Raw genomic sequence first — 57,137 nt, 5'->3', positions numbered from 1 at the left:
GCGCCGCCGCCAAGTGGCACGAGCAGCGCGGCCACGAACAGCAGGCCGCTGCGGCCGAAGAAGCCTTCCGCCACCTACAGGCGGGCTACCAGCAGGCCGCCGCACCCGTCTTGGCCGACTTGGCCCGCCGTGCACCGCGAGCCGCAACCGTCAGCCGCTTCGAGCAGGACGTTCGTGCGGCCCTCGCCGACCACGCCGACCGGATCCTCGCCGACCCGGCCTGGGCCGCCCTGACCACAACCCTCGCTCACGCCGAGACCGTCGGCCACAATCCCCGGCGTCTTCTGGCCGAGGTGGGCGCCCAGCGGGAGCTCGACAGCGCCGAGCGCCCCGCCGAGGTTCTCAACTGGCGCATCACCGCTCAGCCGAACAAGCGCGCTCAGGCAGCACGCAGGCGAAATACCGTCAGTGGCACATCGTCCATGTCCGCCACGCCACTCCCTCCGACCACACCAGTAGCCGCGAGGCCCGAAGAGCGCAGTCGACACCGCTGACCCCGGTCAGATGCCCTCGCCACTCGTCGTGGCGGGGCATCGGGTCGGGTTCAACGGCAAAGCTTCATGATGGTGTCGTCGAAGTCGGGAAACTCCTGTGCGGCCTGCGCGATGATCGCCGCTGCCGACGCGCGGCGGTCCGGAGTAAATTGCTCCGCGATAGCCGCCAGGTCGCGATTGACCTGGGGAGCCCAATCGGGCTCGGGCTCGTACGAGGTGGCTGCTTCCCACGGGCCAAAGCCGTCAGCTAGCAGCCACAGAAAGGCACCAAGGTCGCGAGCGACGACGCCTGTTTCTCCTTCGGAGCCCAGAAAGACAACGGGCTGCTCTACCAGTTCCTGACCTGGACGAACCAGCCAGAACGCCGCGTTCCCGCCGGTGCCATCCTGGCCGAATACGCGGAAGTCATCGCCGTTCAGCTCGCTGTTGCCTGTCCACGCGCGGAACCACTCGGTGGTCTCATCAGCAGTCAGAAAGGACTCGTAAGGTTCGAAGTCGGCACCGTCCTCGCCAATGCACTCGAGCCGGACCGCCATGGCAGCGGCGAGCGGGGCGGGGAACTGGCGATCTCCGTTCGCGGTCATGCGAAGAGAGTAGCGATTGGTTTGGGCTTGGCAGCACCTCCTGCGATCCACCCCCAGCCAGCACAGTGACTCAGCACCCTCAGCGCAATCAGCCGCGCGACCAGGCTCGCTGCCATCCCAATTCTGCAGCGCTGCACGGCTGCTCCGGTGCTGGGGTTCTGACGGCGGCAGGGGCCCCTCTGCCGGATCTCGTGCCACACTGAGAATCGGCGCGGGGCCGAATTGAGTACCAGTTGTACTCACCTGGTCTTTCAGGAGGTCCCATGCGGCGCGTGACCGCGGCCCGGTTCATCCCCCAGTTCTTCTCCGCCGGCATTGAGCAGGCCCTCGGGGGACCGGAGACCCACCAGCTTCTCGACGACGCCCTGTACGCCCTGCACCCGGACATGTTGCCGCGGGACGTCGAGCAGTGGCGCCTTGCCCTTGAGCAGGTGGTACGGATCGACAACAAGGCCGAGCTGGTCATCGACGGAGGTTTCCGCCGCGAGGTGCCGACCTATGTCGCCGCGGACAAGCGCGACCTGGTGCGGCGGGCCATAAGCCGCGCGTTCTGGGTGCGGGCAGAACTGCACAGGCTGGGCGTCGTGTCGTAGGCCGCTCGTACACTGCGGCGATGGACAAGGGGTGGATGGCCGTATGGCCAGTGGCAGCGTTCTTCCTCGGCGGCCTGGCTACTCAGCTCACGGGCTGGCTGGCGCACCGTCGGCAGCAGAAGGAGCGTCTGCAGGATGCGGCGGCGGCCTTCCGCGACCGCCGGGAGAACTTCGAGCTGGAGAACCTGCAGAGGCTCACCGAAGCCCTGCAGGTGCTCGGTAGGACGACTGCGCGGGCTCATCACGCAGACATGATGGCGAGCCGTGAAAACCGCCTCTACGGAGTTGAACTGCTCGGCGAGGAGCTGGCCGAAGAGAACAGGGCGGCGAACCAGGACGTACACATGCTGACGGGTTTGGTGCTTGACGACCAGTTGCGTGAGCAGGTGAAAGCGGTCCGGACGGCACTCGGCAGACCGGCAGGCATGCTTCGTGCCGATCCCAGGGAAGTAGACGCGGTTTTCATGGCTAGCCTCGAGCAACTTGCACAGGTGCAGGATCAGATAGCGGCCCGGATCCGGGAGATCTACGTGAGGTCGACCGCTGACATGGTGGCGCAGTGAGCGACTTCAACGGCTACAGCTACGAGGTAGCCATCCGTTCGGGCGGGGTCGACTACTGGGGGCACACCACCGATCCGTCCCCGGATGCCACATGCTGTTTCGCCCGGGGCCCGCTCAGCACTGCTACAGCAGGTCACAGCTGCTACCTCTGCCGCTAGCGCCTACTAACCCGGCTGCTAGGCGCGGCACCGGTAGCAGTTCTCTAGCAGCCGCTCAGTCTGCCGCTCACGGCCTGCTCAGGGAGTGCTCACGGCTGCTCGTCGATCACTCCCTGAGCAGTGATCTGTCGCCCGGACGGTGCCGGGACTCACCCGACCCGCGTCCGCCCTCGGTCCGGCTGGCTGTACGCCCTGCATACCGGGGCAAAGTGGAGTGTGACGAGTCCGTGACCGCTCCGGAAACCGCAGGTCGAGCCCGTGACAGCCCCCGTGACAAACGGTCCGGAGCCCGTGACGTCACGCCCCCGCCCCTGGACCTGGCTGGCTATCGGGCGATCCCTCCCGTATGACGCCCGTTCGCAGGTCAGAGGGCTTGTGGGTGGGGAGATCCATCGAGCAGGTCTGGGGCACACCCGAGCAGAGGGTGGCCGATTTTCAGGAAGCGCCATCACAAGCAGGCCCAGAGCGCACCCCGATGCCCTCGCTGCTCGTGGCAGCGAGGGCATCAGTCGTCAGGCGGCGTGGGCTGTGGGTAACTGCGCGACCCACGTCGTGACCTCGGTCAGGTGCTCGGGCTGTAGGCCGAGGTGGGGGTCGGGCTGAACGAGGAGGGTCGTCGTTCCCTTGGCGGTGCGCTCAGCCGCCCACGCCTGGTCGAGGCCGGTGAAGTCGTCGTCGATCCAGGCGACGGGGGCGTCGTCCAGCCAGGCGTCGACGTGGTCGCGCTTCCAGAGGTAGCCGTTGGGGTGGCTGGTGGTGATCTGGAGGCGCGGCAGGTCGACGTACGGCAGGTCCGGGAGGCCCAGGAGGGGGCCGATGAGGGTGGTGGCGTCCTGGCGCCAGCTGGTGCACCAGACGGGGGTGACCAGGCCGGTGCGGATCACGTCCATGAGCATGGGTCCGTGGGCGGGGTTGAGCCAGACGGTGACGGGGTTGTCGGCGCTGTGGCCGGTGGGGACGACGTCGTGGCGGGCGTGGGTGGCCGGGGTCGAGCCGTCCGCGTCGGGGAAGGGTATGAGAACGCCGTCGATGTCGAGGAGCAGGTAGGGCGGGCGCATCGGTTCCTCCAGGGGAAGCCGGGGCGAGTGGCTGTCAGAGCTTGCGTGCGCGGATCAGCAGGGTGGTGGGCCAGTGGCCCATGCGGGGGTCGTGGAACTCCTGGGCCGAGGTGAGCCAGAAGCCCGACTGGCCGAGGTGCTTCTCCCACCGGTCGGTGGAGAACTCCCAGCGGGCGATGGGGAGCCGGGTGCGGTCGGGGAGGGTGACGTAGTCGCGGCGGGGTCGGTCGTCGCCGGAGGGGCTTCGGCCGCCGCGCTGCGGGTGGGGGATGGAGAAGGCGAGCACCCGGCCGGGCGTGAGGCGCTGGGCGATGGCCGGGAGCAGGAGCTCGGGGGCGACGAGCCCGACGGCGCCGAAGACGGAGTAGATCGCGTCGAACTGCTCGTCGGAGGCTTGCAGGTAGTGCAGGGCGTGGCCGGCGACGAAGGTGAGGTTGTTCAGCCGTCCGTAGTGGGAGCGGGCGCGGCGGACCTGGAGGCCGACCAGGTCGACCCCGGTGACGTGGGCGCCGTGGCGGGTGGCGAGGTGGGCGGCGTTGTGACCGGGGCCGCAGCCGAGTTCCAGGAGCCGCTTGCTGCGCAGGTCGGGCCCGAGGACATCGGCGCCGGGCCCTTGGCCGGGTCTCGTGGTCCATTCCATCCGGGCGGGTACGGCGAGCGGTTCGGCGAGTCCGACTGCGGTGCGCTGGAGGGCGTGGGCGTGCCATGGGGATGCCTGGGCGAGCACGTCAGACCTCCAGGAGGTGGAGGACGTCGGTGAGGTGGCGGCGGACGGCCTTGATGTAGGCGGGGTCGGTGGCCGTGTCGTTGATCCAGCCGATGGACTGCTCCATGAACCACTCGACGGCCCAAATGCGGTGCCAGCCCAGGGCCCAGTTCTCGGCGGTGAGCCCGCCGCGCCGGGCGAGGGCGTCGGGGGTGCCTCCGGCAGTGACGTACTGCTCCAGGAAGACGCGCAGGCGGACGGGGTGCGGGGGTTCGATGGTTCCGTGCCAGCTGGCGAGGTCGAGCAGGCCGGGGCCGGTGAAGGCGCGGGCGAAGTCGAGCAGCCGCCAGCCGCGCTCCCCGATGTGGAGGCTGGTGGGGTGGAATTCGGAGTGCACCCAGCCGAAGGGCGCCATCGTCGCTCCGGCCGAGCGGGTCTCGGCGGCCTGGGCGATCCTGTCGAGCGCGTCCTCGACGTCGTCGGCGTCCTGCCACCGGTCGGCCTTGCGTAGCCGTTCGAGATGTTCCAGTGCCCGGGCCGGCAGCGTTCGCAAGCGCTCCTGGTCGAGGACGGGCAAGGGGGGAGCCGTACGGGTGCCGTGCAGGATCACAGCCGCGGCGACGCTGTCCAGGTCATCGGCCTCGCGGACGGACGGCCCGAAGTCGTCCATGAGCATGCCGAGCCAGCCGTCCAGAACGGCGGAAGCGTGGACCTGGGGGACGGGAAGACCGAGGGTATGGGCCAGGCGGAGGGCCTGGTCCTCGCTGTCGAACGGCTTCCTGGCGTACTTGAAGATGACCGTGGAGCCGTCGGGGAAGGTCACGCGCTCGACTCCGGACATGGACCACACGCGCACCTCCTCCCGTACAGCGATGGCCTGGCCGACCACGGTGAGCAGGTTGTCGAGGAGTTCGGCGCTGGGGTTCGAGGTCACGGGAGGGCTCCGGGGGATGGTGGCGTCCGGGGCGGGCGAGAGACGCTGGCCCGCCCCGGAGCCTGATCGGGTGGGTTACGCGGCGGGGTTCACGCGGTGGGCGTAGACCTGCTCGATCCAGCCCGCCTTGAAGGCGGCGAGGTCGTCGCGGAAGTTCGCCATCGAGGCACCGTAGGGGGCGACCACGCCGCCGGTCTGGTCCGGCACGGACTGGCAGCCGTGCACGAGCCGACCGCCGAGGGCGGCGTGGGCCTTGATGGACTCGATCCGGCGGTGCTCGTTGAACCAGCCGCCGTGGTAGACCTCGTCGAGCATCCCGCCCATCTCGTCGTCCAGGTCGAAGACGACGGAGGTGGCGGCGGGGAAGAACCAGCACGGGCCGACGTTGGAGATGTGCCCGTCCAGCTCCACCTTGTTGAGCGCCATGAGCGTGGCCGCCTCGCGGAGCATCCGCAGGTGCTCGGCGGTGATCTGCGGCAGGCCGAGGCCGGCCAGGTGCTCGTCGCGGAAGAGGTAGGCGTACACCTCGTAGGCGGTGGCCAGGACGCGGGCCGCGTCGGAGGTGGACTCGCAGTGGTGCTTGATGAAGTCGAGCGCGAGCTGCTCGACCGCGCTCTCGGTCGTCTCGTCCACGTCCAGGAGCTGGGCCTTGACCAGCTCCCAGTCGGCGACGAGCCACGTGTTCGACTCGAAGCGGAAGAAGTACTCCGCCGGGTCGAGGGTGATGCGCCGGCCGTCGACCTGGATGCCGGGCAGGCGGCTCCAGCGCGGGTCGAACGCCTCGGGCAGCTCGACCGTGATGGCCGTGGTGTCGATGGTGGTCACCGTGTCTCCGTCTCTGTTCGTCCGGACGCGGGCACAGGAATGCCCGAGCCCGGTATGGGCGTACGGAACTTCGGGGTGCCGCCCGGACCAAGGGGGAGCCTGGATCACGGTCGCGCCGTACCGGGCGGCTGCTGATAAGTGAACCCGTGGTCACGCTCAGTGGGTACGGTGGAAGGCAGTTGAAGCGGTATACGCGGTTTACAGCTCCAGGGCGGAGGCGATCGTGGCGGCGCACAGAGAACCCAACTCCCGTCTGCGCGACGCCATCGACGCGGTCGGCTGCACCTACGAGGCCCTCGCCAGAGATGTGCGGCGCGTGGCCGCCGAGAACGGCGAGGTCCTCCAGACCAACAAATCGGCCATCTCGCACTGGGTGAACGGCACCCGCACCCCTTCGGGCCGGGTAGGCCAGTACCTGGCCGAGGCACTGTCCCGCCGAGCGGGACGTACGGTCACCCGTACCGAGATCGGCCTGCCCGTCGGTGATGCCGAGGAGCCGGTGGAATCCGACCCCGTCCTCGCCGTCACCGACCTGGGCCGCGCCGACCTCGAACGCCGCCGCTTCCTCGCCATCGCAGCCTTCACCACCGCCGGCGTCTCCATGCCGCTCGGCTACGACCACGAAGCCACCGCCCGCATGCTCCGCGCCCGCACCGGCACGTCGCTGGTCGGCGCGGAGGACGTGGACGTCGTACGCCAGATCACCGCGGCCTTCAGCGCCGCCGACGAGCGCCTCGGCGGCGGGCACGGCCTGACCACCGTCACCGCGTACCTCGCCGACACTGCCGCCCCCATGCTGCGCGGACGCTTCCCCAGCGAAGCCTTACGCCGGGCCGCCTTTGGCACCGTCGCCGAACTCGCCTACCTCGCAGGGTGGAAGCACCACGACCTCGGCCAGGAAGGCGCCGCCCAGCGCTACTACCAGGTCGGCTACCAGCTCGCCTGCGAAGCCGACCCGCACGGTCACGCCGCCTGGATGATGCGTGCCCTCGCCCACCAGGCGCTGAGCCTCAAACAGCCACACCACTGCGTTGACCTCGTCGAAGGTGCCCTGCGACGCGGCCTCGGCCACGTCGACGGCCAGACCGAGGCCCTCCTCCACATCACCCACGCCCGCGCCTACGCAGCCACCGACGAGCACCCGTCGGCCGCACGCGCCCTGCTCGCCGCCGAGGACGCCCTCCTGCGGTACGACGGTCTCCAGCCCAGCTACTCCCGCGTCAGCGGCCCCGCCGCAGGCACCGTGGCCAGCCACACCGCCCGCACCCTGACCGACCTCGCCGACCACATCGGCACCGAACAGCAGCACCGTGGCGCCCTCACCCGCTGGGACCCCGTGAAGTACAAGCGCGTCCACGCCCTCACCCACGCCGACCTCGGCGACAGCCTGGCCGCCCAGGCGCGCGCCGACGAGGCCGTCGCCGCCTGGACCCAGGCCCTGGTCCTCATGGAGGGCATGACCTCCGACCGGACCCGAAAGGCGATCACCTCGATCCGCTCCACCCTTGCGGTCTACCAGCGCCGCCGTGTCCCCGGCGCCGCCGATCTCGTCCGCCGCGCCCGCGAAGCCCTCGCCTAACATGCCCAACAACCCGCCCGACGAAGGGAACACCGTGGCCCAGCAGACCGACGACCGCTCCCAAGCCCTCAAGCCGGCGCTCGAATCGATGACCCTGCTGGTCGCGGCCGTCATCGTCCATGACAAGGTCACCAACCGCGTCGTCCTCCTCCAGCGCAGCGAGAGCGCGAAGTTCGCCCAGGGCCTGTGGGACTTGCCCGTCGGCAAGAGCGAACCGGGCGAGCCCATCACGGAGACCGCGGTCCGCGAGCTCTACGAGGAGACGGGCCTCACGGTGAAGCCCGAGGCCCTCAAGGTTGCCCACATCATCCACGGCGCCTGGGGCGTCGAGGCCCCCAATGGCTTCCTCACGGTCGTCTTCGCTGCCCACGATTGGACCGGCGAACCCGAAAACCGCGAACCCCGCAAGCACTCCCAGGTCCGCTGGGTCGATGCCAATGCCATCCCCGACGCCTTTGTCGACACGACTGCCAGTGCTCTCCATCAGTACCTGCGCGGCAGCTCTCAGGTGTCACTTAACGGGTGGCGTTAGTTGCGCGTCCTGAGTGTGGGTGCAGGGCCTTCCACTGACTCCGGCTTGATGGCGACGGGCTGGTCCGGCTACTCACCCGGGAACATCGTGGCTGGAAAGTAGCAGCTTCCGGTCTCATTTGCATGACGCTTCTTGCGTCGCAAAAGTTCGTCGAGCGTGAGGCGCCCGTCGAGAACATAGAAGAAATCGAGGCCCTCCATCGTTAGGAACGGCGTACTCTCCCTGTATGCTTCTCGGGCTCCGCTAGTGAATCCATTTACGCTGATAAAGATTCCAAGCGAATTTTTCCCCTTCCGTCTCACCTTCTCATTGAAGCTGTAGAGGTGGTGGGGCTGGATCGCTTCCTGCCACCACTTGGCCTCAACGATGTAGTCGTCTGTGTCGAAAGTGAGCGAGCCGTCGATTTGCTCGTACTCCAGGCTGTATGACAAGCGAGGTTCCATGTCGAACAGCCTGAAGACGTCATTCAGGAATGGCTCGAAAAGCCTGCCAGCCTTCTGGCGATTATCCATACGCTCCAGTTCGAGGAAGCGTTCTTTAAGGGCGGCAAGCTTAGCTTCAAAGCCATGCTGGGCCTCTACCACGGCGCGGTACGTGAGAAGTTCGTCATCGAACTTCGACTGTTGCTCGTGGGCAACGCGCTGGCGGTCCACCAGTCCCCTGAGATGGTCGACTGCTTCCTTTGCCTCGGCGATCAGCGATTCGGCGTTCTCGTGCCGTTTCAGTGCAGGGAAGCTCGTCAGCTGAGAAACCTCCGCCATCATCCGAAGCGAAAGGTCGCGGTATTGGCGCTCATTTGCCATCAACCGGTCCACGAACTCATCTGCGGTGGCCCACTTGTAGCCGCTGAAGTCCATGTGGGCCAGCAGTGAAGGGTGGTCTGTGGCCCACAAGCGGATGAATCGTTCGAGGTCGCGCTTGTACCAGAAGATCGACTTAAGCGCGCCGGCCAGGGCTCCGTAGGCGGCTGGGCTGATCGGCTGCGCTGGTTTCGGCGTGCTCGTCATCCCTTGTCCGACCTCCCGGTCTCTGCGCGCGGCTGCTAACGCCTGGTCAGATGATGCTACAGAGGGGAGTCGGGTGCTTACCTGCCTTCGCGTCGGATTGTCCGTCCTGCGCGGCGCCGCAGGTCAGGGTTAGTCCGCAGACATTCCGCTTCCGTGTCTGACGTTCCGCCAAGAACGCTGCTCGGCAGTCGAGCAGCGTTCTGGTTGGTGCCGGTCGGTCGGCTTTGAACGCCCCGTTCTACTGGCGGCGCCGCAGCTGCTGGATGGTCGGCACGATGGCCAGACAGAGCAGAGCGGTCCCGCCGAAGGCGGTGCCGCCCGCGAGCAGGGCGTCCACCGGCGTGCTCCCACCGAGGCGCTTGAGGAAGCCGGTGCACGCCGCGACCAGTAGCGAGAACAGCAGCATGACCAGCAGCCAGGGGAACCACGTGCCGCCTGTGGAGTCGGTGGATCGGGGCAGGCTCGGAGGGGGAGTCACGGCGGAGTTCCTTGTCGGATCGACTACTTGGCGCGTTGAAATCGCGTTGGGATTTCTAAGTTCTAGCGCAAGAGTGCAGGGTTACGCATCCAAGTCCACATATGTTATTGAAGTTGAGCAGGTTCTCGCATTAGACGCTCAATTTTCAGCGACAACCGGTCACTTTCGTTCATTTCATGGCATCGGCTTCGTATTTCCAATGTAGCGCGTAAGTATGGATTCGATGGACTGGCCTGGTGAGATGGATCGGCTTGGAAAAGAGAAGACCTCAAGGGTGCGGTCGATCTCGTCCGGCAGCGGTCTCGGTGAACCCGACGATGTGATGGGGAGAAACGGTGGTTGAGAACGCTCAGGCGGGGCCATTTCCCCGCCCTGCCTCTTTGGAAATGCAGCGCAAGTGGGTGGAAGCGGGTCTGAACACGCCAGGGGTGAACGTTCCGCGTGAGGCGCTGCTCAATTTCGCCCCGTTCGTGGTCGATCCGGAGTCCATGCTGACCGAGCAAGATCAGGTCGGGACACGAATGTGGCGACCGGATGCCCTGCGGCAGCTGCACACCGATGCAGGGGACATGTTGATCGCGGTGGTACGGATGCACGGCGCTGGGGGAAGTGTCTGGGAACACAACGAGCGGATCAGCTCGTTGTGGCACTCGCCCGCCAATCCGGCACCGGTGCGGGAGGGCGAGTGCTCGCTGTCCGCAGTGCGCCCCTACGTCCAGCAGGTGGCTGGCGGCTCGACGCAGGAGTTTGCGGCCGTGGAGAGCGTGGCCGAGAACCGCGAGTCACTGGTCGCGAATCTGGAGAAGGCTGCGTCGGGGCTGCGTGAACGGGAAGGCCACCGTGCCTACGATCTCAGGCAGGACCTGATCCTTAACGGGCAATTGGAGCCGGGCCTCTACGTCGCACAGCACATCCTCATCAAGGAAGCACCGCTACAGGCTCGGGACGGACGTCCGCTGCATCCGGCCGAACACTGGCAGTGGATGGCGGTCCGGGGCAACAACCGGACGCAGCGGCGCCACGACATTTTCCGGATCTCGTCCGCCGATGTGGTCGCGGGTGTCCCGGTCAAGAAGATCGGAGGGGGCGGGGAAGACGTCGTCTTTGATCCGAACGACTGGCTCACGCGCCTCTCCGACCTGCTGAACGAGGAGTACGCATCGCTCTCCGCCGCCACGAGCCCTGCCGATCCTGACGACGACTCCCGTGCCGTGCAGGCTGTCAGGCTCGCGGTAGTGGAGTCCCACCTGGTCGTGGGCACCTCGGCACCGCGCAGGCTCTACCGCATCGCACAGATGAGTAATCGGCGTGACCACGTTCATATGCCACTGGAGTTCACCCCGAACGACCGAGGACGGGCGCTCGGTCGCAGCGTGCTCGGGATGTACGCAGCGGAGGGAGTGCTCGACGAAAGGGTCGCGGAGGTTCTGTCAGGAGGCGTGCCTATTGCGGGGTTGCCAGGGCTGCCGGCGGATGCGACGGTGTCGGAGTTGCGGGACATCCGTTCGATGATGCTTCTCCGGGAGCTGTTTCCGGTGGAGCGGCGCAAGCGGTTGCTGATCCGACGAGCGCTCAGCGAGGCGCCGCCGTCCCAGCTGAGTGCTCCGGAGGCCAACCGGCGGGCGCGGGTTTGGTCGGCCATGACCTCGGAGAGCTTTCCAAGCCCCTGGAACCCGCGGATCGCGGAGGTTTTCCAGCTCGGCGATGTCCGGGGCGGTCTCAATCCCTCGGACCGGCGGTTGCCGGAGTTGCTTGCCCAGGCGGACACTGATGACGAGGCATTCGAGGAACTCATCTCCTTCCGGGCGGCGCATTGGCTCGCGGCCTTCGACATCATCGACGCAGACCGGGGATCGCTGACCGGGCAGAAGACCGACGACGACGGCACCAAGGCGGACCGTGTCCGACGGACAGTCAAGAACAACCTGATGGCTATGCGGAACAACCGCCGCAAGGCGGTGGGTGTCCTGCGTGAACTGGCAGCCGCGATGGACGAGGGGGACCGTCGCCCGCGGAAGGTCTCGGCGACTGGCGAACCCTTGCTGGAACCGATGAACCGGGCCTGGTTCAACCGGGAGTTTCCCAAAGAGGCGGGAACTCGTGGGCGTGGGGTGCCGAAACCACGGGTCAACTCCGCTCCGCCGCGGTCAACCGCGCAGTCCGTTCGGCTGGCAGCTGGCAACGGTGCTATGGCCGTGCCCGGCGAGGAGCGGACGGCACCTGCAGCAAAGAGCGGGCCTGTTCAGTCTCCGAAAATCGTACCGACCTGTCCGGCGCCGGATGTGGTTCAGCCGCCGAGCCTCGAAAGTGTTCCTGTGACCGACCCGGCGCCCGATTTGGCAGTGAACCTGGAGCAGCAGGTGGGGGTGCTTATCGACAATGTCGGGAGATGTCAGGAGATTGCCGCGTCTCTGGCCATGCTGGCGAAGCCGGGAGGCCGCTCACTGACTCGGGATCAGGCGGACAGCATCGCACTGGGCTTGATGACGACTGAGGTGGAGACCCGCCGGTTGCGGGTGAAGCTGGAAGGGCTTGCCGAGCCGCTCGCAGGTCCGTGAGGCGGTACTGGGTTCGTTCGGGCCGTGCCTACAGCTACGGCCGAGAGTCGAGGGACAACTTCTTCCTCGGAGGCGGGGGCGAGTCCGGGGGCGTGCAGGAGGTGGTCGCGCTCGGCGTTGAAGGGCCATCGCCGCCCATTCCTGGCGGCGTACGAGGCGTCGTCATCGTCGTTGAGCTGTTGGACGAGGGCCTCGATGAGGAACGTCATGATGCCGCCGAGTGGCCGCGACGCTAGAAGGTGTGCAGCCACCAACAGAGCACCGAGCGGTCGTTGGGCCACGAGGCGCGGTCCTCGGCTTCCCAGTCCTCGAAGGTGTCAGGTATCAGGTCGATGGGGCGCCAGGCGGGGGCGAGCGTCTCGTCCACGGCCGGAGGGCGGACGTACTGCCTGCCGTGCTGGTCGCAGGCTCCGAAGTCCTGGTAGTTGCGCTGAGCCTCGATCAAGGAGACCTTGTTCGCTCCGTCATCCGTGGTTGGCCACCGGAACTGGACCCCGTCGTCCTCCCAGAAGCAGACGGGGCCGATCTCGTACGAGCCGGGCATCGCGCTCAGCACACGGTGCCCGCAGCAGGGGCAGGCGTAGCAGTCGCTCACCTGCGTAGTTTCGTTACAGATCCGACCCGTGCACCATGGATTTCTCTGCCTCGGCGTACCCGGCCAGTCCGCATCCAGTCCGCAGGACACCCGTAAACGGCCGTCGGGAGCCAGCGCATGCCAACGAGGAAATTCCAGGTCAGGGCCCTGGAGTGGGCTCCGCCGCAGGTCAGGATCGGTCCGCAGGCGTTCCGCTTCAATGTGTAGTGGCTGACGTATCACCACGTCACTGATCTGGCAAACATACAGGTCAGAAGGGGTCCGGCCTTTCGGGGTTGGGCCCCTGGTTGTTTCCCGTGCTGGGATGTCGCAGGGACGCCGGTGCTGGATCGCACACTGTCCACTGCCCGGCAGCAGGGAGTGCACGGACGAGCGCCCCTCCCTTTACGGTGCGACCGGAGATCGACGATCACAGGGGGGACGGACGGGGGCCGTCAATCGATCGCGGGCCGAGCGGCAGCGCCAAGCGCAGATCCTGCGCGATTGGCGGGCCGTATCTGATGGATACCGCCGGCGCCTTTGAGGGGATGCTGCAGCGGGCCTGGGATCGGGTTTTGGAGGCCAAGCCAGTGCTGCTGGTCCTCATCGGCTCCGATCTGTCGATGATGGAGGCGCTGAACAGCTACGGACGCCCCTGCCACCAGCGCGGCCGGGAGATGGTGCTGGGACCGCTCAACCCCGCCGAAGTGGGGCAGATGCTCGAGCTGGATCCGGCAGAAGCCTTCGACGCCGCGCTGGTCACCGGCGGGCTGCCGCTGATCTGCGCGGAGTGGCCGCGCGGCGTAGGGCTGTGGGACTTCCTCGGCGAGGCGCTGAGCGACCCGGTCTCGGCCCTGCTCGTGTCGGCCGAGCGCTCGCTGGCGGCCGAATTCCCCCCGCAGGCTCAGGCGCGTACGGTGCTGGCGGCTATCGGTAGTGGCGAGCGGACCTTCACCAACATCGCCCGTGCGGCCGGCGGAATCGGGGCCACGCCGCTGCAGCGGGCGCTGGAGCTGCTGACGGCCAAGCGGATCGTCGCCGCGGAGCTGCCCGTATCGCTGCGTCCGTCAAAGGATCGCCGCTACCGGGTGACAGATCCCTACCTGAGGTTCTGGCTGCAATTGCTCGGCCCATCCATGGAGGAGATCGAGCGAGGGCGGGGCGATCTGACTTTGGCGCGGATCCGGGAAAGCTGGACCAGCTGGCGCGGCCGGGCGATCGAGCCGCTCATCCGCGAGGCGCTTGCCCGGATACTGCCCGACGACCAGCTCCCCGCAGCCCCCGCAGTTGGCGGCTACTGGACCCGTACCAACGACGTCGAGATCGACATCGTCGGGGCGGACCGCGCCCCCATCGCCAAGGAGATGTTCTTCGTCGGCTCCATCAAGTGGCTGGAGCAGTCGCCCTTCGACCAGCATGACCTGGCAGCTCTCCACCGCCACCGCGCCGCCCTCACCGACGAACCTGTTCCCGTCGTGGCGGTCTCTCGCAGCGGAGTCGACTGTCCGGGGCTCGATGCCGCCTACGGCCCCGGCGATTTGCTGAACGCCTGGCCGCTGTGAGCGGCGGATGGCAGGCGAGGCCGGGGAGTTGGGGAGCGCGATCAGGCTGAACATCGCTGAGGCGGGCTCGCGCGGCATGGAGGTCGTCATCAACGCGCTCACCATCATCGAGGCCGTACATGCCCGCACGAACACGGCTAGCCTGAACCGGGTGCTCTCCGGGCTGCGAGCGGTCCCGGTGGGTGAGGAAGAGGCGAGGGCGGCCTCGAAGCTGCTGATGGACGCCGGTTTGCATGGGCACAAGTACGCGATTGATGCCGCGGTCGCCCAAGCCGCGCTGCGGCAGCACCGCCCCGTGGTCATGTTGACCTCCGATATCGACGACGTGGCCTGCGGCGATCGAGTCCGGCTCGTGGCGATGTGATTTCCCTTGGCCGAGGGCGGTGGTGATCGACCGCGGCCCTGGCCCGTTCCGGGTGATGGTGCGAGCGGCCGCGGAGGTGGTTCAGTGGGGTTGGTCTGCTGCCCCCCGTGCCGTGGAGTGGGTGGCCGCCCAGCCGGCGAGGAGTTTGAGCAGGTCCTCTGAGGTGGTGCCCGGCTCGGCGGTGTATCAGGTCACCTTGAGGCAGGTCCGGGATCTCCGGGTGGCGTCCGGCCTCGGCGCGCAGCAGCGCGACGGATCGCCGGCCGTACGCGGCGTCGAGTCCCGGACAGTCGACCCCGCTACGCGAGACCGCCACGACCGGGACGGGTTCGGCGGTGAGCGCAGCCCGGTGGCGGTGGAGCAGCAAAATGCGTGATGGCCTCATGGCCGCTCGGCATCTACGCGAGGCGGTCCAGTTCGGCTGTGATTGCCTCGCGCAGCGTGTCGTGCCGGGGACCGAGCGCGTACTGCTCGTCGTGCCAGTGCTCGCGCGGATACAGCCACACCGGCCGGCCCACGAGATCGGCCGGCTCCCAGTCGAAGCGTGGCCACACATGCGCGTGCAGGAACGGATCGGTGTTCCCCAGGATCTCCAGGTTGACCCGTCGGAAAGCCGGGTCCAGCCGCCCGCAGGCGCGTTCGACGGCTTCCCCCAGCTTGTCCATGTCGGACAGGAACGCCATCCGCCCGCTCTTCGGAAGCTCCGACAGTCGTTCCACCGCGGGATCGTCCACCAGAAGCACCGAGTACCCCGGCAGGAACTGAACGTCTCCGATCACCGCGAAGCCCGCTTCCAGCCTGCGGAGCACGGCGGGGTTCTCACCCCGAAGCGCGCTGCCGATGCGGTCCTTACGCCAGTCACCGGTCACGGCTAGCGCACGCCTTCCCACAGGAGGCGTTCCTGGTCGCGTGGATCGTCTTCCGGGGTGGGGGCTTCCGTGAAGACCATCGTCGTGCGCGTGGTGGTGTCGTAGGCGGGCCAGCCCGGGTTGCCCGTTTTGGCGAAGGAGAGCCAGGCCTTGTGCATTGCATCCGCCAGGGGTTGGGGTGGGTGGGGGCCCAGTAGGGGGGTGTACGACGGGTCGTGCAGGCGGTTGAAGACGAAGGGGAGTTCCAGGGCGTGGCAGGCGCCCAGGCGACCGTCGAACTGGGGCGAGCGCCAGGCGAATTCGTACAGGTGGGAGCCCAGGACGGACTCGGCCAGGCGGATGGCGGGGATGCGGTAGAACCAGTCCGTCGCCACCGCGGAGAGGAGTTCGCCAGGGGTGGCGGTGGGGCGGGTCGCGCCGTATACCGGGAGGGCTTCGTCCGGGTTCAGGCCGTATGCGGCCATCGTGGCGCGGAGTCCGGAGTCGCGGATCGCGTCCAGGAGTCGCGTGGGGGCCAGGAACAGGCGGTACTCCTCGCGGTTGCTGCCGATCAGGAGGTCGACGCCGCAGTCGGGGCCGGGCAGGGACAGGCCGGACGTCACCGGTTCGAACGGCATCATGTTGAGCACCGCCTCGCCCCACAGCGCCGGGTCCGGGCGGGCGCCCACCTCGGCGCGGAGTTCGGCCTGGGCGGGGAGGAGGTCGGCGAGGGGGACCTCGACGAAGGCCTCCAAGGTCGGTTCGATGCCGAGCTTCGCTGCCAGGCGGTCCGTGATCAGCGCCGCCGAGGACGGGCGCAGGAAGTGGTGGCAGGCGCCGCTCTGGAGGATCGCCCGGCGGAACAGGCCGTCCGCGAGACCGGTGGCCAGCAGGACGCCGATGCTCATCGCGCCCGCCGACTCGCCGAAGACCGTCACGCGGTCGGGGTCGCCGCCGAAGGAGGCGATGTTGGCGCGGATCCAGCGCAGGGCGGCCACCTGGTCCAGCAGCCCGCGGTTGTCCGGGACGCCCGGCAGGTGGAGGAAACCGTCCGAGCCCAGACGGTAGTTGAGGGTGACGCAGACGACCCCGCCGCGGGCGAAGGCGCTGCCGTCGTACGCCGACGCCGAGCCCGAGCCGTTGGAGAACGCCCCGCCGTGCAGCCACACCAGCACCGGCAGGTCGGCCCCCGGCTCCGGGGCGGGCGTCCAGATGTTGAGGTTCAGGCAGTCCTCGCCGGGGATGACGTCCTCCGGGATGAGGGTGTCGAAGGGCGGCGCGTAGGGCGCGTGCGGCACGGTCGGGCCGTAGGCCGTGGCGTCGCGTACTCCTGCCCAGGGCTGGGGCGGATCCGGTGCGCGGAAGCGACGCGGGCCGAAGGGCGGGGCCGCGTACGGGATGCCGAGGAAGGCCGCCACGCCGTCCGCGGAAAGACTGCCGCGGACGGCGCCCTGCTCAGTGGTGCACACCGTCATGACGTCAGGATCCCCCGCAGGGCCGCCCCGAACGCCTCCGGACGTTCCAGATGCACCGCGTGCCCGGCGTCGCGGACGGCGACCTCCCGGACCGTGCCGCCCCGCGCCGCGTAGCGGTCCAGGACGTGACGGGTCTGCGCCACCATCGGCTGCGCGGGGGTCCCGTCCCAGCCGGGCACCGCGCCGATCGAGCCCAGGTGTGCCAGGTCGAACACCGAGGTGTCCGAGACGATCACGTCGTCCTCGCCGCGGATCCACAGCACCGGCGGCTTGGGATCGATCAGGTGCAGCTCGTCGAGGCGGAAATGGACAGGGGAAAGGCAGTTGAGCACGCCCCGGGTGCCGGGGGCCACGCCCGGCCAGGCCGTGGACGCCACGCTGTCGCCCGGATAGTGGTCGTCGCCGGTGCGCGTGGTGAGCATGGAGTCGACGTACGCGTCCTCGTGCTCGCCCTCGGGGCGCCACGGCGGCTTGACGTAGCAGTTCGCGAGGACGGAGCGGGGTGCGACGGGGGAGTCCTCGCCGCGCTCGCCCTTGGCCAGCAGCGAGACGAACTCCGGGTTGGCCGTGCCGCCGCCCGAGCCCGCCCCGTCCTCGGAGTTGAGGGTCCCGTCCACGCCGTGCGTGCCGCCGAAGCCGTACGGGGAGACCGGGTTGACCAGGGTCAGGGAGCGCACCGCGGCCGGACGGTCGCTCAGGTACTGCATGATCACACCGCCGCCCATGGACCAGCCCACCAGGTGTGCCCGGTCGATCCCGAGGGCCGTCAGCAGCGCGGCGAGGTCGTCGGCGTGGTCGCGCAGGCCGCGCGTGGCGTCGATGGGCAGCGGGTCGGTGCCGCCGAAGCCGCGCAGGTCCAGCGCGATGGGGCGGTAGCGGTCCGGCAACAGGGGCAGGGTGGTGTGCCAGAAGGCGGAGGAGGAGACGTTGCCGTGGACGAAGACGACCGGCTCGCCCTCGTCCCGGAGTTCGGCGATCTGCACGGTGAGACGGTCGGTGGCTACCCGGCGGGTGCGGATGCTGCTGGTCATCTTCATCTGGTCCTTTGGTCCTTCACGAGAGCCAAGTGGCGATCTGGGCGGCGGCCGAGCTGTTCCAGCCCAGCTCCAGGTGGTTGGCGCCGACGACGGTGGCGGTGCCGCCGACCGTGGGGATGCCGGTGGTGTCGAGCGCGCTGGCGATGAAGACGACACCGTCGCTCGGCCCGCGGTTCTCGTTGAAGATGCCGACGACGGTGGGGGATCCGCCGGCCAGCAGGTAGGTGGTGACGGAGGCGGGTACGCCGGCGTCGTGCAGCGGCTTGATCAGCGAACCGGCGTCGATGGCGGCCTGGATGCCGCTGCCCGCGGTGTAGAAGCCCTGGCCGCCGTAGTACGTCGTGTACCAGTCCTGCGCGGCGCCGTCGACTCCGTACCTCCCGTCCCAGCGGGCCAGCATCTGCCGCTGGCCGGGATAGTTGTCGTAGCCGCCGGAAGGCGTCATCGAGAACTCGGGGTGCGCGGTGTACAGGCCGTAGCAGGTCATCCGCGCGTGCGGGGAGGGCGCGTTGACCTTGCCGCCGCACTCGGGCCAGATGGAGAAGTCGTGCGCCCAGCCGTGCGCGTACGGGTAGTCGTAGCCGCCGTTCGGACCGCCGACGGTGATCAGCCTGCGCACGTCGCCGGCGTACGCCCGCCCCCAGCTCGGCTTCAGCGACGACACGTACGCGCGGGTCGACATCTCGCCCTTGCTCCAGCCGACGAGGTCGACCTTGGCGACGCCGAGCCTCGCCTTGATGACGGCGATGGCGTCGCCGACGATCTGTGCCTGCATCAGGTTGTCGCCCTGCTTGTGCGCGAAGCCGACCGCGAAGACGCGGTGGCCGCGTGCGGACAGGTACTGCATCAGACCGGTGGACGGGCAGGACAGGGCGCCGCAGCCGTAGCCGCCCGCCTCGCCCGGGTTGGCCCAGGCGCGGTCCGCGGTGTCGTTGGCGCCGTGCACGAGCAGGACCGGTGTGGTGCGGCTGCCGGTGTCCCAGCCGGGGGCCGAGTAGAGCAGGAAGCGGCCGGAGCTCGGTCGGGAGACCCCGCCGAAGTACGTGACGCGCTTTCCGTCCTGGTCGCCGCGGCCGTCCGAGGGGTAGCCCTCGGTGCGGAACCCGGGGGTGGTGTCGAGGTAGCGCTCGACGCGCTCCCAGCCGTTGGTGACGGTGCCGGCGCCGTAGCCCGCCTCGAGGGTGAGGTAGGACGGCGGCGGTTCGGCGGCGGACGCGGTGCCGGCGACGGCCGCCGGTCCGGCCACCACCGCCATCAGCAGGGCGAGCAGCATCCGCCACCGGCCCGTACGGCTTCGTCTGTACCGCATGTCCCCGCCCTCTCGTCCGCGCTTCCACGGCTCCGTCCCACCGCGGCGGCCCACAGTAGGCACGGGACACGGAGGGAGGGCATGTGTGCGGAGCCCATAAGGAGGGCTGCCTGTGTGGGGCAGCAGCCCGCATCCCACCTCGTCCAGCCGGCCGGGAAGTGCCGGGCGGACGAGGTGGGACGCGGGCCGGGCGATGTGCGGTGCCCGGCCGGGTCGGGCCACCGGTCGGGCACCGCGGCCTCGGGCGCCGGGCACCGCGGCTTCAGGTGCCGGGGACCGCGGCCTCAGACAGCCCGCGCCGCCTGCCGCTGGGCACGGACCCGGTACCCGTAGGCGGCCAGCACCACGGCCAGGCTGAGGAAGCTCAGTCCCACCTGCGGCCGTGTCTCCGGCATGACGACCATGACGGCGAGCACTCCGGCCATCCACGCGATGGTCACGTAGGACAGATAGGGGAAGAGCCACATCTTGAGCCTGATCGGCTCGCCGCCCTCGCGCTCGACCCGGCTGCGCTGCCGGATCTGCGCCGCCACCAGCACGATGTAGTAGATGAGCTGGATGGCGCCGGAGGAGTTGATGAGGAAGATGAAGATCTGTTCGGGGAAGAAGTAGTTGGCGACCACGGCGAGGTAGCCCATCGACGTCCCGGCGAGGATCGCCCGGACCGGCACGCCGCGGGAGTTGACCTTGGCGAGGAACTTGGGTGCCTCGCCCTGCTCGGCCAGGGTGAGCAGCATGCGCGAGGTGATGTACAAGCAGGAGTTGAGCGAGCTGAGCACCGCGGTCAGCACGACCACCTGCATCATGACCGAGGTGTAGGGAACGCCCGCGGTGTCCAGGGCGACCGCGAACGGGCTCTTGATGATCTTGCCGGAGAACGAGAAGTTCCACGGCACGATGCACACGATCAGCAGCACCGACAGCACATAGAAGGTGAAGACCCGGTACATCACCTGCTTCGTCGCCTTGGCGGCGTACTCGGCGGGCTTCTCGGACTCGGCGGCCGCGATCGTGGCGATCTCCGCGCCGCCCATGGAGAACAGCACCGTCACGCTGCCGATCACCGCGGCCGTGACACCCATCGGGAAGAATCCGCCCGAGCCGAACAGGTGGCTCAGGCCCGGACTGGGCCTGCCGGTGCCGCCGAACAGGAAGACCACCGCGACACAGGCGAAGAAGATGATCGCGGCGATCTTCACGGAGGCGAGCCAGAACTCCGACTCGCCGTAGGCCTTCACCGACAGCAGGTTGATGGCGGTCATCACCAGCATCAGGCCGAGACACAGGGCCCAGGTGGGCACCGAGGGCAGATAGCCGCCCAGAATGCCGGCCCCGGCGACGGCCTCGATGGCCGCCACGACGACCCAGAAGTACCAGTAGAGCCAGCCGATGGTGAACCCGGCCCAGTTGCCGAGTCCGTGCCGGGCGAAGTTGGCCACCGAGCCCGCGGACGGCCGCAGTACGGCCATCTCGCCGATGGCCCGCATGACGAAGATCATCAGTACGCCGCTGACGGCGTAGCTCAGCACTGCCGCGGGACCGGTCTGGTTGATCACCGCACCGGAGCCGACGAAGAGCCCGGCGCCGATGATGCCGCCGAGCGCGATCATCGTCAGGTGCCGGTTCTTCAGGGATCTCTTGAGTCCGCCGCCGGGGGCGGGGGCCTCTTCGTGGGGAACGGTCGAAACGGGTCGATCACTGGTCGTTGCCACGGTGGACCTCGTTCTTCTTCGGATACGACGAGGGGGAGGGGTAAGCCGGAGCCGTCCTGGGGGGTGCCCCGGTCGGGAGCACCCCGTGTCGCGCGCACCACGGGTCAGGAGCACCACGCGTGGGCGGCGGCCGCGTAGATCTCGACGATCTCGAGGTACTTGCTCGTCTCGACCCATTCGTTCGCCCAGTTGTAAGGGGGCGTGCCCGGGCCGATGTTGACCGAGTCGATACCGGCCTGCTTGAGGGGGACCATGTCGGTCCAGAACTGGATGCCGCGGAACACCGGGTCCCCGCCGGTGGTGCGCACCGCGTCGGCCACGGTGCGGGCGATGGGCGCCTCGGTGCCGATCTCGTACGGCAGGCGCGGGCCGCTGAGCCAGTGGGGGCTGAACTCGACCGTCGCCTTGATCCGGGGGTCGTCGGCCCTCAGCTTGTCGATCATGGCGATGACCTGCTGCCGGACCGCGTAGGGGTCCTGGGACGGCAGTAGCCGCAGGTCCAGCGAGATCGTGCAGCGGTCGGGGACCTGGTTGTGCTTGGTGCCGCCCTGGATGGTGCCGATGTTGAGGATCGGACCGCCGGGAAGCTCCGGGTGGGGCTCGTAGGGCAGGGTGCCCTCCAGCTCGCGCAGGGCGGCCAGGATCGGCTCCATCGTCTCGATCGCGTTGAGTCCCAGGTGCTTGCCCGCGGTGTGGGCCTGCTTGCCGTAGGTCGTGATCTCCAGGTAGGCCGCGCCGCGGTGCACCGCGCCGATGGTGTTGTCCGTCGGTTCGCCGCAGACGGCCGCGTCGGCGGTGAAGCCGGCGTCGATCAGGGAACGTGTGCCGACCCCGCCTTCGAAGTGGCAGGACACGCCCTGGAAGACGAGGTCGCCGCGGGGGCGGGTGCCCGATTCCAGGACCCGGCGCATCACCGCGAGCGAAGCCGTGGTGGCGGCCTTCATGTCGGCGATTCCGGAACCGTGGATCCTGCCGTCGGCGACGTAGGGGGCGAACGGGTCGGTGTCCCAGTCCCCGGAGACCTCGTAGGTGTCCAGGTGGCCGTTGAGGATCAGCGACCTGCCGCCGCCCGTTCCCTTGATCCGGGCCCCGACGCTGGGCCGGCCCGGCATCGACTCCACGAGGCGCACCTCGTCCGCCCCCCACTGCCGGAGCTGGTCGGCGATGAACTCGGCGAGTTCCCGCTCCCGGCCCCAGGTGGAATCGATGGCCAGCGTCTGCAGGAGAAGTTCGAGGTCGCGGTTCGACATGGACTTGCGTCTCCGTCCGGCTGAGTGGTTGAGCTGGAGTGCAGGTCATTCAGCCAGCAAACGCGGAGTTGGAACAAACAGAATTATTTGAAATCAACCATCGAAGGAATCGATGGTTCCGCCCAGCGTCTCGGCGCACTGCTCGGCGAACGCGACGGCGCGGCGGCTGGGCGCGAGATCGGCGAGGCGCACGATGCCGACGTTCAGTCCGGGCGGTCGCGGGGCCAGCGGCCTGGTGACGATCTCCAGGCCGTCGTAGCTGATCGGGATGCCCGGGCGCTGGGTCAGCACCGAGTAGCCGAGGCCGTGGGCGACCAGCGAGCGGACCATCTCGAAGTTGGTCGCCCGGTAGCGCACGTCCGGGGTCAGGTCCTCGTCCTTGAACAGGGACAGGAAGTAGGTGGCGCCCGGCGGGAGGTCGAACAGGATCATCGGTTCGGTGGCCAGGTCCGCCACGCCGACCTCGTCCCGGGCCGCCAGGGGGTGGCGGGCCGGCAGCAGGACATAGGGCTCGGCGGCGTACAGCGCCGTCATCCGCAGGTCCTTCGCCAGCTTGAACTCGTCCGCCTCGTACATCAGGGCGATGTCGCAGCTGACACCGCGCAGTTGGCCCACGAGGTACTGGTCGGAGCCCTCGATGAAGCTCAGGTCCACATCCGGGTACTTCGCGACGAAGTCGGCGATGACGCGGGGCAGCAGCACCGCCGCCAGCGTGCTGTAGCAGCCCACGACCAGGCTGCCCGACAGCGACGAGGTCACCGAGCGCGCCGAGTCGCGCAGTTCGTCCACGCCGGACAGCAGCCGCCGCGCGTCCGCCAGCGCCTGCCGCCCCGGGGCGGTCAGCTTCAGTCCGCGGGCGTGCCGGAGGAACAGCTGCACGCCGAGGTTCTCCTCCAGCTCGGCCAGCGACGTGGAGACCGCCGACTGGGTCAGGTGCACCTTCGCGGCGGCGGCGGTGACGCTGCCCGTCTCGGCGGCGGCGACGAAGTACTCGAGCTGTCGAAAACTGATCTCGTGCATGGCCACGCGGTCCTCTCTGCCGCCCGAAACGTATAAGTGAAATCGAAGGCTGTCCACAAAAAGTTCTGTTGGTCCTATGGCAGAACCCGCTCACATACTTCTCGGCAAGTCAGCACGGCCCTTTCCCCGAAGGAGGCGAAGTCGTGCCAAGCCCCGAGACAGATGTGCAGACGGCCACGATCACGTCGGTCCCGGCGGCCCGGTTCCGGGCCGCCATGGGTGCCGCGGCCACCGGTGTCACCGTGGTCGCCACGGACGGCCCGTCGGGCCGGTTCGCGCAGACGGTGAGCGCGATGTGTTCGGTGTCCGAGGACCCCCCGAGTCTCCTGGTGTGCGTCAACCGGCGAAGCCCCATGAACGAGGCGATCCAGGCCCACGGGTCGTTCGCGGTCAGCGTCCTGGGCAGGCAGCACGACCACGTCGCGGACACGTTCGCCGGCCGTCCCTGGCCGGGCAAGGAGAAGTGGGACTTCACCTGCGGCGAGTGGGCGCGAACGGTGTCGGGCGCGCCGCGGATCGCGGACGCCGTCGCGTCCTTCGACTGCGAGCTGCACACCGTACTCACCGTCGGCACCCACCACGTCTACGTCGGTGTGATCCGCGACGTCGCCGTGTCCGGCGGCACCCCGCTCGTCTACAGCGGCCGGCGGTACGCGCAGCCCGAGACCTTCCCGCCGTCGACGTTCCCGGACTTCCCCGGCTCCGGCCCGGTCCACCACCAGCAGCGAAGGACGACACGATGATCCGTACAGGCGACGAGTACCGCGAGTCCATCAGGGACGGCCGGCAGATCTGGGTGGACGGGGAGAAGGTCGACGACGTCACCCGGCACCCGATGTTCAAGCCGATCGTCGACGTCCGGGCCCGGATCCACGATCTGGCGCACGAAGAGGCGACCCAGGCCCGGATGACCTACCAGGACGCCGATGGCGGCGAGCTCAACGCGGTCGCGAACAAGCTGCCCCGCACCCGGCAGGACTGGCACGACAAGCGGGCCGCGGTCGAACTGGTGCAGCGGGCCGCGGGCGGGGTCGCCACCCGCGTCGGCGACGAGACCATCGGCGAGATGTGGTCCCTCTACGACGGCCAGGACGTGCTCAACGAGGTCGACCCGCGCTTCTCCGAGAACATCCGGCGGCACATCGCCCTGGCCGTCACCGCGGACCCGTTCCACGTCTCGGCCAACACCGACCCCAAGGGCGACCGGTCCAAGGCACCCAAGGACCAGGACCCGGACATGCTGCTGCACGTGGTGCGGGAGACCGACAACGGGATCGTGGTCCGCGGCGCCAAGTACGAGACCGCCGCGGCCTACGCCAACCAGGCCTTCACCAAGCCGACGATCGCCAACTGGGGCAACGACGCGATGTCCGACTACGCGGTCGGGTTCGTGCTGGACATGGGCGCGCCGGGCCTGAAGTTCGTCTGCCGCAACGGTTTCGCCGGCCGCGCCCCGGCGAGCGACTACCCGCTGGCGAACCGGGTCGACGAGGTCGAGTCGCTGGTGATCTTCGACGACGTCGAGATCCCGTGGGAGGACGTGCTGTTCTACCAGCACACCCGCGCCGCCTCCTTCATCCGCGCCACGCTGCACCGCTACAGCGCCTTCCCGTTCGTGCAGCGCACCCTGCACCTGGCGGACCTGATGATCGGCGCCGCCCTGTGGAACGTGAAGCAGACCGGTCTTGAGAAGCAGCCCGCCGTGCAGGAGAAGCTGGCCCAGCTGGCCTGCTATCGGGAGACGGTCAACGCGCACCTGACGGCCGCCATCGCGATGGCCGAGCCGAGCCCGGGCGGCCTGCTGATGCCGAACCAGTCGCTGCTCTACACCGGCCGCGTGGTCGCGCTGTCCCAGCTCCCGGTCATGATGCACACCGCCCGCGAGCTGTGCGGCGGCCAGATCTGCATCACCCCGGACGCGGCGACGTTCGCGGACCCCGAAGTCGCCCCGTGGCTGGAGAAGTACTACACGGTCAACGAGAACTGGGTGGCCGAGGACCGGCGCCGGCTGCTTGCCTTCGCCCGTGACCTGCTCAACAGCGACTACGCAGGGCACCGGTTGACGTTCCAGCTGTTCGCCCAGTCCCCGCCGTTCGCCCAACTCGGCGCGGTGTACCGCAACTTCGACTTCAGCGGCCCGCTGGACCTGGTCAAGGCGGCGGCCGAGCTGTCCGACAAGGTCGACGCGCCGCGCTGACCGCGCCGCGCGCCCGCACAGTGAGGATCTTCCATGACGTTTTCCCTGGTCGCCCGTGACGAGACCACCGGTGCGTTCGGCGTCGTCGTCACCTCTTCGAGCCCCGCGGTCGCCGCGCGGTGCGCTCACGTACACGCCGGCGTCGGAGCCGCCGCGTCGCAGAACGTCACCAACCCGGCGCTCGGGCCGCGTCTGCTGCGGCTGCTGGCGGAGGGCGTGGACCCGAAGCACGCGGTCGCGGCCGCCGTCGCCTCGGACGAGCACAGCGGCTACCGGCAGTTGGCGGTGGTGGACGCGAAGGGTCGGACCGCCGCCTTCTCCGGCGAGGGCACGCTGGGTACCCACCGGGCCGTCGAAGGCAGCGGTGTGGTCGCGGCCGGCAACCTGCTCTCGGACCCCGGCGTGGTGGACGCCATGCTGGCCGCCTACGAGCGGGCCGCGGGCGCCGAGTTCGAGGAGCGGCTGTTGGCCGGCCTGCTCGCCGGCCGGGACGCCGGAGGGGAGGAGGGGCCGGAGCACTCGGCGGGCCTCGTCGTCGTGCACGAGGTGAGCTGGCCGGTCACCGACCTACGGGTGGACTGGGCGGACGACGACCCTATGGGCGAGCTGGAGCAGCTGTGGCGGCGGTGGGCCAAGGAGAAGCGGGACTACCTGTCGCGTGCGCTGGACCCCGCCGGGGCACCGAGCTACGGCGTGCCGGGTGACCTGTGAGCACCCTCAAGGACCGGGCGGCAGCGCGGCTGCCCGGTCTGTCGGACCGGGTTCTGCGCCTGTCCCACCGCCTGCACGCCCATCCCGAGGTCGCCTGGGAGGAGCACCGTGCGGCGCGGTGGGTCGCCGAGGAGCTGAACGGCCTCGGCTACACCGTCGAGCCGGAGTTCTGCGGACTGCCGACCGCGTTCCGGGCCCGGATCGGCGGCGGCCCGCTCAACGTCGCGATCTGCGCCGAGTACGACGCGCTGCCCGGCCTCGGACATGCCTGCGGGCACAACGTCATCGCCGCCGCGGCGGTGGGTGCCGCCGGGGTGCTGGCCGATCTCGTGGACGAGGCCGGGCTGACCGTCACCGTGCTCGGTACCCCGGCCGAGGAGGGCGGCGGCGGGAAGATCCTGATGCTCGACCGGGGCGGGTTCGACGGCGTGCACGCAGCCATGATGGTCCACCCCGGTCCGCTCGACGTCGCCCGGGCGCAGCCGTTCGCCGTGGCGCACAACAGGATCCGCTACCACGGGCTGGCCTCCCACGCGGCGGCCTACCCCGAGTACGGGCGCAACGCCGCGGACGCGTTCACCGTCGCCCAGACGGCGATCGGGCTGCTGCGCCAGCACCTCGGTCCGGGAACGCGGGTGCACGGCATCGTCACCCGCGGCGGGGAGGCCCCGAACGCGATTCCCGAGCTGACCGAGGGCCGCTGGTACGTCCGCGCGGAGAACCTGGCCGACCTCGCGGAACTCGAGACCCGGGTGAACCGGTGCTTCGAGGCCGGTGCCCTCGCGACGGACTGCCGGCTGGAGGTCGAGCCGGAGAGCCCGCCGTACGCCGACTTCGTCACCGACGAGGACCTGCTCGCGCTCTACGTCGGCAACGCCACCGCGCTGGGCCGTGAGTTCCCCGAGCCGAGCGCGGCGTCCCGGATGAACCGGGCGTCCACGGACATGGGCAACGTCTCGCACCGGGTGCCGGCCATCCATCCGTACCTGGGCATCGACTCGCTTCCGGCGGTCAATCACCAGAAGGAGTTCGCCGCGCACTGCGCCGGCCCGGCCGCCGACCGGGCGGTCCTCGACGGCGCCCTCGCCATGGCCTGGACCTGCCTCGACCTCGCCGCCCTCGACGATCTGCGCGGGCGGCTGCTCAAGGGCGGTGCCTGATGGCCCGGGCAGGCCGCGAGCGGGGGCGAACCCGCTCCGTCCTCGCCGGGGACGTTCACCATCCGCTGCGGGCCCGGGTGCCGGGTGGTCGGCGGGCTGTGTCGTCGATCGGGTGGCCGAGCGGTGCCGGCGAAGGGCTCCTGGCGGCGGCCGGCAGTCGTCGCGGGCGCGGGCTGGGATCGGGGTTTCCGGCGGCGGTCGGCTGGGAGCGGGAGATCGTCGCGGGTGCCGGCCGGGCCGTGGGTCGCCGGCGGCCGGCCGGGATCGGGGAACTCCCGGTGGCGGCCGGCTGGGGGTCGTCGGTCGTCGTGGGCGCGGGCAGGGATCGGGGGGTCCGGCGGGGACTGGCCGGGAGCCGTTGGTCGTCGTGGGTGCGGGGCCGGGGATTCCCGGTGGTGGTCGGCTGGGGGTCGTCGGTCGTCGTGGGTGCGGGCCGGGGCCGTGGGTTTCCGGCGGAAGCCGGACGAGAGCCGTCGGCCGTTGGGGACGCCGGCCGGGACGAGGGATTGTTGGCGGCGGCCGGACGACAGCCGTCGGCCGTTGGGGGCGCCGGCCGGGGCGAGGGGTTGTTGGCGGCGGCCGGACGGGAGCCGTTGGGCGTCGTGGGCGCGGGACCGGACCGGGGGTCCCGGGCTCCGGGGCGCTGTTCTTGTTCGTCGCCCCCGGGGCCTCCGCAGGTGGGGTCCGCGGGCGAGTCATGGAAGTCATCAAGCAGAAAGGCGGGGCGGCATGACGACCTCGTTTCGCACCGAGCGGGACCTGATCGGTCGCCTCGACGTGCCCGACGGCGTGCGCTGGGGCATCCACACCGCCCGCGCCCTGGAGAACTTCCCGGTGTCGGGCACGCCGATCTCGACGTACCCCCACCTGGTGAGCGCGCTCGCCACGGTCAAGCAGGCGGCCGCGTTCGCCAACCGGGATCTCGGCCTCCTCGACGAATCCCGCGCGCGGGCCGTCGTCGAAGCCTGCGAGCAGATCCGGAAGGGAGACCTGCACGAGGAGTTCGTGGTCGACGTCCTGCAGGGCGGGGCCGGCACCTCGACCAACATGAACGCCAACGAGGTGATCGCCAACCGGGCCCTGGAGATCCTGGGCCGTCCCCGGGGCGACTACGCGTATCTCGACCCGCACGGACACGTCAACCTCGGGCAGAGCACCAACGACGCCTATCCCACGGCGCTGCGGGTGGGGCTCTGCGAGGCGGCCGACGACCTGCTCGCCGCGCTGGCGCTGCTGGAGGACGCGTTCCGGGCCAAGGCGGCGGAGTTCGCCGGCTTCCTCAAGATGGGCCGGACCCAGTTGCAGGACGCGGTGCCGATGACCCTGGGGCAGGAGTTCGGCGCGTTCGCCGTCATGCTGGCCGAGGACCAGCAGCGCCTGCGCGAGGCCCGGGAACTGCTGTTGGAGGTCAACCTGGGCGGCACGGCGATCGGAACCGGCTTGAACGCCCCCGCGGAGTACGCCCGGCTGGCCACCCGGCACCTGGCGGCGCTCACCGGCCGGCCGTTCGTCTCCGCCGCGGACCTTGTGGAGGCCACGCAGGACGTGGGAGCGCTGGTGCATTTCTCGGGGGTGCTCAAGCGCACGGCGGTGAAGCTGTCCAAGGTGGCCGGTGATCTGCGGCTGCTGTCCTCGGGCCCGCGGGCCGGTCTGGCCGAGATCCGGCTGCCCGCGGTGCAGGCGGGATCCAGCATCATGCCGGGCAAGGTGAACCCGGTGATCGCGGAGATGGTGAACCAGGTCGCGTTCTGCGTGGTGGGCAACGACGTCACGGTGTCGATGGCCGCCGGGGCAGGACAGCTCCAGCTGAACGCCTTCGAACCGGTCGTGGCCCGCTGCCTGTTCCAGGGTCTGGCCGAACTGACCGCCGCCTGCCGCCTGTTGGCGACCAGGTGCGTGCACGGCATCACCGCCGACCAGGACCGGCTGCGGGCGGGTGTGGAGCGCTCGATCGGGCTGGTGACCGCGCTGGTGCCGCACCTGGGGTATCACCGGGCGACCGAGGTGGCCCAGGCGGCGCTGCGCAACGGAACCAGCGTGGTCGAGGAGATCCGCGTCCAGCACCTGCTCGACGACACGACGCTGGTCGCCCTGCTCGGCGACCCCGAACGGCTCGTGGGCCCGCTGCGCGAGCGGCGGTCCGACGGCTGAACCCGCACGGCGGGGAGGGCGGACTCGAAGAAGAACCCGAGAGGAGCCCGCCCTCCCCGCCGTGAGTAGTCAGGAGACCGCCGGCAGCGGATCCGCCTCCGCGGTGGCCGGCCGAGCGGCCTCCCGCCGCACGCGGGCGGTGTGCAGACGCCCCGTGCACCAGATGCCGATCGCCGAGATCACCATCAGCAGCACGGCCGGGGGCCAGTAGTGGCCGCCCGCCAGCGCGGCCAGGGACACACAGGCCACCGGCGCGAAGCCGCCGAAGATCAGGTTGCAGACCTGGTACGACAGGGAGATCCCGGTGTAGCGGACGTGCGGTTCGAAACCTTCGGCGAGGATCGCGGCGATCGGTCCGTACAGGGCCGACATCACGAACCGCATCGCGAGCATCATCAGGTAGATCAGTGCGACGCTGCCCGTGCCCATCGCCATGAACTGCGGCGCCGCCAGGACGACGACTCCGGCGAGTCCGGCGATGACGACCTTGTGCGCGCCGACGCGGTCGCCGAGCCAGGCCAGGCCCGGGGTCACCAGCAGTTCGAGGAAGGCCGCCAGCGTCAGGCCGTTGAGCAGCATCGACTCGGACAGGTGCAGGTGCCCGGTGCCGTAGGACAGCAGGTAGCTGGTCACCACGTAGTAGCCGCCGGTGGCCGTGGCCAGGGCGAAGACGCCGACCAGCACGGTGCGCCAGGCATTCTGGAGCACCTCCGCCACCGGCAGCTTGGCCTCGGTCCCGCGCTCCTCGCGCACCTCGGACATCACCGGGGAGTCCTCGAGCTTGACGCGGATGACGAGTCCGATGGCGACGAGCACGGCGGAGGCGAGGAACGGCACGCGCCAGCCCCAACTGAGGAACGCGTCGTGGCCGAAGAGGTTCATCAGGCTGAAGGCGCCGGTGGAGAGCAGGGCGCCGACGGACGAACCGAGCTGGGCGAACGAGCCGAAGAAGGTCCTCCTGCCCTTCGGGGCGTTCTCCACCGCGATCAGCACCGCGCCGCCCCACTCGCCGCCGATCGCGACACCCTGGACCAGGCGCAGGACGATGAGCAGGACCGGAGCCAGGGCACCGACCTGGGCGTAGGTCGGCAGCAGGCCGATGGCGAAGGACGCGATGCCCATCATCAGCAGGGTGATGACGAGGGTCTTCTTGCGTCCCACCCGGTCGCCTATGTGCCCGAACACGATGCCGCCGAGCGGTCGCAGCAGGAAGCCGACGGCGAACGTGCCGAACGCGGACAGGGTCTTGAGCAGCGAGGGCATGTCCGCGGGGAAGAACACGTCGTTGAAGACGATGGCCGCGGCGGTGGCGAAGGCGTAGAAGTCGTACCACTCGATCGAGGTGCCGGCCAGGGCGGCCAGCGCGGCTCTGCGCGCGTTTCTCGGATCGGGCTGGTGGGTGCGGTCCGGCATGCGGGACCTCCGGCTGAGGGTGGGGACGGGGGAGCGGGAGAGCGGCGCGGCGGTGCGCGCCGCTCCCGGGGGAAGGGGACGGAGCGGGGGCGGGACCCTCAGCGGCCGGGGGCCGCCCAGGCGCGGGTGCCGCCGATCCAGGTCTCGCGCACGCCGATGCCGGCGAGTTCGTCGGCCGCGGTGTGCAGGGGATCGGCGTCGAGGACGACGAAGTCGGCGAGCATGCCCGGCGCCAGCGCGCCCACCGCGTGCTCGCGGTGCAGGGCGCGGGCGGCCGCGGCGGTGTGCGCGTGCAGGCCGTCGGCGACCGGCAGCCGCAGTGCCTCGTCGCCCAGGACGGTGCCCAGGACCGTGCGCCGGGTGGCGGCCGTGGAGACCGCCTCCAGCGGGGCGGGCGGGGCGACCGGCGCGTCGGAGCTGAACACGACCGGAACACCGGCCGTGAGGCAGCGGCCCGCGGGGTTGTAGCGGTGGCCGAGCTCGCCGACGGCGGTCAGTGTGCCGTCGCCGGTCCGCAGGTGGTGCTGCGGCTGCATGACCGGGACGACCCCCAGCGCGCCCATGCGCTCGATCTGCTCGTCGGTGGGCAGTCCGCAGTGCTCGATACGGTGCCGCATGTCCGGCCGGAGCCGGTCGGCCTGCGCCTTCTCGACCGCGTCGAGGACCATGCCGATGGCGTACGGGGACTGGGCGTGCGTCGCGGTCTGCAACCCCGCCCGATGGGCCCGCGCGACGATCTCCGCGTACTCCTCGACCGAGTGGTACAGCTGCCCGTGGTGGCAGCAGTCGGCGGCGTAGCCCTCGGGGAAGTAGGCGGTCCAGCCGCCCAGCGTGCCGTCCGCGTAGAACTTCACGCCCTGCACACGGAACAGGTCGCCGCCGAAGCCGTGGACGACGCCGAGTTCGAGCGCGGTGTCCAGCAGCGCGGAGGTGAGGTACGCCGACACACGCATGCGCAGTGAGCCGGACTCCTGCGCCCGCAGATAGGTCTCCATCTCGCGGCGCGAGGCCTGCGCGTCACCGACCGTGGTGACACCGGCGGCCAGGAAGACCTCCTGGGCGCGCGCCAGATGGTCGGCCATGACGGCGTCCGGCTCGGTGAGGTGGAAGTTCGGGCCGTGGTTGCCGATCTTCACCCCGCCCGGTCCGGTGAGCAGGTCGCACGCGGCGTCCCACAGCTGCCCGTCGGGCTCGCCGGAGGCGAAACGGCCGATGCTGCCCCCCTCGGGGTCCGGGGTGCCGGCCGTGATGCCGCAGGTCCGCAGCGTGTGGGAGTTGACGACGCCGCCGTGACCGGAGGCGTTCATCACGTAGACCTCGCGGTCGTCGGCGACGCGGTCGAGGTCGTGGCGGGTGGGGTGGCGGCGTTCGGCGAGGCGGCGGTGCTCGTAGCCGAAGCCGCGCACCGGGACTCCGGCGGGCAGGTCGCGGGCGGCGTCGCGCAGTACGTCGACCAGGGTGTCGATGTCCGGCACGCGCTCGGGTCGGCAGTCGACCCAGGCCAGGGCCTGGCCGTACATCACCGGGTGGCAGTGCGCGTCGACGAAACCGGGGTGGACCAGACCGCCGTCGAGCTCCAGTTCGTGGTCCACGCGGCCGAGCGCGGCGCGGGCGTCGTCGGCGGTGCCGACGTGCACGATCCGGTCGCCGCGCACGGCCAGGGCTTCCGCGCGGGTCGTGGTGCCGGCGGAGGCGATCGCGGCGCCGGTCACCAGCAGGGTGCGGTCGGGGTCGTCGAGAGGGTGGTGCATGGGGCCTGCTTTCGACCAGGGGACGCCGAAGGTACGCGGAGGCGACGCTACGGCTGATTCGTTCGCCTGGACGATAGATAACGAACGACAGATTGGCTAGAGGTGCTTTAGGGAAAAATTTCGGAAGGTGTCGGGGGTGTGTGCTTACGGATCGTCCGTCAGAGGTGGTGATTGTCGGCGGTTCATGCTCCGGCGTCCGGTGCCGGGGCCGGGGCTCCCGGGTCGTAGCGCTCCTTCACCAGTTCCATGTGCAGCCAGCTCTCCACGCCGCTCACCTGCTCGCACGCCCGCATCCGCTCCAGGGTGGCCAGGAGCGCGGGCAGCGACTCGGCCGTGATGGTGCCGACCAGATCGGCCCGGCCGATGCAGGCGGACAGGAACGACACGCGGTCCCAGGAGGCGAGCCGCTCGGCCACCGGATCCGCGGGACCGTCCAGGCGCACCGCGAAGCCGCAGAGGTGGCCCATGCCCAGTAGTTCGGGCCGCACCAGGGCGAGCACCTTCGCGACGCCGCCGTCGAGCAGCCGCAGCGTGCGGGACCTGGTGGCGCCCGCCGACAGCCCCACCCGGTCGGCGAGTTCGGCGAACGGCAGCCGGCCGTCGCGCTCCAGCTCGTCCAGGATCCGCCGGTCCAACTCGTCGAGCTCGGTGGCGGCCGGGGGGTCGGGGAGCAGGTAGGGGTCCTTCAGCTGGCGGGTGGTGATCAGCGGATCGATCGTCCGAACGCCCGGCAGGGTGCGCACCCGCTCGATCGCCCGGTCCAGCTCGGCGAACCCCTCGGTGCGCAGCTCGGTCATGATGGCCCGCTGTCCCGCCGTGAGGGTGACGAACGGTGCCTGGGGCATCGCGGCGATGGCGCGCGCCACCGGTCCGGCCGCGCCGTAGGTGTCGATCGACAGGTGCGCCGAGGCGGTCAGTCCGCGTACGGCGGGGTGCACGATGGCCACCACGCGCACCGCGCCGGAGTCCAGCATCCGCTGGACCCGGGCCCGGGTGGCGGGCCGTGACAGGCCCACGCGCTGGGCCAGTGTCTCGTAGGTGAGGCGGCCGTCCGTCTGCAGTTCGCGTACGACGGCGAGGTCGGTGTGGTCCAGATCCACCTGGGCTGTTCCCCCTCGGTTCCTTCGGTGTGTCGGCCCGTGGTGCGGCGGCGCCCGGGTCCGGTGTCATTCTCGGGCATCGTCCGCCGGGTCCATCGGCGGGTGATGCGTATCACTGCACAGTCGAGTCAATCACCAATGGACATCGGATCAGTCGAAACGTAGGTTGAGGGCGTTCTGAACGGTCGAATCGGTTGAGGAGGTCGCTGTGGGGCAACCCGTGGTCGTCTACACGGACCTGGGCGAGCTGGACCCGGAGCCGGGCGTCCGGCTCCTCACCGACGCGGGTTTCGCCGTGCGGATCGCCGGCAGCCGCGACCCCGAGGCCATCGCGGCCGCGGCTCATGACGCGGTGGCGCTGATCGTCGGCTACGCGCGCGTGGACGAGGCACTCCTCGACCGCCTGCCGCGGCTGCGCGTCCTCGCCACCATGTCGGCCGGGTACGACATGATCGACGCCGCCGCGGCCCGCCGGCGCGGCCTGTGGGTGACCAACCTGCCCGGCACCGCCACCGAGGACGTCGCCGTCCACGCCCTCGCCTCGGCCCTCTCCCTCGTACGCCGGCTGCCGCAGGCCGACGCCGTGGTGCGCGGCGGGGGCTGGGCCGCCGACTTCGCCGCAGCCGAACTGCCGCGCCGAGCCAGTGGGTTGACGCTGGGGCTGGTAGGGATGGGCCGCATCGCCCGGGAACTCGTCCGGATCGCGACTCCCGTCTTCGGCCGCCTCGCCGCGTACGACCCGCAGGCCGACCCCTCCGGATGGCCGGCCGGTGTCGACCGGCTCGAACTGGACGAACTGGTGGGCGCGGCGGACGTGCTGTCCCTGCACGTCCCGCTCACCGACCGGACCCGGGGCATGGTCGACGACGGGCTGCTCGCCCGCATGCGGCCGGGCGGCCTACTGGTGAACGTCTCCCGCGGCGAACTCGTCGACCCCGAGGCCCTGCTCCGGGCGCTCGACAGCGGCCGGCTCGCCGGAGCCGCCCTCGACGTCCTGCCCGTGGAGCCCCCGCCCGCCGACGACCCGCTGTGCGGCCACCCGCGCATCCGGCTGTCCCCGCACAGCGCCTTCCTGTCCGACGCCTCGCGCCGCGCGTACGTGTGCGAGCCCGCCGAGAACGTCATCGCCTGGCAGCGCACCGGCCGCCCCCTCACGCCCGTCGTCGACCCCGAGGCCTGAACAGTTCCGAAGGAGCCCCCATGACCGACCTGCTGAGCACACCCGCCACCCGGAGCCCGGCCGCGCCGGCCCTCGATCCGGCAGCCGAGGAGCTGCGGCTGCGCCGCGAACTGGCCGCCGTCTACCGGCTCGTCGCGCACTTCCGCATGACCGACCTGATCTTCACGCACATCTCGCTGCGGCTGCCGGGCCCGGACCACCACTTCCTGATCAACCCCTACGGCCTGCTGTTCGAGGAGATCACCGCCTCGAACCTGGTGAAGATCGACCTGTCCGGCAACCCGGTCGAGCCGACCCCGTACCCGGTCAACCCGGCCGGTTTCGTCATCCACAGCGCGATCCACGCCGCACGCGAGGACGCGCGGTGCGTGCTGCACACCCACACCAAGGCGGGCTGCGCCGTCGCCGCCCAGCGCGACGGGCTGCTGCCGGTCAACCAGATGTCGATGGAGTTCCACAACCGGGTCGGCTACCACGACTACGAGGGCGTCGCCCTCAACCTCGACGAACAGCGGCGCCTCGTCGCCGACATCGGAGGCCACCCCGCCCTGATCCTGCGCAACCACGGGCTGCTGACGGTCGGCGAGAGCGCGGCCCAGGCGTTCCTGCGCATGTACTACCTGGAGAAGGCCTGCGAGATCCAGGTGACCGCGCAGGCGGGCGGCGGCCCCCTCGTCGTCCCGTCGGCCGAGGTCTGCGAGTACACCGCCCAGCAGCTCGCGGGCGAGGCGACCTCGGACTTCGAGGACGTCGACGCTTACGAACTCGCCTGGGCGGCGCTGCTGCGCCTGCTCGACCGGACCTGCCCCGACTACAAGGACTGACCACCACCTGGCCGGCCCCGGCGGGGGCCGCGGTCAGACGAGCCGGCGGTGGACGCGCAGCGCCAGGTGCAGGGCCAGCGCCCGGGGCGTTCCCGTCGGATCGCCGCCCAGGAGGTCGAAGGCGCGCTGCAACCGCGCGTAGAGGGACTGGCGTTGCAGATGCAGTTCCGCCGCCGCGCGGGTCTTGTTGAAGCCGGTCTCGAAATACGTCTCCAGGGTGGTGAGCAGGAGGTCGCGTTCCTCGTGCCGCAGGGTGAGCAGGAGCCCGAGCTGTTCCCGTACGAGCCGCTCCGCCGGGATGCGCAGCTCGTCGTCGAGCAGCAGCCGCTCCGCACTCAGCTCGGTGGCGTCGACCACCCCGGCCCGGAACGCGCGCGTGGGGCGGCGCACGCACTCCAGCGCCGCGCCCAGTGAGACGGCCGCGTCCTCCAGGGCCGGCATCAGCGGGCCGACCGCGATCGCCGTCCGGTCGGACGAGCGCCACTCGGTGAGATCGGCGACGAGCCGGGCCCGCAGGCCGGCGGCGCCGTCGCGGTCCCGCAGTGACAGGAGTGTGTGCACGGCGAGCGGGGACGGCACGTCGACCGCGGTCCGGCCGTAGCGGGACAGCAGATCGTCCAGGCGGCGCAGTTCGGCCGACGGCCCGGTGGCGCGGGCGGCCACCCCGATGACCGGCGCGTCGGCGCTGAAACCGATCGACACGCCCAGCCGGCGGATCCGCTGCGGATGGGCGCCGTCCGCGGCGGCCAGCCGGACGAGTTCACTCGCGGCGAACTCCCGCGGGCCCGGCGGCCGGAACCGCAGCAGTGCCAGCTTCAGGGCCTCCACCGTCCGGTCCTGTGCCAGTTCCAGCGTCTCGACGTCCGCGTCGGCGTCCGGGTAGAGCACGAGGGTGGCCGCGGGGACCCCGCGGATCGTCAGCCGTGTCCCCATGCCGTCGAACGGGGTCGGCTCCTCCCGCGCGGGCCCGCTCCCCGGGTCCTCCTCGGGGCTGCTGACGGTGATGAGCCGGTCGTTCGCGTCGAAGACGGCGGCCGCCGTCGACGTGTGCCGCACGAGCGCGTCCAGCACCTCCTGCAGGCCGGCGCCCTCGGCGAGCAGTTCGGACTGCTCCTGGGAGAGCGCGTCCACCGAGCGCAGCCGCGCCACGGAGTCGTTGATCAGGGCGCCGTTGATCACTTCGGCGACCTCCACGAACGGGACCACCCGCCGCAGCTCGACGACGGGGAAGTCCCGCGCGGCCGCCTCCTCGACGAGCGGCGCCGGAACCTCCCGGAGGTCGCCGCCGGTCTCGATCGCGACGCCCGTGACTCCCCGGACGGCCAGGCTCCGGACGTACGCGCGCTGCTCGTCCTCGCTCGCGCGGGCCAGCATGGTGCCGCCGGTCAGCAGCAGCTCACCGCCGCGCAGCAGCGGCGCCACCTCCAGGACCTCGCTGGAGTGGAGCCAGCGCACGGTCCGCTCCAGACCCCGCGATCCGGCCAGGACCCGTGGCTCGGCCGGTGCGAGGCTCGGATGGGCGAGGACCCGCGACAGCGACATCAGCATGACGATTTGTTTAGCACGGCGGGACAACTGTATGACAGATCGTTTCTTGTTCCGTATGACCGGGACCACCAGGATTGCGGGGCAAGCGGCCCGCCCCAGCGGGCGAACAGGCCGCCTCAACCTGGGGGTCAACCCATGTCTGCTTCTTCCGCACCCTCGTCCCCGCCACCGTCCACCGTCCCGGAGGTCGAGGCCGCGTTGCAGCCCGTCCCGGAGTCGGCCCGGACCAACAGCGTCTCCGGCCAGTTCTGGATCTGGTGCGGCGCCAACATCGCCCCGATCAACTGGGTCCTGGGGGCGCTCGGCATCCAGCTCGGCCTGGGCCTGTCCGACACGCTCATCGTGCTGATCGTCGGCAACCTCATCGGCATGGCCTTCTTCGGCGTCTTCGTCCTCATGGGCCAGCGCACCGGTGTGACCGGCATGGTACTGGGGCGCGCCGCCTTCGGGCGTCGCGGCAACTATCTGCCCGCCGCCATCCAGGCGTTCCTGGCGATCGGCTGGTGCTCGGTCAACACCTGGATCATCCTGGACCTGGTCATGGCCCTGCTGGGCAAGATCGGCCTGGTCGATCCGCACGGCGCCAACCACGCGTGGAAGATCGTCGTCGCGGCCGTGATCATGGCGGTCCAGGTGTGCATCTCGTGGATCGGCTACCGCGCGATCTCCGCCTTCGAACGCTGGACGGTGCCGCCCACCATCGCGGTCCTGGTGGCCATGTCGGTGGTGGCCTGGTTCTTCCTGCACATCGACTGGTCGTACGCGGGTCCGCCCGGACACGTGCTCACCGGCGGCGCGCGCCTGGCCGCCATGACCGGGGTGATGACCGCGATCGGCATCGGCTGGGGCATCACCTGGTTCACCTACGCGGCGGACTACTCGCGTTTCGTCAGCACGAGCATGCCCCGGAGCAGGCTCTATCTGGCAAGCACCCTGGGGCAGTTCATCCCCGTGGTGTGGCTGGGGGTGCTCGGCGCCACCCTCGCCACCAAGAACGGCTCCGTCGACCCGGGCCGCCTCATCGTCGACAACTTCGGGGCGCTCGCCATCCCCGTGCTGCTGCTCGTCCTGCACGGCCCCGTGGCGACCAACATCCTGAACATCTACACCTTCACCGTCGCCACCCAGGCCCTGGACATCCGGGTGCCGCGGCGCACGCTGAGCAGCGTGGTCGGCGTGCTCTCCATGGCCGCCGTGGTCTTCTTCATCTACCAGTCGGACTTCGCCTCCGTCCTCGACACCTGGCTGGTCGGCCTGGTGGCCTGGGTGTCCACGTGGGGCGGCATCATGCTCGTCCACTACTACCGGGTCGAGCGCGGCTCGATCCAGGTCGAGCGGCTCTTCGACCCCGTGGGCACGAGGCGGCTTCCCAACGTCAACTGGGCCGGTTACACCGCGTTCTTCGCCGGCGTCCTCGCCACCTGGCTGTTCATGTACGGGGTGATCCCGGTCTTCCAGGGGCCCGTCGCCGTCGCCCTCGGCGGCGTGGACCTGTCGTGGCTGGCCGGCGGCGTCACCAGCGCGACGGTCTACGCGGTGCTCGGACCGCGTGCGGCACGCCCGGCCCGGTCCGCCGCCCTCCCCTCCGTCCCGGAAAGGACCGACGATGAACTTCCCCTGGCCTGACGGCCGCCGCGCCGCCGCCGCGTTCACCTTCGACGTCGACGCCGAGTCGTGCGTCCTCGCGCACGACCCCTCGGCCTCGTCGCGGATGTCGCTGATGACCCACCAGGCCTACGGCCCGCGGGCCGGCGTGCCCAGGCTGCTGCGGCTGCTGCGGCGCCAGGACGTGAAGGCCACGTTCTTCGTCCCCGGATTCACCGCCGACACCTACCCCGACATGGTGCGGAGCATCGTCGACGAGGGGCACGAGGTGGCGCACCACGGCTACCTCCACGAGCCGATGCGGGGCATCGACGCGGCGCGGGAGGCCGAGTACCTCGACCGCGGCCTGGAGGCGCTGGACCGGCTCGGCATCCGCCCGGCCGGCTACCGGGCCCCGTGGTGGGAGATGAACTGGCACACCCCCGACCTGCTCATCGAGCGCGGCTTCCAGTACGACTCCAGTCTGCTCGACGGCGACACCCCGTACCGGCTGCACGGCACCGGGGCGACGGGCAGCCTGGTCGAGATCCCCGTCGACTGGGGCCTGGACGACTGGGAGCAGTACGCCTTCTACCCCGGCTGGACGGGCAGCGGGGTGATCGAGAGTCCTCGCAAGGTGCACGAGATGTGGCTGCTGGAGGCGCAGGCCCACCACGCCGAGAGCGGCTGCTTCGTCCTGACCAACCACCCCTTCATCTCCGGCCGCCCCTCCAGGGCGGCGGCCCTGGAACGGCTGATCGAGGACGTGCGCGCCCTGGACGGCATGTGGATCACCACGCTGGAGGAGATCGCGGCCCACACGGCCGGGACCGTCAAGGAGATCCGGCACATCGAGCGCGTCGAAGCACCCGACTCACTCACCACGAGCCACGGCTAGCACCGGCCCGGGTGGCCCCGGCCCGGTCGGCACCGGACGGGCAGCGCCCGACGAAGGCGCCGAGCTCCCGCGGAACCGCCTGGGCGGACCGCCGGGAGCTCGGCGCGTTCGGTCTTCGGGCGGCTGGGTGTCCGGGGTCGTGGCCGCCGGGTTGCCCTGGCGCCGTCCGGCCGGCGGTGGGTACGGCGTGCCGTGGTGTCGGCCGGGGGCGCGATGTGTCCGGTGCGCCCTTGGTCTGCCCCGGTCCTCTCAGGAGGCCGGGCTGTCCTGAAGACCGGGACGGGACGGGGTGGTGGCCGGCGGCACCGGCCTCCCGCGGAACCACCTGGGCGGATCGCTGGGAGTGCGGTGTGTTCGGTCTTCGGTGGTCGGGTTGCCGTGGTGCCGTCCGGCTGGGGGCGGCTCGTACCGCGCGCTGTGGCACAGGCCGGGGCGCGATGTGTCCGGTGCGCCCTTGGAAGGGGCTGCCCCGGTCCTCTCCGGCGTGGTGAGGGTGGGTCATGGACGGGCGGCGCGTTCCGCACGGTCATCCCCGTTACCGTGGCCGGTCCGGGCCGTGGCCGCCGAGTCGGCGGGTCACCTGGTCGGCGGCGGCGCGTACCGCCTCGCCGAGAACCGGCAGCCGGTCGGGGGAGACGCGGTAGCGGGGCGCCGAGGCGAGAACGGCCGCGGCCACCTCGCCACGGTGGTCGAAGACCGGTGCGGCCACGCCGGCCTCCTGCAACGAGGTCTCCCCGAAGTTCGCGGCGTAGCCCTGCCCGTGCATCGCGTCGAGCTGGGACAGATACGCCTCGAGCACCGTCTCGTCGAGCCCGGGCAGGACCAGCGTGCCGCTGGTGAGCAGGGCGCGGACGGTGCTGCCGGGCAGCTGGGCCAGGAACACCCGCACCGACGAACTGGCGGCGGTGTGGTAACGGGTGCCCAGCGCGGTGGTGTGCTTGACCTCGTGAGGGCTGGGGACCTGCTCGACGCAGACGGCCTCGGTGCCGTTCCACAGCATCAGCGCCGAGGTCTCACCGGTGCGCCGGGTCAGTTCCCGCAGCACCGGGTGGGCGACGCGGCGCACATCGAGGTCCGCGAGCAGGGGCCCGGCCATGGCGATGACGCCCAGGCCGAGCCGGAAACGCCGGGAGCCGGCCGCCCGTTCGACCAGGCCGGCCCGCTCCAGGGTGGCGAGGATGCGGGAGACGGTGCTCTTGTGCAGACCGACCCGGGCGGCGATGTCGGTGACCCCGAGCAGGGGCTCCCGCGCGCTGAAGCAGAGCAGGACGGAGATCCCGTTGCGCAGGACGGAGATCCCCCGGTTCTCCGCCGTTCCCGTGTCCTCGCCGCTCGGGTCCGTCCGCCTGTCCGCCATCGGCGCTCCCTCGGTGTGCACGGCACGGCGCGGTGCCGCGCCGACCCGGGGAGGGCCGGTGCGGCACCGCGTGCCGTCGGGTTCGCGATCAGACGCCCAGGATGTTGTGCTCAGGACCGAAGGGGAACTTGGTGATGTTCTCGGCGCCGTTCTCGGTCACGACCAGGATGTCGTGCTCACGGTAACCACCGGCGCCCGGCTCGCCCTCGGGCACCATGATCATCGGCTCCATGGACACCACCATGTTCGGTTCGAGCACGGTGTCGATGTCCTCGCGCAGTTCGAGCCCCGCCTCGCGGCCGTAGTAGTGGGACAGCACACCGAACGAGTGGCCGTAGCCGAAGGTGCGGTTGGGCAGCAGGCCGTGGCCGATGTAGGTCTCGTTGAGCGAGTGGGCGATCTCCGCGCAGCTGATCCCCGGCTTGATCAGTTCCAGACCGCGCCGGTGCACCTCGACGTTGATCTCCCACAGTTCGAGCGACCGGGCGTCGGGCTCGCCGTAGAAGAGGGTCCGCTCCAGCGCGGTGTAGTAACCCGAGATCATCGGGAAGCAGTTGAGGCTCAGGATGTCGCCGCGGCCCACCTTGCGGGTGGTGGGCCAGTTGTGGGCGCCGTCGGTGTTGATGCCCGACTGGAACCACACCCAGGTGTCGCGGATCTCCGTGTGCGGGTACGCGCGGGCGATCTCGCGGACCATGGCGTCCGTGCCGGCCAGCGCGACCTCGTACTCCGAGACGCCCTCGTGGATCGCCGCGCGGATGGCCTCGCCGCCCAGGTCGCCGACCCGCGCGCCCTCCTTGATCAGGGCGATCTCCTCGTCCGACTTGACCATCCGCTGCCGCATGGCGGACTGCGCGATGTCGGCGAACTCCGCGTCGGGGAAGGCGGCTTCGAACTTCCGCAGGGTGTCCAGCGGCAGGCTGTCGTGCTCGATGCCGATCCGGCGCGGCGTGACGGCCCGCCCCCTCAGCGTCTCCTTGATGACGTGGATGTAGTTGTCGCGGTGCCAGTCGGTGTAGACGACGTTGTCGCCGAAGGTGCGCCGCCACGGCATGCCGGCGTCGATGTTGGCGGAGACGGTGATCTGGTCGTCCGTGGTGACGATCAGCGCGTAGGGGCGGCCGAAGGAGGTGAAGAGGAAGTCGGAGTAGTACTTGATGTTGTGGTACGAGGTGAACAGGGCGACGTCGACGCCCGTTTCGGCCATCGCCTTGCGGAGCATCGACAGCCGGCGCTCCATCTCGGCGTCGGAGAAGGTCAGTCGCTCCTTCTCACCGTTGCGGATCAGCTTCAGGCGCTCGAGGTCGGCAGCGGACACGGGTACTCCTTCGCGTCGGTTTTCGTCGGCTTTCATCGGTTCTTCATAGGTTCGGCGTCTCCCCTTCGACCGGGGAAGAGGAGCGGTCCGGTGGGTGGGTGGTCCTCAGTGCTCGCGCAGCGGCTCGCGTGAGGTCTCCTTCGAGGCCAGGACGGCCCAGAGCGAGACCAGTGCCGCGGCGACGAGGTACCAGGCGGGGGAGAGGGCACTGCCGGTCCAGGAGATGAGCAGCGTGGCGACGAACGCCGCGGTGCCGCCGAAGAGGGCGTTCGCCAGGTTGAAGCTGATGGCGAAGCCGCTGTAGCGGACCCGGGTCGGGAACTGCTCGGCGAGGAAGCTCGGCAGCGTCCCGTCGTTGAGGGTGAGCATGCCGCCGAGCAGCACCTGGATCGCGATGACGGTCAGCAGCCCGGCGCCGTCCAGCAGCATGAACGCCGGCACGGTGCACAGCGTGAACAAGGTGGACGCCGTGATCAGCATCTTCTTCCGGCCGAACCGGTCCGAGGCCAGGCCGGTGAGGAAGACGAAGGCGATGTACGCCGTGAGCGAGACGGTGGTGGCGAGGAACGACTCGGTGGTGCCGAAGTGGAGTTCCTCCGACAGGTACGTCGGCATGTAGCTGAGCAGCATGTAGAAGCCGACCGCGTTGAGCACGGTGGCGCCCATCGCGAGGACCAGCGGGCGACGGTTGGCGCGCAGCATCTGCTTGGCCGGGGTCCGCACGACGTCCTCCTGCTCCTCCAGGGCGCGGAACGCCGGGGTGTCCTCCAGCCGCATCCGGATGTAGCGGCCGATCAGGCCCATCGGAGCGGCGAGCAGGAAGGGCAGGCGCCAGCCCCAGGTGTGCATTTGGCCCTCGGAGAGCACTCCGGTGAGCAGGGCCGCGAGCAGGGAGCCGAGCAGCAGACCCGAGGCGGTGCTGGCCGGGACCACGGAGGCGTACAGACCGCGCCGTCCGGCGGGGGCGTACTCGACCAGGAAGGCGGAGGCGCCGGCGTACTCACCGGAGGCGGAGAACCCCTGGACGACCCGAACCACCAGGAGGAGCAGCGGCGCGAACAGACCGACCGCGTGATACGTGGGCAGCAGGGCGATGCAGAAGGTCGCCACCGACATGATCACGATGGACAGCGAGAGCGCGCTGCGCCGGCCGACCTTGTCGCCGATGTGCCCCCAGACGAATCCGCCGAGGGGACGGACGAAGAAGGAGACGGCGAAGACGCTGAAGGTCGCCAGCAGGGCCGTCGTGCGGTCGGTGTCGGGAAAGAAGACCGTGGAGATGGTCGCCGCCAGATAGCCGTAGGCGGCGTAGTCGAACCACTCGACGAAGTTGCCGATGAAGCTGGCCGCCACCACGCGGCGGCGTACCGCGGGGCTGCCGGTGGGTGAGCCGGCCATGTCGTCGGCGGAGGGGGCGAGCGGCGGGGGTGGATCGGGCGGCTGGGGCCGCACCGGGGCGCTTGGCTGGTCGTTCATGGAACGGACTCCCCAACATGGAGTTGCATATCCAGCAACGGTGTTGCACAACGTAGGTGGAGTCCCGAGCTTGCGCAAGAGATGCACTCATGGTTTTTCCTTATGAGCATCTCTGTTGCGTCAAACGCAACAAGCCGCCGACCTGAGGCCGGCGGCTGAGGAAGTTGTTGCGCTCAGATCGCTTCGCGGATCGCTCGCTCGAAGCCCACGACATGGCTTCGCGCGAGCTCCGAGGCCTTGTCGGGGTCGCCGTCGACGATGGCCCGCAGCAGCGGTCCGTGCTCGACGACGTGCCCTGCCATGCCGGGCAGCCGGTTCACGAACAGGCACCAGATCCGGGTGGCCAGGTTGTCGTAGCGGACGAGGGTGTCCTCGAGGTACGGGTTGTGGGTCGCCGCGTAGATGGCGCGGTGCACCCGCAGGTCGAGGCGCATCAGGGCGTCCGCGCCCTGCCCCGGGGTGTCCTCGCCCTCCAGCCGCCGCAGCAGCGCGCCCAACGCCTCGCGGTCGGCGGCCGTGGCGCGCTCGGCCGCGCACGCCGCCGCCATCGGCTCCAACTGGCGCCGCACCTCGGAGATGTGGGCGAGGTCGGTGATGTTGACCTCGGTGGCGAAGGTCCCGCGCCGCGGGTAGGTCACGATCAGCCGCTCGTGCTGGAGCCGCTTGAGGGCTTCGCGCACCGGGGTGCGCCCGAAGCCGACGCTCTGGGCGAGCAGATCCTCGTTCACCGGGGCGCCGGGCGGGATCTCCAGCATGATCAGCCGGTCGCGGATGTCGCGGTACGCGCGCTCGGCGAGGGTGAGCGTCTCCTCGGCGGTCGCCGGCGAGGCCTCCGTCTGATCCATCGCGCTACCCCCTTGACCCGTTCCGTCGGCTTGTCCTACGTTACCGGACACAACTGATATATCAGTGTGGGAGCAGTCGCATATTAAGGTGGTGCTCACTATGGCAGCGAGTCCGTCGACGACGGAGGCAAGCGGCCTTCTCTCCCTCCCGCTGGCGGCGCTGGACCCCGAGATCGCCGTCGCCGTCTCCGAGGAGCTCAGGCGCCAGCAGTCGACACTCGAGATGATCGCGTCGGAGAACTTCGCGCCGGCGGCCGTGATGCAGGCCCAGGGCTCGGTCCTGACGAACAAGTACGCCGAGGGCTACCCCGGCCGCCGCTACTACGGCGGCTGCGAGCACGTCGACGTCGTCGAACAGCTCGCGATCGACCGGGTCAAGGCCCTCTTCGGCGCGGAGGCGGCCAACGTCCAGCCGCACTCGGGCGCCCAGGCCAACGCCGCCGCGATGTCCGCCCTGCTCGACCCCGGGGACACGATCCTCGGGCTCGACCTGGCGCACGGCGGCCACCTCACCCACGGCATGCGCATCAATTTCTCCGGCAAGCTCTACAACGTCGTGCCGTACCACGTCCGCGAGTCAGACCTGCGCGTCGACATGGACGAGGTGGCCGAACTGGCCCGCGCGCACCGGCCGAAGCTGATCGTGGCCGGCTGGTCGGCCTACCCCCGCCGGCTGGACTTCGCCGCCTTCCGACGCATCGCCGACGAGGTCGGCGCGTACCTCATGGTCGACATGGCGCACTTCGCGGGACTGGTCGCGGCCGGACTGCACCCCAGCCCCGTGCCGTACGCGGACGTCGTGACGACCACCACCCACAAGACCCTCGGAGGTCCCCGCGGCGGTGTGATCCTCAGCCGGGCCGGACTCGCCAGGAAGATCAACTCGGCGGTCTTCCCCGGCCAGCAGGGCGGCCCCCTGGAGCACGTCGTCGCGGCGAAGGCGGTCGCCTTCAAGGTCGCCGCGAGCGAGGAGTTCAAGGAGCGTCAGCGGCGCACCCTCGAGGGCGCCCGGATCCTCGCCGGCCGGCTGCTCGCCGACGACGTCGCCGAGGCCGGGATCTCCGTCCTCACCGGCGGCACGGAAGTCCACCTCGTCCTGGTCGACCTGCGCGACTCGGCGCTCGACGGACAGCAGGCCGAGGACCGCCTCCACCGCGTCGGCATCACCGTCAACCGCAACGCGGTGCCTTTCGACCCGCGCCCGCCGATGGTCTCCTCCGGCCTGCGCATCGGCACCCCCGCGCTGGCCACCCGGGGCTTCGGCGCGGAGGAGTTCCGCGAGGTCGCCGACATCATCGCCCGCGCCCTGAAGGAGGAGGACCTCACCGACGAGGGCGCCGGACTGCTGCGCGGACGGGTCACCGCGCTCGCCGAGAAGTTCCCGCTCTACGCCGACCGGACCGCCCCCGACGGCCGGACCGCGAACGCCGACCCGACCGGACCGGCCGACCAGACCGGACCCGCCCACCAGACCGGACCCGCCGAGCAGAACGGAACCGCCGGATGACCGCCACCCCGCTCCCGGAGCATCCCGACTGGCTCTGGCGCACCCCCGATCCGCGCTCCTCCTACGACGTCGTCATCGTCGGCGCCGGAGGCCACGGCCTGGCCACCGCCTACTACCTCGCCAAGAACCACGGCATCACCAACGTCGCCGTACTGGAGAAGGGCTGGCTGGCCGGCGGCAACATGGCCCGCAACACCACCATCATCCGGTCCAACTACCTGTGGGACGAGAGCGCCGCCATCTACGAGCACGCCCTCAAGCTGTGGGAGCGGCTGCCCGAGGAACTGGACTACGACTTCCTGTTCAGCCAGCGCGGCGTGCTCAACCTCGCGCACACCCTCCAGGACGTCCGCGAGGGCGTGCGCCGCGTCAACGCCAACCGCCTCAACGGAGTCGACGCCGAATGGCTGGAGACGGACGAGGTCGCCAAGGTCTGCCCGATCCTCAACGTCTCGCCCACCACCCGCTACCCGGTCCTCGGCGGTACCTACCAGCCGCGCGCCGGCATCGCCAAGCACGACCACGTCGCCTGGGCACTCGCCCGCCGCGCCGACGAGATGGGCGTCGACCTCATCCAGGGCTGCGAGGTCACCGGCTTCGTCAAGGACGGCGACCGGGTCGTCGGCGTGGAGACCAGCCGGGGCCGCATCCTGGCCGGCCGGGTCGGTCTCGCGGGCGCCGGGCACAGCAGCGTCCTGGCCGAGCGGGCCGGATTCCGGCTGCCGGTGCAGTCGCACCCGCTCCAGGCACTGGTCTCCGAGCTGCACGAGCCGGTGCACCCCACCGTCGTGATGTCGAACCACGTGCACGTCTACGTCTCCCAGGCGCACAAGGGCGAGCTGGTGATGGGCGCGGGCGTCGACGCGTACAACGGCTACGGCCAGCGCGGATCGTTCCACGTGATCGAGCATCAGATGGCCGCCGCCGTGGAGCTGTTCCCGGTCTTCGCCCGCGCGCACGTGCTGCGCACCTGGGGCGGCATCGTCGACGTCACCCCGGACGCCTCCCCGATCATCGGCACCACTCCGGTGGAGAACCTCTACGTCAACTGCGGCTGGGGCACCGGAGGTTTCAAGGCGACCCCGGCCGCCGGCTGGACCTTCGCCCACACCATCGCCACCGGTGAGCCGCACCCCCTGAACAAGCCCTTCGCCCTGGAGCGCTTCACCACGGGCGCCCTGATCGACGAGCACGGCGCCGCGGCCGTGGCCCACTGAGAGGAGGACACCGTGCTGCTGCTGAACTGCCCCTGGTGCGGTCCACGGGACGAGACCGAGTACCACTACGGAGGCCAGGCCCACATCCCCTTCCCCGAGACCTCCGGGGACCTCACCGACGAGCAGTGGGCCGAATACGTCTTCTACCGGGACAACCCCAAGGGCCCCTTCGCCGAGCGGTGGGTGCACTCCACGGGCTGCCGCCGCTGGTTCAACGTCGTACGCGACACCGTCAGTTACGAAGTGCTCGCCGTCTACCGGCTCGACGAGCCCCGCCCCGATCTCCCCGGGTTCCCCGGGATTCCTGGGCTCCCCGGGCGGAGCGACCTTCGTCAGTCCGCCCATCCGGCCGGAGGGAACCGATGACCGACCAGGAATTCCGTCTGCCGCACGGCGGCCGCGTCGACCGCGGCACCGTGCTGCGGTTCACCGTCGACGGACGGCAGTTGACCGGCCACCCCGGCGACACCGTCGCCTCCGCCCTGCTGGCCAGTGGTGTCGCCGAGGTCGGAGCGTCCCTCTACCGGGGCCGCCCGCGCGGCATCGTCTCCGCAGGCGTCGAGGAGCCCAACGCCCTGCTCCAGCTCGACGGCCCGTACTCGGAGAGCATGCTGCCCGCGACGACCGTCGAGCTGTACGACGGGCTGTCCGCCACCACCCTGTCCGGGATGGGCCGGCTCGACCCCGGCCCCGACCCCGCCGTCTACGACAAGAAGTACGCGCACACCGACGTCCTGGTCGTCGGAGCGGGCCCGGCCGGACTCGCGGCGGCCGTCGCCGCCGCCGGTTCCGGCGCCCGTGTGATCCTCGTCGACGACCAGCCCGAGCCCGGCGGTTCGCTGCTGTCCGGACGCACCGGGACGGTCGGCGAGCAGGCCGCGCTCGACTGGGTCGCCGACATGCGCGCGGCCCTCGACACCGCGCCCGAGGCCGTCGTGCTGCCCCGCACCACCGCCTTCGGCTCCTACGACGACAACTACGTCCTCGCCCTGCAACGGCGCACCGACCACCTCGGCGCCGACGCCCCCGGCGCCTCCGCGGGCGTCTCGCGCCAGCGGCTCTGGCACATCCGGGCCCGCCAGGTGATCCTGGCGACCGGCGCCCACGAGCGGCCGCTGGTGTTCGCCGGCAACGACCGCCCCGGCGTGATGCTCGCCTCCGCCGTGCGCACCTACGTCAACCGCTACGCGGTGGCCCCCGGCTCGCGCACGGTCGTGACCACCACCAACGACAGCGCCTACGACACGGTGGCCGACCTGCACGCGGCCGGCGTCCCGATCGCCGCCGTCGTCGACGCGCGGCCCCAACTGTCGCAGCGGGCGGCCGAGGTCTCCGTGGCGACCGGCGTCAAGGTGCTGACCGGCAGCGCGGTGACCGGCACCGCGGGCGAGGGCCGGATCACCGGGGTCACCGTCCAGGCCCTCGACGACGGCGGCGAACTCACCGGCGAGCCCGTCTCGTTCGACTGCGACCTGCTCGCCGTCTCGGGCGGCTGGAGCCCGGTGGTGCACCTGCACAGCCAGCGTCAGGGGAAGCTGCGCTGGGACGGGGACCTGGCCGCCTTCGTCCCCGACGGCACGGTGCGCGACCAGCACATCGCGGGTGCGGCCCGCGGGACGTACGACCTCGACGGCGCGCTCGCCGAAGGGGCCCGCGCCGGTGCGCAGGCCGCCACCGACGCGGGGTTCCCGGTGCCCGTCCCCGCCCCGCCGGCCGGCGACGCCCGCGACCGCGCCCCGGTGCGCGCACTGTGGCTGGTGCCCGCACCCGGCAATGGCCCCGGCGGCCCCGACGGCGATCCCGGTACCTGGGACACCCACTTCGTCGACCACCAGCGCGATGTCACCGTCGCCGACGTCTGGCGGTCCACCGGCTCCGGGATGCGCAGCGTCGAGCACGTCAAGCGCTACACCTCGCTCGGCACCGCCAACGACCAGGGCAAGACCTCCGGCGTCAACGCGATCGGCGTGATCGCCGCCGCCCTCGGGGACGGCGCCTCCCCGGGCGAGATCGGCACCACCGCCTACCGGGCGCCGTACACCCCGGTGGCCTTCGCCGCCCTCGCCGGACGTGAGCGCGGAGACCTGTTCGACCCGGAGCGCACGACGGCGATCCACGGCTGGCACGTCGCGCACGGCGCGGAGTTCGAGAACGTGGGGCAGTGGAAGCGGCCGTGGTACTACCCCCGGGAGGGGGAGGACATGGACGCGGCGGTGGCACGGGAGTGCCGCGCGGCCCGCGAGGGCGTCGCCTTCATGGACGCCTCCACCCTCGGCAAGATCGAGATCCGGGGCGCCGACGCGGGTGAATTCCTCAACCGGATCTACACCAACGCCTTCAAGAAGCTCAAGCCCGGCTCCGCCCGCTACGGCGTGATGTGCAAGCCCGACGGCATGATCTTCGACGACGGTGTGACCCTGCGCCTCGACGAGGGCCGCTACTTCATGACCACTACGACCGGCGGCGCCGCCGGCGTACTGGACTGGCTGGAGGAGTGGCTCCAGACCGAGTGGCCCGAACTCGACGTGCACTGCACCTCGGTGACCGAGCAGTGGAGCACGATCGCCGTCGTCGGCCCCAGGTCCCGCGAGGTCGTCGCCCGGCTCGCCCCCGATCTGGACCTGTCCAACGAGGCGTTCCCGTTCATGACGTTCCGCGAGACCACCCTGGCCTCCGGCGTCCCCGCCCGCATCTGCCGGATCTCCTTCTCCGGCGAACTCGCCTACGAGATCAACGTCTCCGCGTGGTACGGCCTCGCCGTCTGGGAGCAGGTGCACGCGGCCGGACAGCCGTACGGCATCACCCCGTACGGCACCGAGACCATGCACGTGCTGCGCGCCGAGAAGGGCTACGTCATCGTCGGCCAGGACACCGACGGGACGGTCACCCCCCACGACGCGGGCATGTCCTGGGCGGTCTCCAAGCAGAAGGACTTCATCGGCAAGCGCTCCTACAGCCGCCCCGACACCGCCCGCGGCGACCGCAAGCACCTGGTCGGGCTGCTGCCCGCCGACGGCAGCACCCGGCTGCCGGAGGGCTCCCAGATCGTCGCGCCGGACGTCCCCGTCACCCCGCAGGACGGGCCGGTGCCGATGCTCGGACACGTCACCTCCAGCTACCACAGCCAGGCCCTCGGCAGGCCCTTCGCCCTCGCGCTCGTCGCCGACGGACGCAACCGGATCGGCGAGACCCTGCTCGCCCCGGTCGGAGACGACCTGGTGCCCGTCCTGGTCGCCGACCCCGTGCTCTACGACCCCGAAGGGACCAAGCGAGATGGCTGAGCCGACCGACGCGGGACCCGCGGCGCTGCGCCGCGGTCCCCTGACGCACCTCCGGGACCGCATGCGCGCCGCCACGGTGACGGGCGAGCGCGGTGTGTCGCTGGAGGAGTGGCCCTTCGTCACCATGGTGAGCCTGCGCGTCGACCCCGCCTCCGAGGCGGCCGGCCGACTGGGCTCGGCACTCGGCGCCGCACTGCCCGGCCACTGCGGCGCGACCGCGCGGTCCGGCCCGCACTCCACGCTGTGGCTCGGCCCCGACGAATGGCTCGTGCTGTCGCAGAGCGAAGGGCCGGCGCTGGTCGCCGAACTGCTGGACGCGCTCGCCGGGGCCCCGGGCTCGGTCGTCGACGTGTCGGCGAACCGGACCACGCTGGAGCTGAGCGGCCCTTCGGCCCGCGCGGTCCTGGAGAAGGGCTGCGCCCTGGACCTGCACCCACGCTCCTTCGGGCCGGACCGGGCGGTGTCCACGCAGGTCGGACCGGTCCCGGTGGTGCTCTGGCAGACCGGCGAGACGGCCTACCGGCTCCTCCCGCGGTCCTCGTTCGCCGACTACCTGACCCGCTGGCTCATCGACGCGATGAGCGAGTTCCAGGGCGCCGAGGTGCCGTGATGGCCCTCAGCGTCTTCGACCTGTACTCGGTCGGCATCGGCCCCTCCTCCTCGCACACGGTGGGGCCGATGCGGGCGGCCCGGCGTTTCGTCCGGCTGCTGGAGCGGGACGAGCTGCTGGACGACGTCGCCGGCGTCCGGGCGGAGCTGTACGGTTCGCTCGGCGCCACCGGCCGCGGCCACGGTTCCGACCAGGCCGTGGTCCTCGGCCTGGAGGGCGAGGACCCGGCCACCGTCGACACCGACCGGTCCGAGGACCGGGTCGCGGAGGTACGCGCCGGCGGCACGCTGCTGCTCGGCGGCAAGCACCGGATCCGCTTCGACGGCGACCGGGACCTGGTGCTGCACCGCCGCAGGTCCCTGCCCGCCCACCCGAACGGCATGGTGTTCCGGGCCCTCGCGGCGGACGGCCGGGAACTGGCCGCGCGCACCTACTACTCCGTGGGCGGCGGCTTCGTCGTCGACGAGGAGGCCACCGGCGCCGACCGGGTCGTCGCCGACACCACGCCGGTGCGCTTCCCGTTCTCCTCCGGTGCCGAACTGCTCGACGCCTGCGCCCGGGAGAACCTGTCGATCAGCGACGTGATGCTCGCCAACGAGCAGGCCTGGCGGTCCGAGGCGGAGGTGCGTGCCGGACTGCTCGATCTGTGGGCGGTGATGCGGGCGTGCGTGGACCGCGGTTGCCGGCGCGAGGGCGTGCTGCCCGGCGGCCTGCGCGTGCCGCGCCGCGCGCCGGGGCTCTTCCGTGAGCTGAGCGCCGCCGGCGGGGACAGCACGGACCCGCTGCGGGGCATGGACTGGGTGAACCTGTTCGCCCTCGCCGTCAACGAGGAGAACGCCTCGGGCGGCCGGATCGTGACCGCGCCCACCAACGGGGCGGCCGGGATCGTGCCCGCCGTACTGCACTACTACGTGCGCTTCGTGCCCGGCGCCGACCAGGACGGCGTCGTCCGCTTCCTGCTGACCGCCGCCGCCATCGGCATCCTGTTCAAGGAGAACGCCTCCATCTCCGGCGCCGAGGTCGGCTGCCAGGGCGAGGTCGGATCGGCCTGCGCCATGGCGGCGGGGGCACTGTGCGAAGTGCTCGGCGGCAGCCCCGCCCAGGTGGAGAACGCGGCCGAGGTCGGGATCGAGCACAACCTGGGCCTCACCTGCGACCCGGTGGGAGGTCTCGTGCAGATCCCCTGTATCGAGCGCAACGCCGTCGCGAGCGTCAAGGCGATCAACGCGTCCCGGCTCGCCCTGGCCGGCGACGGCACCCACAAGGTCAGCCTGGACCAGGCGATCAGGACCATGCGGGACACCGGCCGCGACATGAAGGTCAAGTACAAGGAGACCGCCCGCGGCGGTCTCGCCGTCAACGTCATCGAGTGCTGACGTACAGAAGGGAGTTGCCGTCGCCATGGCTGACACCCCGGCCAACCCGGCCACCCGGGCCGCACCGGCTCGCCCGGCCCCTCCGGTCGAGCACGTGCTCACTCTCGACTGCCCGGAGGCTCCCGGCATCGTGCACGCGGTCACCCGTTACCTGGTGGACCACGGCTGCGACATCGTCGACAACCAGCAGTTCGGCGACCGCCGCGGCGGCCACTTCTTCATGCGGGTGCGGTTCACCTCCGCCACTGGCGGCGCGGATGAAATCGGCCTCCTGCGCCGGGACTTCGCCGCCGTGGCAGCCCCCTTCGCCATGAGCTGGCGGCTGGAACCGGCCGGCTCCAGACGCCGCGTCCTGATCATGGTGTCCCGCTACGGCCACTGCCTCAACGACCTGCTCTTCCGGGCCCGTTCCGGCGACCTGCCGATCGACGTGGTCGCGGTGGTCTCCAACCACCGCGACCACGAGGCACTCGCCCAGTGGTACGGCATCCCCCACTTCCACCTCCCCGTGACCGCCGCCACCAAGGGGGCCGCCGAAGAGCGGCTGCTCGGCATCGTGGACGAACTCGGCGTGGAACTGGTCGTCCTCGCCCGCTACATGCAGGTGCTGTCCGACGGTCTGTGCGCGCGGCTCGCCGGCCGGCTGATCAACATCCACCATTCCTTCCTGCCGAGCTTCAAGGGCGCCAAGCCCTACCACCAGGCGTACGAGCACGGCGTCAAGGTGGTGGGCGCGACCGCCCACTACGTCACGGCCGACCTCGACGAGGGGCCGATCATCGCCCAGGAGGTCATCGGCGTCGACCACACCCACACCCCCGAGGACCTCGTCGCCGTCGGCCGGGACGTGGAGTCGGCCGCGCTGGTCAAGGCGGTGCGTTGGCACTGCGAGGGGCGGGTGGTGGTCCAGGGCCGGCGCACCGTGGTGCTCCAGTGAGCGCTCAACCGGCTTGTCGGCCGGGAGAGTTGGCCGACTCGTCCTCGGTCAGCCGCCGGTGCTCGTGCACCCGGCTCGGAAGACCCTCGGGGTTGGGGCCGTACACGGCGAGCAGGCGCGCGTACTCCGGCGCCCAGTACCGGCCCGTGGCACCGGTGGGCACCTGGACGACCTCACCGGCGCGCGCCTCGACGGTCACTCCGTCGCACTCGACGTACAGGTGGCCCTCCAGGACGTAGTTGAACTCGTCGTGCGGATGCTCGTCCGTCCACGACTCGCCCCGCAGCTCCCATTCCATGAGCGCGGGAGAGGTCCGGGGACCGTCGTCGGCCGGGACGAAGACACGACCCATGAGGCCCGAGGGGCGCGGCTCCAGCGGCGCGGAGGGGTACTTCCGTGGTGGCATCCGAGTCTCCTGCCTTCCTCTGCTTCTGCGTCCCGCAGTCGTGCGGAAGCCGCGGGACGCGGCGGGACGACCATGGTGGGCCCGCGCGGACCGGCCGTCACGGCCACTGTGACGCACCCCACTCCGCCGCTCGTCGGCCGCCGTCCCCGCCCCGGTGGGCCGCCGGGCCGGGCCGCCCGTGTCCGGTGCCGCGTGCCACGATGGACGCGCACCGCACGGCGGGGAGGCCCGTGCGGTACGGAGAGACGGGGGTGACGTGGAGGGGGAGGTTCCGCCGCGGGCCGGGCGCGGGGTCCGCGAGGTGTGCGAGCAGGGCGCGCGGCTGCACGAGGCGGCGCGGAACCTCCGCACGGACCAGGCCGGCGCCGTGGCCGCCGTCCGCGCGGCCTTCGAGTCCTTGCGGGCCGAACTCGTCGCCCTGGAGCTGGAGTCCATCCCCGTGGCACGGCTCAGGGACGTCACCGAGGGACGGCTGCGCCTCGGCGCCGTGGAGGCGGCGGGCCTGCGCACGGTACGCGCGGTGCACGAGGCGAGCCGGTACGAACTGCGGCAGGTGCCCGGCGTGGGCGAGCAGACCGCCGACCGGGCGCTGGCCGCCGCCCGGCAGATCGCGCGGGCCGTGGCCGACACCGTCACCGTCCGCATCGACGTCGACCACCCCGAGCCCCGCACCACCGCCCTGGTGGTCGCCCTGCACCGGCTCGTCGAGGCCGGCCCGGAACTGCGCCGCGCCCTCGACGCGGCCGAACGGCTGGACACCCGGCTGACCGAGCTGCTGCCCGCGGCCCGGCCGGCCGGCGGACGGCTGCGGCTGGCGCTGGCCCGCCGCGAGCGCCGCGAACGCGCCCTGACCGCGGCCGCCGAACTCGGCGCACTGCTCGCCGAAGCGGCCGCCACCGGCGTACGCCTGCTGCTCGCCCAGGCCTCCACCGACCTGCTGCGCCCGGCCGCCTCCGACATCGAGGCCTGGGTCGACTTCGAACTGCGTCCCGCGGAGTACTACAGCCTGCTCGCCGAGGTCTCCGAACAGCGCCCGGACGCCGCCGCGAGCGAGGGCTTCGTCCCGTCGGAGGTGGCCGAACGGGTCCACGCCCAGCGGCTCGACGACACCCACCGCCGGGTGGCCCTGCGCGGCTACCAGGAGTTCGGCGCCCGTTTCGCACTCGCCCAGCGGCGGGTGGTCCTCGGCGACGAGATGGGTCTGGGCAAGACCGTGCAGGCCGTCGCGGCCCTGGCCCACCTCGCGGCCGAGGGGCACAGCCACTTCCTGGTGGTCTGCCCGGCCAGCGTCCTCATCAACTGGACCCGTGAGATCCACGCCCGCAGCACCCTGCGCGTCCTCGCCGTGCACGGCCCGGACCGGCAGGACGCCCACGCCGAGTGGCGCGAGCGCGGCGGGGTCGCCGTCACCACCTTCGACGTCCTGCACACCCTGCCCGCGCCCGACGGCACACCGCCGGGCATGCTCGTCGTCGACGAGGCCCACTACGTCAAGAACCCGGACACCCGCAGATCCCGCTCGGTCGCCGTGTGGACCGGGCGTTGCGAGCGCGTGCTGTTCCTGACCGGTACGCCGATGGAGAACCGGGTCGAGGAGTTCCGCGCCCTGCTGCGCCACCTCCGGCCCGAGCTGGTGCCCGCGGTCAGCGGCACCGACGCGGCCGCCGGACCGCACGCCTTCCGCCGCTCGGTGGCCCCCGCCTACCTGCGCCGCAACCAGGAGGACGTGCTCACCGAACTGCCCGCGCTGGTGCACACCGACGAGTGGGTGGAACTCGGCCCCGCCGACCGGGCGGCCTACCGCGAGGCGGTCGCCGAGGGGAACTTCATGGCGATGCGCCGGGCCGCCTACGCGGATCCGGAGACGTCCGCGAAGCTGCGACGGCTGCGGGAACTCGTCGCGGAGACCGCCGCGAACGGGCTGAAGGCAGTGGTGTTCTCCTACTTCCGGGACGTGCTCGACGCCGTCCGCGAGGGCCTGGGCGACAGCGCGTTCGGGCCGATCTCCGGAAGCGTCCCGGCGGCCCGCCGGCAGCGGCTGGTCGACGACTTCACCGGGGCGTCCGGCCACGCCGTGCTGCTCTCCCAGATCGAGGCGGGCGGCATCGGCCTCAACCTCCAGGCCGCCTCCGTGGTGATCCTGTGCGAACCCCAGGTCAAACCGACCCTGGAGCACCAGGCCGTGGCCCGGGTCCACCGCATGGGCCAGATCCGCGCCGTCCGGGTCCACCGGCTGCTGGCCACCGACAGCGTCGACGACCGGCTGCTGCGCATCCTGGCGCGCAAGGAACGGCTGTTCGACGCCTTCGCCCGGCGCAGCGACATGGCCGACGCCACGCCGGACGCCGTCGACGTCTCCGACGCCGGCCTGGCCCGCCGCATCGTCGAGGAGGAACAGCGGCGCCTGTCCGAGAACGCGAAGGCCGGAACGGGCTGACCGGAGGGCCGGCACGACGGCATCGATGAGTCGACGCGTCGATGTGTCGATGTGCCGACGGGAGGCGCCCTGCGCCTTGCCCACGTCGGCCTCGTGGAGCGGTCGGCCGCGATCCGCTCCGGAAGGCCCGGGCCGTACGGGCCGAGCGGGTCTCTCGCCACCGACACCACCGACGAGAGGCACGGACCGCCGGGGCCCGGCCCCACCGTTCCACCACCGCACAAGCGGCCGCCGAGCCACCGGAGAGGCCCGCGCCGGGCCGGCGCGGGCAGGGCCGGCCCGGCACCCGGCCGGACATGGCACCGCGCCGGACCGGGCTGGAAACCGCGCCGGACCGCGCCGAACCGGGCTGGGCTGGACACCGCGCCGAACCGGGCCGGGCATGGCGCTGCGCCGCACCGGGCCGAGCCGGGCCGGGCATGGCATCGAGCCGGATCTCGCCGAACCGGGCCGGACATGGCGTTGTACCGGGCCGGGCCGGACATGGCGCCGCGCCGAATCGGGCCGGGCATGGCGCTGCGCCGCGCCGGGCCGAGCTGGGCCGGGCATGGCATCGAGCCGGATCTCGCCGAACCGGGCCGGACATGGCGTTGTACCGGGCCGGGCCGGACATGGCGCCGCGCCGAATCGGGC

At 70.8% G+C, this 57,137-nt stretch carries 49 protein-coding genes and 1 pseudogene (1 of these 50 running past the window's edge); 26 read left to right on the top strand and 24 right to left on the bottom strand.

Translation table 11 applies throughout. The features are described from left to right. On the top strand, positions 1 to 494 hold the 3' portion of the coding sequence (locus tag ACFY3J_RS06765) for a relaxase/mobilization nuclease domain-containing protein (protein WP_390840443.1). 1,201 nt of this gene lie to the left of the window's left edge; 494 of the gene's 1,695 nt are visible here — the last part of the coding sequence; its start codon lies off the left edge, out of view; its stop codon occupies positions 492 to 494. A 50-nt stretch (positions 495 to 544) separates the two neighbouring features. Here the strand turns inward: ACFY3J_RS06765 and ACFY3J_RS06760 are convergent, their stop codons facing one another. After that, a complete protein-coding gene (locus ACFY3J_RS06760; protein WP_390840442.1) occupies positions 545 to 1,078 on the bottom strand; it encodes an SMI1/KNR4 family protein in 534 nt (177 codons plus the stop codon). Positions 1,079 to 1,341: 263 nt separating this feature from the next. On the opposite strand from ACFY3J_RS06760, the gene ACFY3J_RS06755 reads away from it, so the two are divergent. Then, positions 1,342 to 1,671: a hypothetical protein gene (locus ACFY3J_RS06755; protein WP_390840441.1), complete on the top strand. Its 330-nt coding sequence runs from the start codon at positions 1,342 to 1,344 to the stop codon at positions 1,669 to 1,671. Positions 1,672 to 1,691: 20 nt separating this feature from the next. Beyond that, positions 1,692 to 2,234 (top strand): hypothetical protein, encoded by a 543-nt coding sequence (locus ACFY3J_RS06750; protein ID WP_390840440.1) that lies wholly within the window; start codon positions 1,692 to 1,694, stop codon positions 2,232 to 2,234. Positions 2,235 to 2,904: 670 nt separating this feature from the next. On the opposite strand, the gene ACFY3J_RS06745 is transcribed toward ACFY3J_RS06750, so the two are convergent. The 4 genes from ACFY3J_RS06745 to ACFY3J_RS06730 form a co-directional block, all read right to left on the bottom strand. Beyond that, on the bottom strand, positions 2,905 to 3,450 hold the full coding sequence (locus ACFY3J_RS06745) for an HAD domain-containing protein (RefSeq protein WP_390840439.1): 546 nt from the start codon (positions 3,448 to 3,450) through the stop codon (positions 2,905 to 2,907). 34 nt (positions 3,451 to 3,484) lie between these two features. Beyond that, entirely contained in the window at positions 3,485 to 4,177 is a 693-nt protein-coding gene (locus tag ACFY3J_RS06740; protein ID WP_390840438.1) for a class I SAM-dependent methyltransferase, read from the bottom strand. Position 4,178: 1 nt separating this feature from the next. Further along, on the bottom strand, positions 4,179 to 5,090 hold the full coding sequence (locus tag ACFY3J_RS06735) for a phosphotransferase family protein (RefSeq protein WP_390840437.1): 912 nt from the start codon (positions 5,088 to 5,090) through the stop codon (positions 4,179 to 4,181). A gap of 75 nt (positions 5,091 to 5,165) precedes the next feature. After that, positions 5,166 to 5,915 (bottom strand): hypothetical protein, encoded by a 750-nt coding sequence (locus tag ACFY3J_RS06730; RefSeq protein ID WP_390840436.1) that lies wholly within the window; start codon positions 5,913 to 5,915, stop codon positions 5,166 to 5,168. Positions 5,916 to 6,138: 223 nt separating this feature from the next. Between ACFY3J_RS06730 and ACFY3J_RS06725 the strand changes: the two genes are divergently transcribed. Further along, entirely contained in the window at positions 6,139 to 7,494 is a 1,356-nt protein-coding gene (locus ACFY3J_RS06725) for a tetratricopeptide repeat protein (RefSeq protein WP_390840435.1), read from the top strand. Between the two features lies 1 nt (position 7,495). After that, a complete protein-coding gene (locus ACFY3J_RS06720) occupies positions 7,496 to 8,026 on the top strand; it encodes an NUDIX domain-containing protein (RefSeq protein WP_390840434.1) in 531 nt (176 codons plus the stop codon). A 68-nt stretch (positions 8,027 to 8,094) separates the two neighbouring features. On the opposite strand, the gene ACFY3J_RS06715 is transcribed toward ACFY3J_RS06720, so the two are convergent. Both ACFY3J_RS06715 and ACFY3J_RS06710 read right to left on the bottom strand, forming a co-directional pair. Beyond that, complete coding sequence (locus tag ACFY3J_RS06715) at positions 8,095 to 9,033, bottom strand: restriction endonuclease (protein WP_390840433.1); 939 nt, start codon at positions 9,031 to 9,033, stop codon at positions 8,095 to 8,097. Between the two features lie 238 nt (positions 9,034 to 9,271). Further along, positions 9,272 to 9,511 (bottom strand): hypothetical protein, encoded by a 240-nt coding sequence (locus ACFY3J_RS06710; RefSeq protein WP_390840432.1) that lies wholly within the window; start codon positions 9,509 to 9,511, stop codon positions 9,272 to 9,274. A 335-nt stretch (positions 9,512 to 9,846) separates the two neighbouring features. Between ACFY3J_RS06710 and ACFY3J_RS06705 the strand changes: the two genes are divergently transcribed. After that, positions 9,847 to 12,069 (top strand): hypothetical protein, encoded by a 2,223-nt coding sequence (locus tag ACFY3J_RS06705; RefSeq protein ID WP_390840431.1) that lies wholly within the window; start codon positions 9,847 to 9,849, stop codon positions 12,067 to 12,069. A gap of 232 nt (positions 12,070 to 12,301) precedes the next feature. Here the strand turns inward: ACFY3J_RS06705 and ACFY3J_RS06700 are convergent, their stop codons facing one another. Then, positions 12,302 to 12,664, bottom strand: a complete 363-nt coding sequence (locus ACFY3J_RS06700; RefSeq protein ID WP_390840430.1) for a CPCC family cysteine-rich protein — start codon at positions 12,662 to 12,664, stop codon at positions 12,302 to 12,304. A gap of 491 nt (positions 12,665 to 13,155) precedes the next feature. Between ACFY3J_RS06700 and ACFY3J_RS06695 the strand changes: the two are divergent. The 3 genes and pseudogenes from ACFY3J_RS06695 to ACFY3J_RS06685 all read left to right on the top strand — a co-directional run. Beyond that, positions 13,156 to 14,205: pseudogene (locus ACFY3J_RS06695) on the top strand (ATP-binding protein); the annotation flags it as partial. A 7-nt stretch (positions 14,206 to 14,212) separates the two neighbouring features. Further along, positions 14,213 to 14,569, top strand: coding sequence for a DNA-binding protein (locus tag ACFY3J_RS06690; RefSeq protein WP_390840429.1), 357 nt, complete (start codon positions 14,213 to 14,215; stop codon positions 14,567 to 14,569). 145 nt (positions 14,570 to 14,714) lie between these two features. Next, positions 14,715 to 14,945 (top strand): hypothetical protein, encoded by a 231-nt coding sequence (locus ACFY3J_RS06685; RefSeq protein ID WP_390840514.1) that lies wholly within the window; start codon positions 14,715 to 14,717, stop codon positions 14,943 to 14,945. 22 nt (positions 14,946 to 14,967) lie between these two features. Here the strand turns inward: ACFY3J_RS06685 and ACFY3J_RS06680 are convergent, their stop codons facing one another. The 7 genes from ACFY3J_RS06680 to ACFY3J_RS06650 all read right to left on the bottom strand — a co-directional run bounded on the left by ACFY3J_RS06680 (position 14,968) and on the right by ACFY3J_RS06650 (position 23,220). Beyond that, positions 14,968 to 15,438, bottom strand: a complete 471-nt coding sequence (locus ACFY3J_RS06680; protein WP_384171969.1) for an HIT family protein — start codon at positions 15,436 to 15,438, stop codon at positions 14,968 to 14,970. A 2-nt stretch (positions 15,439 to 15,440) separates the two neighbouring features. Further along, the gene (locus ACFY3J_RS06675) at positions 15,441 to 16,892 is read right to left on the bottom strand and encodes a carboxylesterase/lipase family protein (protein WP_390840428.1); all 1,452 of its coding nucleotides are present in this window, start codon (positions 16,890 to 16,892) and stop codon (positions 15,441 to 15,443) included. Beyond that, positions 16,889 to 17,923 (bottom strand): alpha/beta fold hydrolase, encoded by a 1,035-nt coding sequence (locus ACFY3J_RS06670; protein ID WP_384171963.1) that lies wholly within the window; start codon positions 17,921 to 17,923, stop codon positions 16,889 to 16,891. The genes ACFY3J_RS06675 and ACFY3J_RS06670 overlap by 4 nt, the downstream gene beginning before the upstream one ends. A gap of 22 nt (positions 17,924 to 17,945) precedes the next feature. Next, positions 17,946 to 19,238, bottom strand: coding sequence for an esterase/lipase family protein (locus tag ACFY3J_RS06665; RefSeq protein WP_384171961.1), 1,293 nt, complete (start codon positions 19,236 to 19,238; stop codon positions 17,946 to 17,948). 284 nt (positions 19,239 to 19,522) lie between these two features. Further along, positions 19,523 to 20,950, bottom strand: coding sequence for an amino acid permease (locus ACFY3J_RS06660; RefSeq protein ID WP_384171958.1), 1,428 nt, complete (start codon positions 20,948 to 20,950; stop codon positions 19,523 to 19,525). 104 nt (positions 20,951 to 21,054) lie between these two features. After that, the gene (locus tag ACFY3J_RS06655; RefSeq protein ID WP_384171955.1) at positions 21,055 to 22,200 is read right to left on the bottom strand and encodes a M20 family metallopeptidase; all 1,146 of its coding nucleotides are present in this window, start codon (positions 22,198 to 22,200) and stop codon (positions 21,055 to 21,057) included. Positions 22,201 to 22,293: 93 nt separating this feature from the next. After that, on the bottom strand, positions 22,294 to 23,220 hold the full coding sequence (locus tag ACFY3J_RS06650) for a LysR family transcriptional regulator (protein WP_384171952.1): 927 nt from the start codon (positions 23,218 to 23,220) through the stop codon (positions 22,294 to 22,296). Positions 23,221 to 23,363: 143 nt separating this feature from the next. Here ACFY3J_RS06650 and ACFY3J_RS06645 point away from each other — a divergent pair, with 143 nt between their 5' ends. The 5 genes from ACFY3J_RS06645 to ACFY3J_RS06625 all read left to right on the top strand — a co-directional run bounded on the left by ACFY3J_RS06645 (position 23,364) and on the right by ACFY3J_RS06625 (position 29,439). Further along, positions 23,364 to 23,963: a flavin reductase family protein gene (locus ACFY3J_RS06645; protein WP_384171949.1), complete on the top strand. Its 600-nt coding sequence runs from the start codon at positions 23,364 to 23,366 to the stop codon at positions 23,961 to 23,963. Continuing rightward, positions 23,960 to 25,417, top strand: a complete 1,458-nt coding sequence (locus tag ACFY3J_RS06640) for a 4-hydroxyphenylacetate 3-hydroxylase family protein (protein ID WP_390840427.1) — start codon at positions 23,960 to 23,962, stop codon at positions 25,415 to 25,417. The genes ACFY3J_RS06645 and ACFY3J_RS06640 overlap by 4 nt, the downstream gene beginning before the upstream one ends. Positions 25,418 to 25,450: 33 nt before the next feature. Next, positions 25,451 to 26,128, top strand: coding sequence for a DUF1028 domain-containing protein (locus tag ACFY3J_RS06635; RefSeq protein ID WP_384171943.1), 678 nt, complete (start codon positions 25,451 to 25,453; stop codon positions 26,126 to 26,128). After that, entirely contained in the window at positions 26,125 to 27,288 is a 1,164-nt protein-coding gene (locus ACFY3J_RS06630) for a M20 family metallopeptidase (protein WP_384171940.1), read from the top strand. The genes ACFY3J_RS06635 and ACFY3J_RS06630 overlap by 4 nt, the downstream gene beginning before the upstream one ends. A 729-nt stretch (positions 27,289 to 28,017) precedes the next feature. Then, positions 28,018 to 29,439 (top strand): aspartate ammonia-lyase, encoded by a 1,422-nt coding sequence (locus tag ACFY3J_RS06625; protein WP_390840426.1) that lies wholly within the window; start codon positions 28,018 to 28,020, stop codon positions 29,437 to 29,439. 69 nt (positions 29,440 to 29,508) lie between these two features. Here the strand turns inward: ACFY3J_RS06625 and ACFY3J_RS06620 are convergent, their stop codons facing one another. The 3 genes from ACFY3J_RS06620 to ACFY3J_RS06610 form a co-directional block, all read right to left on the bottom strand. Then, positions 29,509 to 30,852, bottom strand: coding sequence for an MFS transporter (locus ACFY3J_RS06620; protein WP_384171934.1), 1,344 nt, complete (start codon positions 30,850 to 30,852; stop codon positions 29,509 to 29,511). 98 nt (positions 30,853 to 30,950) lie between these two features. Beyond that, positions 30,951 to 32,603 (bottom strand): amidohydrolase, encoded by a 1,653-nt coding sequence (locus ACFY3J_RS06615; protein WP_390840425.1) that lies wholly within the window; start codon positions 32,601 to 32,603, stop codon positions 30,951 to 30,953. A 182-nt stretch (positions 32,604 to 32,785) separates the two neighbouring features. Continuing rightward, positions 32,786 to 33,703 (bottom strand): Lrp/AsnC family transcriptional regulator, encoded by a 918-nt coding sequence (locus ACFY3J_RS06610; protein ID WP_384171929.1) that lies wholly within the window; start codon positions 33,701 to 33,703, stop codon positions 32,786 to 32,788. A 208-nt stretch (positions 33,704 to 33,911) separates the two neighbouring features. On the opposite strand from ACFY3J_RS06610, the gene ACFY3J_RS06605 reads away from it, so the two are divergent. Then, positions 33,912 to 34,883, top strand: a complete 972-nt coding sequence (locus tag ACFY3J_RS06605) for a C-terminal binding protein (RefSeq protein WP_390840424.1) — start codon at positions 33,912 to 33,914, stop codon at positions 34,881 to 34,883. A 20-nt stretch (positions 34,884 to 34,903) separates the two neighbouring features. Beyond that, positions 34,904 to 35,707: a class II aldolase/adducin family protein gene (locus tag ACFY3J_RS06600; protein WP_384171922.1), complete on the top strand. Its 804-nt coding sequence runs from the start codon at positions 34,904 to 34,906 to the stop codon at positions 35,705 to 35,707. A 33-nt stretch (positions 35,708 to 35,740) separates the two neighbouring features. On the opposite strand, the gene ACFY3J_RS06595 is transcribed toward ACFY3J_RS06600, so the two are convergent. Continuing rightward, entirely contained in the window at positions 35,741 to 37,255 is a 1,515-nt protein-coding gene (locus ACFY3J_RS06595) for a PucR family transcriptional regulator (RefSeq protein WP_384171919.1), read from the bottom strand. A gap of 135 nt (positions 37,256 to 37,390) precedes the next feature. On the opposite strand from ACFY3J_RS06595, the gene ACFY3J_RS06590 reads away from it, so the two are divergent. Then, entirely contained in the window at positions 37,391 to 38,881 is a 1,491-nt protein-coding gene (locus ACFY3J_RS06590; RefSeq protein ID WP_384171916.1) for a purine-cytosine permease family protein, read from the top strand. Further along, a complete protein-coding gene (locus ACFY3J_RS06585; protein ID WP_384171913.1) occupies positions 38,862 to 39,737 on the top strand; it encodes a polysaccharide deacetylase in 876 nt (291 codons plus the stop codon). Before ACFY3J_RS06590 ends, ACFY3J_RS06585 begins: the two co-directional genes overlap by 20 nt. Positions 39,738 to 40,272: 535 nt before the next feature. Here ACFY3J_RS06585 and ACFY3J_RS06580 read toward each other — a convergent pair. From ACFY3J_RS06580 to ACFY3J_RS06565, 4 genes are all read right to left on the bottom strand, one after another. Continuing rightward, entirely contained in the window at positions 40,273 to 41,094 is an 822-nt protein-coding gene (locus ACFY3J_RS06580; protein ID WP_384171910.1) for an IclR family transcriptional regulator, read from the bottom strand. A gap of 88 nt (positions 41,095 to 41,182) precedes the next feature. Further along, positions 41,183 to 42,412, bottom strand: a complete 1,230-nt coding sequence (locus tag ACFY3J_RS06575) for an aminopeptidase P family protein (RefSeq protein WP_390840423.1) — start codon at positions 42,410 to 42,412, stop codon at positions 41,183 to 41,185. 105 nt (positions 42,413 to 42,517) lie between these two features. Next, a complete protein-coding gene (locus ACFY3J_RS06570) occupies positions 42,518 to 43,888 on the bottom strand; it encodes an MFS transporter (protein WP_390840422.1) in 1,371 nt (456 codons plus the stop codon). 173 nt (positions 43,889 to 44,061) lie between these two features. Beyond that, a complete protein-coding gene (locus ACFY3J_RS06565; protein ID WP_384171901.1) occupies positions 44,062 to 44,733 on the bottom strand; it encodes a GntR family transcriptional regulator in 672 nt (223 codons plus the stop codon). A 100-nt stretch (positions 44,734 to 44,833) separates the two neighbouring features. Between ACFY3J_RS06565 and glyA the strand changes: the two genes are divergently transcribed. Genes glyA through purU form a run of 7 tightly spaced genes read left to right on the top strand, consistent with a single transcriptional unit; the run spans position 44,834 to position 53,661 of the window. Beyond that, entirely contained in the window at positions 44,834 to 46,240 is a 1,407-nt protein-coding gene (glyA, locus tag ACFY3J_RS06560; protein WP_384171898.1) for a serine hydroxymethyltransferase, read from the top strand. Beyond that, a complete protein-coding gene (locus ACFY3J_RS06555) occupies positions 46,237 to 47,457 on the top strand; it encodes a sarcosine oxidase subunit beta family protein (RefSeq protein ID WP_384171895.1) in 1,221 nt (406 codons plus the stop codon). The genes glyA and ACFY3J_RS06555 overlap by 4 nt, the downstream gene beginning before the upstream one ends. Before the next feature lie 12 nt (positions 47,458 to 47,469). Next, a complete protein-coding gene (locus ACFY3J_RS06550) occupies positions 47,470 to 47,823 on the top strand; it encodes a sarcosine oxidase subunit delta (protein ID WP_390840421.1) in 354 nt (117 codons plus the stop codon). Further along, positions 47,820 to 50,738, top strand: a complete 2,919-nt coding sequence (locus ACFY3J_RS06545) for a sarcosine oxidase subunit alpha family protein (RefSeq protein WP_390840420.1) — start codon at positions 47,820 to 47,822, stop codon at positions 50,736 to 50,738. Before ACFY3J_RS06550 ends, ACFY3J_RS06545 begins: the two co-directional genes overlap by 4 nt. After that, complete coding sequence (locus tag ACFY3J_RS06540; protein ID WP_384171886.1) at positions 50,731 to 51,348, top strand: sarcosine oxidase subunit gamma; 618 nt, start codon at positions 50,731 to 50,733, stop codon at positions 51,346 to 51,348. Before ACFY3J_RS06545 ends, ACFY3J_RS06540 begins: the two co-directional genes overlap by 8 nt. Then, a complete protein-coding gene (locus ACFY3J_RS06535) occupies positions 51,348 to 52,724 on the top strand; it encodes an L-serine ammonia-lyase (RefSeq protein WP_390840419.1) in 1,377 nt (458 codons plus the stop codon). The genes ACFY3J_RS06540 and ACFY3J_RS06535 overlap by 1 nt, the downstream gene beginning before the upstream one ends. Positions 52,725 to 52,749: 25 nt before the next feature. Continuing rightward, entirely contained in the window at positions 52,750 to 53,661 is a 912-nt protein-coding gene (gene purU, locus ACFY3J_RS06530; protein ID WP_384171880.1) for a formyltetrahydrofolate deformylase, read from the top strand. 4 nt (positions 53,662 to 53,665) lie between these two features. Here the strand turns inward: purU and ACFY3J_RS06525 are convergent, their stop codons facing one another. Next, entirely contained in the window at positions 53,666 to 54,067 is a 402-nt protein-coding gene (locus ACFY3J_RS06525) for a cupin domain-containing protein (RefSeq protein ID WP_384171877.1), read from the bottom strand. A gap of 256 nt (positions 54,068 to 54,323) precedes the next feature. Between ACFY3J_RS06525 and ACFY3J_RS06520 the strand changes: the two genes are divergently transcribed. Next, complete coding sequence (locus ACFY3J_RS06520; RefSeq protein WP_390840418.1) at positions 54,324 to 56,504, top strand: DEAD/DEAH box helicase; 2,181 nt, start codon at positions 54,324 to 54,326, stop codon at positions 56,502 to 56,504. The last annotated feature ends 633 nt before the right edge of the window (positions 56,505 to 57,137 follow it).

It is taken from the genome of Streptomyces sp. NPDC001231, assembly GCF_042896885.1.
GTDB lineage: Bacteria > Actinomycetota > Actinomycetes > Streptomycetales > Streptomycetaceae > Streptomyces.
Note: the sequence above shows the minus strand (reverse complement) of the source record. Positions and strands in the feature narration are given on the sequence as shown.

Bases quoted from the DNA above. Each gene is read 5' to 3' on its own strand.
- ACFY3J_RS06760 (WP_390840442.1), bottom strand. From the start codon at position 1,078: ATGACCGCGAACGGAGATCGCCAGTTCCCCGCCCCGCTCGCCGCTGCC.
- ACFY3J_RS06755 (WP_390840441.1), top strand. From the start codon at position 1,342: ATGCGGCGCGTGACCGCGGCCCGGTTCATCCCCCAGTTCTTCTCCGCC.
- ACFY3J_RS06750 (WP_390840440.1), top strand. From the start codon at position 1,692: ATGGACAAGGGGTGGATGGCCGTATGGCCAGTGGCAGCGTTCTTCCTC.
- ACFY3J_RS06745 (WP_390840439.1), bottom strand. From the start codon at position 3,450: ATGCGCCCGCCCTACCTGCTCCTCGACATCGACGGCGTTCTCATACCC.
- ACFY3J_RS06720 (WP_390840434.1), top strand. From the start codon at position 7,496: ATGCCCAACAACCCGCCCGACGAAGGGAACACCGTGGCCCAGCAGACC.
- ACFY3J_RS06715 (WP_390840433.1), bottom strand. From the start codon at position 9,033: ATGACGAGCACGCCGAAACCAGCGCAGCCGATCAGCCCAGCCGCCTAC.
- ACFY3J_RS06690 (WP_390840429.1), top strand. From the start codon at position 14,213: ATGGCAGGCGAGGCCGGGGAGTTGGGGAGCGCGATCAGGCTGAACATC.
- ACFY3J_RS06675 (WP_390840428.1), bottom strand. From the start codon at position 16,892: ATGACGGTGTGCACCACTGAGCAGGGCGCCGTCCGCGGCAGTCTTTCC.
- ACFY3J_RS06670 (WP_384171963.1), bottom strand. From the start codon at position 17,923: ATGACCAGCAGCATCCGCACCCGCCGGGTAGCCACCGACCGTCTCACC.
- ACFY3J_RS06665 (WP_384171961.1), bottom strand. From the start codon at position 19,238: ATGCGGTACAGACGAAGCCGTACGGGCCGGTGGCGGATGCTGCTCGCC.
- ACFY3J_RS06655 (WP_384171955.1), bottom strand. From the start codon at position 22,200: ATGTCGAACCGCGACCTCGAACTTCTCCTGCAGACGCTGGCCATCGAT.
- ACFY3J_RS06650 (WP_384171952.1), bottom strand. From the start codon at position 23,220: ATGCACGAGATCAGTTTTCGACAGCTCGAGTACTTCGTCGCCGCCGCC.
- ACFY3J_RS06640 (WP_390840427.1), top strand. From the start codon at position 23,960: ATGATCCGTACAGGCGACGAGTACCGCGAGTCCATCAGGGACGGCCGG.
- ACFY3J_RS06635 (WP_384171943.1), top strand. From the start codon at position 25,451: ATGACGTTTTCCCTGGTCGCCCGTGACGAGACCACCGGTGCGTTCGGC.
- ACFY3J_RS06625 (WP_390840426.1), top strand. From the start codon at position 28,018: ATGACGACCTCGTTTCGCACCGAGCGGGACCTGATCGGTCGCCTCGAC.
- ACFY3J_RS06620 (WP_384171934.1), bottom strand. From the start codon at position 30,852: ATGCCGGACCGCACCCACCAGCCCGATCCGAGAAACGCGCGCAGAGCC.
- ACFY3J_RS06615 (WP_390840425.1), bottom strand. From the start codon at position 32,603: ATGCACCACCCTCTCGACGACCCCGACCGCACCCTGCTGGTGACCGGC.
- ACFY3J_RS06600 (WP_384171922.1), top strand. From the start codon at position 34,904: ATGACCGACCTGCTGAGCACACCCGCCACCCGGAGCCCGGCCGCGCCG.
- ACFY3J_RS06595 (WP_384171919.1), bottom strand. From the start codon at position 37,255: ATGCTGATGTCGCTGTCGCGGGTCCTCGCCCATCCGAGCCTCGCACCG.
- ACFY3J_RS06590 (WP_384171916.1), top strand. From the start codon at position 37,391: ATGTCTGCTTCTTCCGCACCCTCGTCCCCGCCACCGTCCACCGTCCCG.
- ACFY3J_RS06585 (WP_384171913.1), top strand. From the start codon at position 38,862: ATGAACTTCCCCTGGCCTGACGGCCGCCGCGCCGCCGCCGCGTTCACC.
- ACFY3J_RS06580 (WP_384171910.1), bottom strand. From the start codon at position 41,094: ATGGCGGACAGGCGGACGGACCCGAGCGGCGAGGACACGGGAACGGCG.
- ACFY3J_RS06570 (WP_390840422.1), bottom strand. From the start codon at position 43,888: ATGAACGACCAGCCAAGCGCCCCGGTGCGGCCCCAGCCGCCCGATCCA.
- ACFY3J_RS06565 (WP_384171901.1), bottom strand. From the start codon at position 44,733: ATGGATCAGACGGAGGCCTCGCCGGCGACCGCCGAGGAGACGCTCACC.
- glyA (WP_384171898.1), top strand. From the start codon at position 44,834: ATGGCAGCGAGTCCGTCGACGACGGAGGCAAGCGGCCTTCTCTCCCTC.
- ACFY3J_RS06555 (WP_384171895.1), top strand. From the start codon at position 46,237: ATGACCGCCACCCCGCTCCCGGAGCATCCCGACTGGCTCTGGCGCACC.
- ACFY3J_RS06545 (WP_390840420.1), top strand. From the start codon at position 47,820: ATGACCGACCAGGAATTCCGTCTGCCGCACGGCGGCCGCGTCGACCGC.
- ACFY3J_RS06540 (WP_384171886.1), top strand. From the start codon at position 50,731: ATGGCTGAGCCGACCGACGCGGGACCCGCGGCGCTGCGCCGCGGTCCC.
- ACFY3J_RS06535 (WP_390840419.1), top strand. From the start codon at position 51,348: ATGGCCCTCAGCGTCTTCGACCTGTACTCGGTCGGCATCGGCCCCTCC.
- purU (WP_384171880.1), top strand. From the start codon at position 52,750: ATGGCTGACACCCCGGCCAACCCGGCCACCCGGGCCGCACCGGCTCGC.
- ACFY3J_RS06525 (WP_384171877.1), bottom strand. From the start codon at position 54,067: ATGCCACCACGGAAGTACCCCTCCGCGCCGCTGGAGCCGCGCCCCTCG.